General features: G+C 70.1%; 47 protein-coding genes, 1 tRNA gene and 1 rRNA gene. 18 read left to right on the plus strand and 31 right to left on the minus strand.

Going from position 1 to position 57,671, the window contains the following annotated elements:
* Positions 1–132: ribosomal RNA gene (locus H036_RS0119195) — 16S ribosomal RNA — on the minus strand; the annotation flags it as partial.
* 586 nt (positions 133–718) lie between these two features.
* Positions 719–2,005: a tyrosine--tRNA ligase gene (gene tyrS, locus H036_RS0119200; RefSeq protein WP_017936435.1), complete on the minus strand. Its 1,287-nt coding sequence runs from the start codon at positions 2,003–2,005 to the stop codon at positions 719–721.
* Positions 2,006–2,146: 141 nt separating this feature from the next.
* On the opposite strand from tyrS, the gene H036_RS23795 reads away from it, so the two are divergent.
* The 3 genes from H036_RS23795 to H036_RS0119215 all read left to right on the plus strand — a co-directional run bounded on the left by H036_RS23795 (position 2,147) and on the right by H036_RS0119215 (position 4,798).
* A complete protein-coding gene (locus H036_RS23795; RefSeq protein WP_157417656.1) occupies positions 2,147–3,670 on the plus strand; it encodes a serine/threonine-protein kinase in 1,524 nt (507 codons plus the stop codon).
* A gap of 29 nt (positions 3,671–3,699) precedes the next feature.
* Positions 3,700–4,665, plus strand: a complete 966-nt coding sequence (locus H036_RS0119210; RefSeq protein ID WP_017936437.1) for an aldo/keto reductase — start codon at positions 3,700–3,702, stop codon at positions 4,663–4,665.
* A 59-nt stretch (positions 4,666–4,724) separates the two neighbouring features.
* Positions 4,725–4,798: transfer RNA gene (locus H036_RS0119215), tRNA-Ile, on the plus strand.
* 119 nt (positions 4,799–4,917) lie between these two features.
* Here the strand turns inward: H036_RS0119215 and H036_RS0119220 are convergent.
* Positions 4,918–5,586, minus strand: coding sequence for a response regulator transcription factor (locus H036_RS0119220; protein ID WP_017936438.1), 669 nt, complete (start codon positions 5,584–5,586; stop codon positions 4,918–4,920).
* Positions 5,587–5,773: 187 nt separating this feature from the next.
* Between H036_RS0119220 and H036_RS0119225 the strand changes: the two genes are divergently transcribed.
* From H036_RS0119225 to H036_RS0119250, 6 genes are all read left to right on the plus strand, one after another.
* Complete coding sequence (locus H036_RS0119225; protein WP_232421915.1) at positions 5,774–6,556, plus strand: sigma-70 family RNA polymerase sigma factor; 783 nt, start codon at positions 5,774–5,776, stop codon at positions 6,554–6,556.
* Between the two features lie 237 nt (positions 6,557–6,793).
* The gene (locus H036_RS25565) at positions 6,794–6,940 is read left to right on the plus strand and encodes a hypothetical protein (RefSeq protein WP_017936440.1); all 147 of its coding nucleotides are present in this window, start codon (positions 6,794–6,796) and stop codon (positions 6,938–6,940) included.
* 105 nt (positions 6,941–7,045) lie between these two features.
* Positions 7,046–8,011, plus strand: a complete 966-nt coding sequence (locus H036_RS0119235; RefSeq protein ID WP_017936441.1) for an ABC transporter ATP-binding protein — start codon at positions 7,046–7,048, stop codon at positions 8,009–8,011.
* Entirely contained in the window at positions 8,008–8,694 is a 687-nt protein-coding gene (locus H036_RS0119240; RefSeq protein ID WP_017936442.1) for an ABC transporter ATP-binding protein, read from the plus strand. Before H036_RS0119235 ends, H036_RS0119240 begins: the two co-directional genes overlap by 4 nt.
* 12 nt (positions 8,695–8,706) lie before the next feature.
* Positions 8,707–11,871 carry an FtsX-like permease family protein gene (locus H036_RS23800; protein WP_017936443.1) on the plus strand — a complete coding sequence of 1,055 codons (3,165 nt, stop codon included), beginning with the start codon at positions 8,707–8,709 and terminating at the stop codon, positions 11,869–11,871.
* The gene (locus H036_RS0119250) at positions 11,868–14,564 is read left to right on the plus strand and encodes an FtsX-like permease family protein (RefSeq protein ID WP_026146177.1); all 2,697 of its coding nucleotides are present in this window, start codon (positions 11,868–11,870) and stop codon (positions 14,562–14,564) included. The genes H036_RS23800 and H036_RS0119250 overlap by 4 nt, the downstream gene beginning before the upstream one ends.
* A gap of 67 nt (positions 14,565–14,631) precedes the next feature.
* Here the strand turns inward: H036_RS0119250 and H036_RS0119255 are convergent, their stop codons facing one another.
* The 4 genes from H036_RS0119255 to uxaC form a co-directional block, all read right to left on the minus strand.
* A complete protein-coding gene (locus H036_RS0119255; RefSeq protein WP_017936445.1) occupies positions 14,632–15,759 on the minus strand; it encodes a mannonate dehydratase in 1,128 nt (375 codons plus the stop codon).
* A gap of 67 nt (positions 15,760–15,826) precedes the next feature.
* On the minus strand, positions 15,827–17,263 hold the full coding sequence (locus tag H036_RS23805) for a mannitol dehydrogenase family protein (RefSeq protein ID WP_232421916.1): 1,437 nt from the start codon (positions 17,261–17,263) through the stop codon (positions 15,827–15,829).
* Positions 17,260–18,225 (minus strand): sugar kinase, encoded by a 966-nt coding sequence (locus H036_RS0119265; protein WP_026146178.1) that lies wholly within the window; start codon positions 18,223–18,225, stop codon positions 17,260–17,262. Before H036_RS0119265 ends, H036_RS23805 begins: the two co-directional genes overlap by 4 nt.
* A 60-nt stretch (positions 18,226–18,285) precedes the next feature.
* Complete coding sequence (gene uxaC, locus H036_RS0119270; protein WP_017936448.1) at positions 18,286–19,737, minus strand: glucuronate isomerase; 1,452 nt, start codon at positions 19,735–19,737, stop codon at positions 18,286–18,288.
* 50 nt (positions 19,738–19,787) lie between these two features.
* Here uxaC and H036_RS0119275 point away from each other — a divergent pair, with 50 nt between their 5' ends.
* Together H036_RS0119275 and H036_RS23810 are read left to right on the plus strand one after the other, a co-directional pair.
* Positions 19,788–20,852, plus strand: a complete 1,065-nt coding sequence (locus H036_RS0119275) for a LacI family DNA-binding transcriptional regulator (protein WP_198290028.1) — start codon at positions 19,788–19,790, stop codon at positions 20,850–20,852.
* Between the two features lie 32 nt (positions 20,853–20,884).
* Entirely contained in the window at positions 20,885–21,859 is a 975-nt protein-coding gene (locus tag H036_RS23810) for a LysR family transcriptional regulator (RefSeq protein WP_017936450.1), read from the plus strand.
* Here H036_RS23810 and H036_RS0119285 read toward each other — a convergent pair.
* From H036_RS0119285 to H036_RS0119350, 14 genes are all read right to left on the minus strand, one after another.
* Positions 21,799–22,671 carry a LysR family transcriptional regulator gene (locus tag H036_RS0119285; protein ID WP_017936451.1) on the minus strand — a complete coding sequence of 291 codons (873 nt, stop codon included), beginning with the start codon at positions 22,669–22,671 and terminating at the stop codon, positions 21,799–21,801. The two genes, H036_RS23810 and H036_RS0119285, sit on opposite strands and share 61 nt — an antisense overlap.
* Positions 22,672–22,749: 78 nt before the next feature.
* Positions 22,750–23,949, minus strand: a complete 1,200-nt coding sequence (locus H036_RS0119290; protein ID WP_017936452.1) for an acyl-CoA dehydrogenase family protein — start codon at positions 23,947–23,949, stop codon at positions 22,750–22,752.
* Positions 23,946–24,449: a MaoC family dehydratase gene (locus H036_RS0119295; RefSeq protein ID WP_017936453.1), complete on the minus strand. Its 504-nt coding sequence runs from the start codon at positions 24,447–24,449 to the stop codon at positions 23,946–23,948. Before H036_RS0119295 ends, H036_RS0119290 begins: the two co-directional genes overlap by 4 nt.
* Positions 24,449–25,666 carry an acetyl-CoA C-acetyltransferase gene (locus tag H036_RS0119300; protein WP_017936454.1) on the minus strand — a complete coding sequence of 406 codons (1,218 nt, stop codon included), beginning with the start codon at positions 25,664–25,666 and terminating at the stop codon, positions 24,449–24,451. The genes H036_RS0119295 and H036_RS0119300 overlap by 1 nt, the downstream gene beginning before the upstream one ends.
* The gene (locus H036_RS0119305) at positions 25,663–26,541 is read right to left on the minus strand and encodes an FAS1-like dehydratase domain-containing protein (RefSeq protein WP_157417659.1); all 879 of its coding nucleotides are present in this window, start codon (positions 26,539–26,541) and stop codon (positions 25,663–25,665) included. The genes H036_RS0119300 and H036_RS0119305 overlap by 4 nt, the downstream gene beginning before the upstream one ends.
* Before the next feature lies 1 nt (position 26,542).
* Positions 26,543–27,295, minus strand: coding sequence for a 3-oxoacyl-ACP reductase FabG (gene fabG / locus H036_RS0119310; RefSeq protein ID WP_017936456.1), 753 nt, complete (start codon positions 27,293–27,295; stop codon positions 26,543–26,545).
* A gap of 3 nt (positions 27,296–27,298) precedes the next feature.
* Positions 27,299–28,492 carry an acyl-CoA dehydrogenase family protein gene (locus tag H036_RS0119315; protein ID WP_017936457.1) on the minus strand — a complete coding sequence of 398 codons (1,194 nt, stop codon included), beginning with the start codon at positions 28,490–28,492 and terminating at the stop codon, positions 27,299–27,301.
* Entirely contained in the window at positions 28,489–29,337 is an 849-nt protein-coding gene (locus H036_RS0119320; RefSeq protein WP_017936458.1) for an HpcH/HpaI aldolase/citrate lyase family protein, read from the minus strand. Before H036_RS0119320 ends, H036_RS0119315 begins: the two co-directional genes overlap by 4 nt.
* The gene (locus tag H036_RS0119325; protein ID WP_017936459.1) at positions 29,334–30,551 is read right to left on the minus strand and encodes a CoA transferase; all 1,218 of its coding nucleotides are present in this window, start codon (positions 30,549–30,551) and stop codon (positions 29,334–29,336) included. Before H036_RS0119325 ends, H036_RS0119320 begins: the two co-directional genes overlap by 4 nt.
* A 174-nt stretch (positions 30,552–30,725) precedes the next feature.
* Positions 30,726–31,742, minus strand: coding sequence for a branched-chain amino acid ABC transporter permease (locus H036_RS23815; protein WP_017936460.1), 1,017 nt, complete (start codon positions 31,740–31,742; stop codon positions 30,726–30,728).
* Complete coding sequence (locus H036_RS0119335) at positions 31,742–32,626, minus strand: branched-chain amino acid ABC transporter permease (protein WP_017936461.1); 885 nt, start codon at positions 32,624–32,626, stop codon at positions 31,742–31,744. Before H036_RS0119335 ends, H036_RS23815 begins: the two co-directional genes overlap by 1 nt.
* Positions 32,627–32,650: 24 nt before the next feature.
* Positions 32,651–33,367, minus strand: a complete 717-nt coding sequence (locus H036_RS0119340) for an ABC transporter ATP-binding protein (protein WP_036489356.1) — start codon at positions 33,365–33,367, stop codon at positions 32,651–32,653.
* Positions 33,364–34,125 carry an ABC transporter ATP-binding protein gene (locus H036_RS0119345; protein ID WP_017936463.1) on the minus strand — a complete coding sequence of 254 codons (762 nt, stop codon included), beginning with the start codon at positions 34,123–34,125 and terminating at the stop codon, positions 33,364–33,366. Before H036_RS0119345 ends, H036_RS0119340 begins: the two co-directional genes overlap by 4 nt.
* Positions 34,126–34,202: 77 nt before the next feature.
* Entirely contained in the window at positions 34,203–35,480 is a 1,278-nt protein-coding gene (locus H036_RS0119350; protein WP_017936464.1) for an ABC transporter substrate-binding protein, read from the minus strand.
* A gap of 192 nt (positions 35,481–35,672) precedes the next feature.
* Here H036_RS0119350 and H036_RS0119355 point away from each other — a divergent pair, with 192 nt between their 5' ends.
* Positions 35,673–37,007 carry a FadR/GntR family transcriptional regulator gene (locus H036_RS0119355; protein WP_017936465.1) on the plus strand — a complete coding sequence of 445 codons (1,335 nt, stop codon included), beginning with the start codon at positions 35,673–35,675 and terminating at the stop codon, positions 37,005–37,007.
* Positions 37,008–37,071: 64 nt separating this feature from the next.
* On the opposite strand, the gene H036_RS0119360 is transcribed toward H036_RS0119355, so the two are convergent.
* From H036_RS0119360 to H036_RS0119370, 3 genes are all read right to left on the minus strand, one after another.
* Positions 37,072–38,649 carry a class I adenylate-forming enzyme family protein gene (locus H036_RS0119360; protein ID WP_017936466.1) on the minus strand — a complete coding sequence of 526 codons (1,578 nt, stop codon included), beginning with the start codon at positions 38,647–38,649 and terminating at the stop codon, positions 37,072–37,074.
* The gene (locus tag H036_RS0119365) at positions 38,646–40,115 is read right to left on the minus strand and encodes a class I adenylate-forming enzyme family protein (protein WP_017936467.1); all 1,470 of its coding nucleotides are present in this window, start codon (positions 40,113–40,115) and stop codon (positions 38,646–38,648) included. Before H036_RS0119365 ends, H036_RS0119360 begins: the two co-directional genes overlap by 4 nt.
* Positions 40,116–40,341: 226 nt before the next feature.
* Positions 40,342–41,136, minus strand: coding sequence for an SDR family NAD(P)-dependent oxidoreductase (locus tag H036_RS0119370; RefSeq protein WP_017936468.1), 795 nt, complete (start codon positions 41,134–41,136; stop codon positions 40,342–40,344).
* Positions 41,137–41,300: 164 nt separating this feature from the next.
* Between H036_RS0119370 and H036_RS0119375 the strand changes: the two genes are divergently transcribed.
* From H036_RS0119375 to H036_RS0119400, 6 genes are all read left to right on the plus strand, one after another.
* On the plus strand, positions 41,301–42,059 hold the full coding sequence (locus H036_RS0119375; protein WP_017936469.1) for a Crp/Fnr family transcriptional regulator: 759 nt from the start codon (positions 41,301–41,303) through the stop codon (positions 42,057–42,059).
* Positions 42,060–42,279: 220 nt separating this feature from the next.
* Complete coding sequence (locus H036_RS0119380) at positions 42,280–43,497, plus strand: ABC transporter substrate-binding protein (protein ID WP_157417661.1); 1,218 nt, start codon at positions 42,280–42,282, stop codon at positions 43,495–43,497.
* 44 nt (positions 43,498–43,541) lie between these two features.
* Complete coding sequence (locus H036_RS23820) at positions 43,542–44,291, plus strand: ABC transporter ATP-binding protein (RefSeq protein ID WP_017936471.1); 750 nt, start codon at positions 43,542–43,544, stop codon at positions 44,289–44,291.
* Complete coding sequence (locus H036_RS23825; RefSeq protein ID WP_017936472.1) at positions 44,288–47,029, plus strand: branched-chain amino acid ABC transporter permease/ATP-binding protein; 2,742 nt, start codon at positions 44,288–44,290, stop codon at positions 47,027–47,029. The genes H036_RS23820 and H036_RS23825 overlap by 4 nt, the downstream gene beginning before the upstream one ends.
* Positions 47,026–48,660 (plus strand): AMP-binding protein, encoded by a 1,635-nt coding sequence (locus H036_RS0119395; RefSeq protein WP_017936473.1) that lies wholly within the window; start codon positions 47,026–47,028, stop codon positions 48,658–48,660. Before H036_RS23825 ends, H036_RS0119395 begins: the two co-directional genes overlap by 4 nt.
* Positions 48,661–48,725: 65 nt before the next feature.
* Positions 48,726–49,493, plus strand: a complete 768-nt coding sequence (locus H036_RS0119400; RefSeq protein WP_017936474.1) for an SDR family NAD(P)-dependent oxidoreductase — start codon at positions 48,726–48,728, stop codon at positions 49,491–49,493.
* A 107-nt stretch (positions 49,494–49,600) separates the two neighbouring features.
* Here the strand turns inward: H036_RS0119400 and H036_RS0119405 are convergent, their stop codons facing one another.
* The 7 genes from H036_RS0119405 to H036_RS0119435 all read right to left on the minus strand — a co-directional run bounded on the left by H036_RS0119405 (position 49,601) and on the right by H036_RS0119435 (position 57,614).
* A complete protein-coding gene (locus H036_RS0119405) occupies positions 49,601–50,803 on the minus strand; it encodes a CaiB/BaiF CoA transferase family protein (RefSeq protein WP_017936475.1) in 1,203 nt (400 codons plus the stop codon).
* Positions 50,800–51,711 carry a TIGR03619 family F420-dependent LLM class oxidoreductase gene (locus H036_RS0119410; RefSeq protein WP_017936476.1) on the minus strand — a complete coding sequence of 304 codons (912 nt, stop codon included), beginning with the start codon at positions 51,709–51,711 and terminating at the stop codon, positions 50,800–50,802. The genes H036_RS0119405 and H036_RS0119410 overlap by 4 nt, the downstream gene beginning before the upstream one ends.
* Entirely contained in the window at positions 51,708–52,382 is a 675-nt protein-coding gene (locus H036_RS23830; protein ID WP_017936477.1) for a cysteine hydrolase family protein, read from the minus strand. Before H036_RS23830 ends, H036_RS0119410 begins: the two co-directional genes overlap by 4 nt.
* Before the next feature lies 1 nt (position 52,383).
* Positions 52,384–53,559 (minus strand): thiolase family protein, encoded by a 1,176-nt coding sequence (locus tag H036_RS0119420; protein WP_017936478.1) that lies wholly within the window; start codon positions 53,557–53,559, stop codon positions 52,384–52,386.
* A 126-nt stretch (positions 53,560–53,685) separates the two neighbouring features.
* Positions 53,686–54,150, minus strand: coding sequence for an acyl-CoA thioesterase (locus H036_RS0119425; RefSeq protein WP_017936479.1), 465 nt, complete (start codon positions 54,148–54,150; stop codon positions 53,686–53,688).
* The gene (locus H036_RS0119430) at positions 54,147–55,073 is read right to left on the minus strand and encodes an acyl-CoA thioesterase (protein WP_157417665.1); all 927 of its coding nucleotides are present in this window, start codon (positions 55,071–55,073) and stop codon (positions 54,147–54,149) included. Before H036_RS0119430 ends, H036_RS0119425 begins: the two co-directional genes overlap by 4 nt.
* Before the next feature lie 99 nt (positions 55,074–55,172).
* Positions 55,173–57,614: a CaiB/BaiF CoA transferase family protein gene (locus H036_RS0119435; protein WP_017936481.1), complete on the minus strand. Its 2,442-nt coding sequence runs from the start codon at positions 57,612–57,614 to the stop codon at positions 55,173–55,175.
* Between the last annotated feature and the right edge of the window lie 57 nt (positions 57,615–57,671).

A 57,671-nucleotide genomic window follows, 5' to 3' on the forward strand; every position in this document is an offset into this window, starting at 1 on the left:
TGCAGGGCAGATTACTCACGTGTTACTCACCCGTTCGCCGCTCGAGTACCCCGAAAGGCCTTTCCGCTCGACTTGCATGTGTTAAGCACGCCGCCAGCGTTCGTCCTGAGCCAGGATCAAACTCTCCGTAGAAAAACAAAACCCAACCAACCCAAAGGCCAGCCGGGACAAAGAGATGCCTGAACAAGAGAACCTGACATATTGCCAGAATTCATTGTCAAAACCATCACCCGAAGGTAACGGGGCATAACAAACTAATTCGTCGACTATGACACACTGTTGAGTTCTCAAGAATCACACGCGCACCGTGGATCAACACCCTTGCGAGCATCTCCCCTGCGGGGCTTGCAATATCCTACCCGGCGTTTTGCGCCTGGCGGTACCTTACCGGAGACCTTCGCTTTCCGCAATTTCGCGTTTCGCGCTTTTCGTTTCCGCCGCAGTGATAACCACTTTAGCCGAACCGAACCGCATCCCGCAATTTCGCGATAACCGCTTCACTCTCCACACCCCTATCCCACACCCCAGCACCGGGAATCCGGCCCCGCATCCACTGGACACAAGACACCCACCCGGCGAAGGAGGATCGAAGAAGGTGGCCAACCTGGGGCCGGGAGCCCGAACCCTCTCGGGCCTTGCTCCCCGCCGCTCCCTGGCGACTCGGAGAACAGTACGCACTCCCTGCCGCCACCACAAATCGACGGACGCAGGTGCTCGTTCAGTGCACCTCGACGCCGGCGAACCGCTTCTTGCCACGGCGCAGCACCAGCCAGGTGCCGTCGACCAGATCGTCATCGGGGACGACAGCCTCGGGGTCGTCGACCCGGACGTTGTTCACGTACGCGCCACCCTCGCCGATCGTGCGTCGGGCCTCTCCCCTGCTCGTGGCCAGCCCGGCTGCGATGAGGAGGTCCACCACAGCAAGTCCGTCGGTGCGGTCGACACTCACGGTGCCAGCCTCACGCAGGGCCGCGGCGAGCGTCGTACCGGAGAGGGCGGACAGGTCGCCCCCGCCGAAGAGCGCTGCGGCGGCGGCCCTGGCCTGCTCGGTCTCCTGGGAACCGTGCACCAGCGTCGTCATGTGATCGGCGAGCGCCTTCTGCCCGGCGCGCAGGAACGGCTTCTCGGCCGTCTGCTGCTCGAGCTCCTCGATCTCCTGGTGGGAGAGGAAGGTGAAGATGCGCAGCAGCTCGCCGACCTTCTCGTCCTCGACGTTGAGCCAGAACTGGTGGAAGGCGTACGGCGACATCATCTCCGGGTCGAGCCACAGCGCGCCACCTTCGGTCTTGCCGTACTTGGTGCCGTCGCTCTTGGTGACCAGCGGCGTGGTGAACGCGTGCACCGTCGCACCCTCGGCTCGGCGGATCAGCTCGACGCCGCCGGTGATGTTGCCCCACTGGTCCGAGCCGCCGTACTGCAGCGTCACGCCGTGGTCGCGGAACAGGTTGAGGTAGTCCATCGACTGCAGCAGCACGTAGGAGAACTCGGTATAGGAGATCCCGCTCTCCAGGCGCTTGCGCACCGTGTCGCGCGCCAGCATCCGGTTGACCGGGAAGTGCTTGCCCACGTCGCGCAGGAAGTCGATGACCGACAGCGAGGCCGTCCAGTCGTAGTTGTTCACCATGGTCGCGCCGTTGGTGCCCTCGAAACCGGTGTCTCCCTCGAAGGCGAGGAACGGCTCGATCTGGCGTCGTACGCGATCGACCCACTCCCTGACGGTGTCGAGCGAGTTCAGCGTGCGCTCGCCGGAGTCCCTCGGATCGCCGATCATGCCGGTCGCGCCGCCGACCAAGGCGTACGGCGTGTGCCCCGCCCGCTGCAGCCGCATCGCGGTGATGATCTGCAGGAGATTTCCCATGTGGAGGCTGGGCGCCGTCGGGTCGAAGCCGATGTAGAACTTCACGCTCCCTGCGGTCAGCGCTTCGCGCAGCGCTTCGCGGTCCGTCGAGTCGGCGACAAGGCCGCGCCACTCGAGGTCGTCGAGGAGGGTGGGATCGATGGACACGACAGGCCTTTCTCACGGGTGGACCAGGCTCGCCGGCCGGGTCATCACCCCAAGCGTGCCGCATCGGAGCCGCGCGCGGCCATTCGGTTCCGGGGCTCGGGCATAGCGGTCGATCGGGGCCCGCGTCTTAGAGTCGGCAGCGTGATCGCAGGCAGATACGCGCTCGGGCGCGAGCTGGGGCGAGGCGGGATGGGTGCCGTCTGGCTCGGCACCGACGAGGTGCTGGGCCGTCCCGTCGCGCTCAAGCGGCTCGCACCGGCGAACAGTCCCTCCCGTGCCAGGGCCGAGCGTGAGGCCCGGCTCGCGGCCCGGCTCAGTCACCCCCACGTGGTCGCCGTCTACGACCTGGTCAGCGAGGCCGACGACCAGTGGCTGGTGATGGAGTACGTCGAGGGCAGCACGCTGGCAGCCCGCGTCACGGCCGAGGGTCCGCTCTCACCTGACCAGACCGCCCCACTGCTGCGCCAGGTCGCCGACGCGTTGGGCGCCGCGCACGCCGCCGGCATCGTGCACCGTGACGTGAAGCCGTCGAACATCCTGCTGGACCCGATCGGCGAGGCCAAGCTGGCCGACTTCGGCATCGCTCGCAGCGACGACCTCGACGCGACCATGACCCAGACCGGCTTCCTCACCGGCTCCCCCGCCTACCTCGCACCCGAGGTGGCCGCCGGCAGCCCGGCCGGTCCGGCGAGCGACGTCTGGTCGCTGGGCGCGACAGCGTTCCATGCGGTGGCCGGCAGGCCGCCGTACGAGATCGGCGACAACGTGATGGGCACGCTCTACCGGATCGTGCACGAGGAGCCGCCGCGCACGGACCGCGCCGGTTGGCTGGCGCCCCTGGTCGCCGGCACGATGACTCAGGACCCGGCCCGGCGGTGGTCCCTGGCGCAGGTGCAGGCATTCCTCGCCGCGCGGCACGTATCGGCGGAGGCGACGCGCACGCTGCCCGCACTAGCGGCCGTCGCCCCGCCCGTCACGCCACCCGTCACGCCACCGAGCTCGGCACCGTCCGCCGATCCCTCAGCGGCCCCCGCGGGAACCGGACCGACCGCGGCCGCATCGACGACGGTGGTCCCGGCTGCGCGTGCTGCCACGACGGCGACCGCCGGCCGGGCAGCTACTGCGCCCGCTCGGCCGACCAACCCGGCGCGACGCGGCGCACGACCTCAGCACGGCCGTCAGCGGCGTACGAGCTGGCTGTGGCCGGCCGTGACGGGGGGTCTGGTGGTGGCGGCGCTGCTCGTGGCGCTGCTGGCGATCCATCCGTGGAGCCGCGGCAGCGGCACGGCCGCGCATCGCGGCGCCCCCACGCCCTCCGGCGACCCGTCGAGCGCCGCTCCGGTCTCGACCGCAGGGGCTCCCACCGCTGACGGAGTCCGCGCGTTCGTCGCGACGTACCTGGCCGCGGCGAGCAGCGACCCGGTGAAGGGGTTCTCGATGCTGACCCCGGACTACCAGCGCGCCAGTGGTGGGCTGAAGGGCTACAGGGGGTTCTGGGGCAAGGTGCGCAAGATCCAGAAGGTCGCCGACGTGCTGCCGTCGCTGGACCCGCTCGGCGTCTCCTACCGCTACACGTACGCACTGCGCGGCTCCGGCAAGCACACCGAGGACGTCCAGCTCAGGCTGGTCTACGACGATGGTCACTATCTGATCTCCGCCAGCTGATCGGCCACGTATCCGGTTGAGTTGCTGACATGCGCTACGTGAAGCTCGGCAACACCGGCCTCCAGGTCTCCGCCGTCATCCTCGGCTCGATGAGCTGGGGCGACCCCGCTCGCGGTGGCTTCGAGTGGGTCCTCGACGAGAAGGCCGCCCAGCAGTTCGTCGGGGCGGCCCTGGAGGCGGGCATCACCACCGTCGACACCGCCAACGTCTACTCCGGCGGCAGCAGCGAGGAGTTCACCGGCCGCGCGCTGTGGTCGGTCGCCAAGCGGGAGGACGTCGTCCTCGCCACCAAGGTCTACAACCGGATGCGCCCCGGCCCGTACGGCGCCGGCCTCTCGCGCAAGGCGATCCTGCACGAGATCGACGCCTCGCTGACCCGGTTGGGCACCGACTACGTCGACCTCTACCAGATCCACCGCTGGGACCCCGACGTACCGATCGAGGAGACCATGGAGGCGCTGCACGACGTAGTCCGGGCCGGCAAGGCGCGCTACCTCGGTGCGTCGACGATGCACGCATGGCAGTTCGCCAAGGCCCAGCACGTCGCCGAGCTGCACGGCTGGACGAAGTTCGTCTCGATGCAGCCGCAGTACAACCTGCTCTACCGCGAGGAGGAGCGCGAGATGCTGCCGCTGTGCGCGGACCAGGGCGTCGGCGTGATCCCGTGGAGCCCGCTCGCCCGCGGTCGCCTCACCCGCGACTGGGAGCAGAGCAGCGCCCGCCAGGAGACCGATCCCCGCAGCGTCTCGCTCTACCGGGACAGCGACCCGGGCATCGTGGAGACGGTCGCCCGGATCGCCGCCGTACGCGGTGTCTCACGGGCCCAGGTGGCGCTGGCTTGGGTGATGGCGAACCCGGTCGTCACCGCGCCGATCGTCGGCGTCACCAAGCCCGCACACCTCGAGGACGCCATCGCGGCTGTCGATCTCGAGCTGACGCCCGAGGAGTACGACGCCCTCGCAGCGGGCTATCAGACCCGGCCGATTGCGTTCTGACCGCGGCCTCCGCCCGCGTCGCCGCTGCGCCGGGGGCGATCGCCCGATAGGGTCCCGGCGGGCCGTTAGCTCAGTCGGTTAGAGCAGAGGACTCATAATCCTTGGGTCGCGGGTTCGAGCCCCGCACGGCCTACGCACCTGATCTGGGGAGATGGACTCGTCCATCTCCCCAGATCTGCGTCGGGGAGCAACACGCGAGTAACCGGCCTGCTCGTGCTCTTCCGCACGGTCGGGGCCGGCACCATCGTGACCTCAGCGCCGCTGGCGCTCCCGGTTCGGGTCGACGGTGCGGACGTGGTCAGGCGCGAACCCGTGGCTCAGACCCCAGGCCACCGCCTGCGACCGGCGCTGGACGCCCATCTTGCGGTACGCGGTGCGGATGTAGGTCTTGACCGAGTTGATGGAAAGGTAGACCTTGTCGGCGATCTCCTGGTTCGTGAACCCTTGGGTGATCAGCGCGACGACCTCGGCCTCGCGGGCGGCGAGACCGAACTCTCTCCCGGGCCACGCGCCGACGGCGGGGTCGGATCGTGCGGCCTCGGGCGGGGTGACGGACTCGCCCGCGTGCACCTTCTCGAGCGCCTCGACCATGTCGGCGGTAGCCATCCCCTTCCAGAGGTAGCCTGCCGCACCGGTCGCGATCGCAGCATCGATGAGCTCTGGTTGGAGGTTCCAGCTGAAGACGACGACCTTCGGCTTCCCGGTGACCGCCAGACTCCGGACATCCATGCGCTGGCCCTGGTCCTGGCCGAACGTGTCGTAGAGGACGATGTCGACGTTGCTGGCCGTCGCCTTGTTCGAGTCGAGCTCGACAACCTCGACCCGGTCGGCGTACGGCGCCAGGAGCGCCGCGACGCCGGCGACGACGATCTCATAGTCGTCGTTGATGGCGACACGGACCGGAGCAGGCGAGTCGGGCATGGCCGCGAGCCTACGCACCTCGAGCCGTCGACGTCCTCCGCGCACACGGGTGAGACGGCATCGTCGTCCAACCCGATCGCGGCAGTGTCTGAGCGTGCAGCGCAAACCCGCAGCTCACCCAGAGGGGTGAAAGTGGTCCGGTAGCCGTTTAGGCGGCGTCGCGCTGCGCACTGTCGCAGGTATGACGATGAACTCGATGCTCATGAACGAGCTGCCCCGAGAGGTGCGGCGCCAGCAAACCACGCGGCTGCTCACTCGGGCTGCTGCGTCGAGCGGGGCGGAGCGCTCCGCGTTGATCAATGACGTGATCGTCATCAATGCGTCGATGGCCCGCAGCATCGCTTCGAGGTACGCCAACCGTGGTATCCCGCTCGAGGACTTGGAGAGCGTCGCCTACCTCGCGCTGGTACGAGCAGCGCAGAAGTTCGACGGCAGGCTGGCCGAAGACTTCCTGGTCTACGCGGTCCCCAGCATCCGCGGTGAGATCAAGCGCCACTTCCGAGACCGCGGATGGACCGTGCGTCCGCCGCGCCGACTGCAGGAGATCCAGGCCGGCATCACCCGCATGGCCGAGGAGACCGCCGATCCGGCGGAGCTGGCACGCGCGCTTGGCGCGACCGAGGCCGAAGTACGCGAAGCCCAGTCGCTGAAGGGCTGCTTCACGCCGCTCTCCCTCGACTCTCCCGTCAACGAGGAGGCCGACGCTGCGAGCCTGGGTGAGCTGTTGGCAGGCGATGACCTCGACCGCTCCGCGAGCGAAGCGCGGCTGACGTTGGCACCGGCCCTGCGGACGCTGACCGAGCGGGAGCAGCTGATCGTGCGGCTTCGCTTCATCGAGGACCTGACCCAGAAGGAGATCGGTGAGCGGATCGGAGTCACGCAGATGCAGGTCTCGCGGCTGCTCAAGCGAGTGCTGACGAAGCTGCGCGAGCACATCGACATCACTCCGGAGCTCGCAACCTCCGCCTGAGAGCTAGGGAGGCCCACACGACTTGACGGCGACATCGCGTGTGTTGTCAGCAACCGGCCCGACCGGTCAGAGCGGGTGCCGGGGCACGGAAGAGTCGGTCCGCAGCCCCGTCCGAGGCGACCCACGGGCTTGGCAGGCAGCGCCCCTGCGAGAGCAGCCACCCGCACACCGATGATGCTTCGAGTCAACGCTCGGCCGAGATCTCGCGGACGATCGTGGTTCGGGCGAATCGCTCCAGTGACCCCCGTCGTGGGCCTCACCGTGCTGAGTCACGACCCGCCTGAGACAGTCGATGCACTCGCTGTCGCACTCCGGCTCGTCGCCCATCGGGACCGCATCGACAGCGCCGAGGCGTCCAAGGATCTCTTCGCCAGCCTCGCCTGAAGGCCGTCGGTCGCTGCGTGAGAGGAAGATACTGGCGGGTGCTCGGCGGTACGACGACCCGACGATGTGGCTAGGATCACGCGCGGCAGCCGACGGGAGGAACACATGGCAGGTGAGCTGACGCTTCCGGCCGCCGCACACCGCGAGGCTGACTTCGGGCATGACGCGCTGGTCGTCTGCGACAACCTGGTGCGGATCTATCAGACCGAGGGTGTCGAGGTGCAGGCCCTCCAGGGGCTCGATCTCCTGGTGCACGAGCGCGAGATGGTCGCGCTCGTGGGCGCTTCGGGATCCGGGAAGTCGACACTGCTGCAGGTCCTCGCAGGCGTCGATGCGCCGACAGCCGGACGGGCGCGCGTGGCGGGGCACGACCTCGTGGACATGCGGCGATCCGACCGGGTGCGCTATCGCCGCCACGTGGTGGGGTTCGTGCGGCAACAGTCGGCGCGCAACCTGGTGCCGTACCTGACAGCGCGGCAGGTGGTCGACCTGCCGATGACGATCGCCGGGGTGGCTCGCAAAGAGCGTCGTACGCGCGTCGGCACGGTGCTGGAGACCCTCGGAGTCGCGGACTGCGCCGACCGTCGACCGCACGAGATGTCCGGCGGCCAGCAGCAGCGGGTCGCGATCGCGGTCGCCCTGGCCAATCAGCCGCGCGTCCTGTTGGCTGACGAACCGACAGGCGAGCTGGACAGCGAGACCGCCGCGGAGGTGTTCGCCGCACTCCGCACAGCGAACCGCGCGCTCGGCGCCACGGTCATCGTCGTCACCCACGACGTGTCCGTGAGCGGCCAGGTGCCGCGCACCGTCGCGATCCGCGACGGCCGGACCAGTAGCGAGACCCTGCGTCGCGCAGCCTCGGGTGATACGCCCGGTGTCGCCGAGGAGTACGCCGTCATGGACCGCGCAGGGCGGGTGCAGGTGCCGCGAGAGTTCCGCGAAGCGCTGGCACTGACCCGTCGGGTGCGCCTGGCGCTGGAAGCGGACCACGTCGAGATCCGCTCTGACAACGACTCCGGCGACGGCTCTGACAACGGCCCGGACAAGGGTGACGACGGCGAGGACGCGTGAACCACACCGACGAGCCGATCGTCGCCGCGCGCGGGCTCCGACGCACCTACGGGTCCGGTCCCACGACGATGCACGCACTGCGCGAGGTCTCCTTCGACGTCCGTCCCGGGGAGATGGTGGCCGTTGCCGGCCGGTCCGGGTCGGGCAAGACCACCCTGCTCAACCTGCTCGGCGGCCTCGACAAGCCGGACGGCGGCACGCTGCGGGTCGTCGGCACCGACATCACCGCCCTGGACGACCAGGGGCTCAGCCGGCTCCGCCGCGAGACGATCTCCTACGTGTTCCAGACGTTCGGTCTCATACCCGCCCTCACAGCGAGCGAGAACGTCGGCATACCTCTGCGCATGCGACGTACCCCTGTGGCGCAGCGCGAGCAGCGCGTCGCCCTGCTGCTCGAGCTCGTGGGATTGCGCGACCATGCGCGGCAACGGCCGGCGGAGCTGTCCGGCGGCCAGCAGCAGCGGGTCGCGATCGCTCGCGCCCTGGCCGGGTCGCCGCGCCTGCTCCTCGCCGACGAGCCGACCGGTCAGCTCGACGCGGAGACGGGTCTGTCCGTGATGGCGCTGTTGCGTGCGATCGTCGACTCCGAGGGCGTCGCCGCCGTCGTGGCGACCCATGACCCGGTGATGATGTCGCTCGCCGACCGGGTCCTCACGATCGCCGACGGACGGCTCGACGGCTGAGATGACGCCGAGATGCTGACCCTGGCGCTGCGCCGTGCCCGCGTGCAGAGCGGCATGCTCGCCGCCGTCGTCGGGCTGATCGCCGTAGCCGCCTGCCTGGTGGGCGTCTGCACGCTGTTGCTGACCGCCACCCAGCAGCGCGGCTTCCACGCCGAGGTCGAGCGGGCGCAGCCCGCCGACGTGGACGTCACGGCCTATCTCGTGGAGCTCCCCGGCAGCGAGCTCGAAGACGCGCGGACGCGTGCTCAGCGCGTCGTTGCCGACGTCCTCGCACCGATGCGTCCGACCGTCACCAGCAGCGCATTCGGCCCGATGCGCCGGCTGAACGGCAACCGGCTCGCCTACCTGGCCACCGACGACGAGTTCACGAAGCGTGCTGTGCTGACGTCGGGTCGCTGGCCCACCCCGACATCGGGAGCACGGCCTGAAGCTGTGGTTCCAGCCGTGGCCGCGCAACTCCTCGGTCTCCACCTCGGTGACACGGTGACGCTGGGCCAGGAGCTCGACGTCACCGGCGTGGGCAGGCCCGTGCTCGTCGTGATCGTCGGGACCTTCCAGCCACGTCCCGGCCCCAGCTGGGATACCGACCCACTGTCGGGGCAGGGCTACACGCCCGCGTGGAGTCACGGAACGACGTCGCCGCCGGCGTACGGACCGTTCGTGGTCAGCGACGCGGCCTTCCGCGCGAGCGGGTCCTTCGTCGGTGGGTTGCGCGTCACCGCACATCCGACACTCGCGCTGGCCCAGCCCGCCACGCTGATGGACGCAGCCCAGGGTCTCGGCCGAGCCTCCGCCCTCCTCACCTCCGGCGTCGGCGACCGGGTGCAGATCACCCGGGTCGCCTCGCAGCTTCCGCAGACCCTTGAGCGCATCCACGCGCAACAGGCCACCACCCGTTCGACGGTTCTCGTGGTCGTGCTGCTCGGCGCGGCGCTCTCGGTGGCGGCCGCGCTGCTGGCCGGCTGGCTCGTCGCCTCGCGTCGCGACGACGAGCGCGCCCTGCTCGTCGCGCTCGGCCTCAGCCGGCACCAGCAGCTGGCCCTGGCGCTGATGGAGGCGGTCCTGCTCGCGGCGGCAGCCGCGGTGCTGGCGGTCCCGGCCGCGGCGATCACCCATGCTTCGCTCACCCACCTTCCCGGCCCGCGCGCCGCAGGACTTGCCCAGCCACCGACCATGACACCGGCCCTGATCGAGAGTGTCGTGGCCAGCAGCCTGCTGCTCGCTCTCGCTCTGGCGTTGACCGCCCTGGACACCGGCACCGCAACCGATCGGGGCGCCCGCCACCGTGCGGGGGTCCGCGGCAGCATCGACCTCCTCCTGCTGATCGTGACGGTGGTCTGCTGGTGGCAGCTGCGCTCGCAGCCCGCTGCCGGAGGCGAAGGCGACGTCATCCTGACGGCAGCGCCGGTGCTGTTCCTGGCCGCGGTGACGATGTTGGCGGTCCGGCTGGTGCCAGCCGCGCTGGGCGCCGCTGCCCGCGTGGGCACGCGCTCTCGGAGCCTGATCCTCCCGCTGGCTGCGCAGCAGGCCGCTCGCCGCCCGCACACGGGCACCGCCATGGTGGCGATCGCCGCCGCCGTCGCGGCGGGGTCCTTCGCGCTCGGGCTGCACACGACGTGGGAGCGGTCGCAGGACGACCAGGCGGCGCTGCTTGCCGGTACCGACCTGACGCTCGTGCCCGCCGCGACGGCAGGCCAGCAAGCGACGGCGGCCGTCGAAACCGCGGCTGCGCGGGGCTCGCTGGGCAGCACGGTCTCCCCCGCCATCACGCGGCCGCTGACGCTGGGGAGCCTTGTCGGCCCGGCCGGCGTGGCACCCGTCATCGTCGCGGTGGACACCGCCCACGCGGCCACCCTGCTCCGTGGGCGGCTGGACGACGGGGCGACGTGGGCCACGGTTGGAGCCCGTCTCACGCCGTCCAGCGTGGTGCACGGCGTCGCGTTGCCCGTCGATGGCGCCGGCATCGACATCGAGGCGACGGCACCCGCACGGGCGGGGCTGCAGGTGAGCACGACCGCCGTCCTCCAGGACGCGGCGGGCATCCGAAGCTCGGTCAGTGCCGACTCCATCCCCATGGATGGGCGGACGCACCGTGCCACCTGGCTCGGCACGATCGGCGCGGGCCAGCGGTTGGTCGGCGTACGGCTGGGACTCACCGGGCCCGGCGCTCCGACCTCTGCGAAGGTCGCCGTCTCGTTGCGGATCCCCGGGACTGCCACGAGCGCGGCACGGCACCCGTGGCGCGTCGCGCCGGCGCCCGTCGACGACGGCGGCCTCCTGTCGGGCACCGACGTCGCCGTCACCTCCGTCGGCACCGACACGGTGGTGCGTACGACGGCCACCGCGAACCTCACCTACTTCGGCTACTCGAGCAACACCCTCCTCGTCACTGCCATCCCGTCGGCTCCCGACGTGCCCGTCGCCGTCTCGCAGGATCTGGTCCACGCCGTCGGCGCCCGGCTCGGGTCGCGGCTGGCCGGGATCATGAACGGCACGGCCATCACGCTGCGGGTGGCGGCGATCGTGCCCGACATCCCGTCAGCTCCGGGCCAGGCGGCCCTGCTCGCCGACAGCGACCTGCTCACCCGGGCGCTGGTGAACGCCGGTGATCTCGACCCGGGCTACGACGCGTGGTGGATCGCCGATCCGTCGCCGGCGAGCGTTCTTGCCGCGAACCAGCTCGGGGTCGGCGAGGTCACGACCAGGAGCGACGTGGCCGCCCGGCTCGCCACGGGTCCGCTGCGAGTCGCCCTGCCGATCGCGCTGGTCGCCCTCGTGGTCGTCGCTGTGCTCATGCTCCTGCTCGGTGTGGGCCTGTTGCTGGCGAGCGACCGTCAGCGGCGCTCGGTGGAGGTGTTCCGGCTGCGGGCCCTGGGAATGGGCTCCCGCGATGCGCGGCGGCTGCTCCTTGCCGAGAACACCGCCTTCCTCCTTCCCCTGCTGGTCATCGGCGCGGTCGTGGGTGGGGTGACGTCAGCGGCACTAGGTCCCCGGCTGATCCGCTCCGAGGTCGGCGGCACCCCGGTGCCGGCTGCGGTCGCGGCCTGGCCGTGGGGAGCCGAGCTGTTGCTCATCGGTGGGTCCATCGTCGGCGCGCTGGCGGTCGCGACCGCCCTCACGGCGACGTACGTCCGTCGGTCCGGGCCCGCTCAGCAGCGGACCGGGGAGGCCGGATGATGCTGCCACGGTGGCACGGGCCGACCATCGTCGGTCGGCTGCGCAGCGATGCCGCACTTCTGGTTCTGATGGGGCTGGTGGTCGCGCTGACAGCCGTGCTGACCGCCGCGGTCCTGCCGGTCAGCGATCGGGCAGCAGATCGCGCTACCGTCGCAGCGGTTCGCGATGCCGGGCTCGATGCCGCCGTCGTCGCCACCTTGCCACGCGACGCGGACGGACTCCTTGCCACGACCCGCGACCCGCGCTCGGCCGACGAGCTGCGCGGAGTCGCCGCCAGCGCCCGAGCCCAGATCCCGCCGCGGCTCGCCACGATCCTCCAACCGGGAGTCACGACGGTCACCACCCCGGCACTACACCTGCTGGTAGGCGATCCGGGCCGCTACCTCCAGCTGACCTATGCCGACACACCGACGGGATCCCCCGCGGTGACCTACCTCGCCGGCGGGCCGCCCGGATCCAGCGCGGGCCCACACCATCCCGAGGTCTCGATCAAGCCCGATGCCGCCCCCTGGCCCGTCCAGGTCGCCGTCTCCCGAGCGGTCGCCCGAGCGCTCGGCGTCAAGCCGGGCGACCACCTGACGGCCGAGGACGATCGCCACCGGCCGATCCGGGTCCGGATCAGCGGCGTCTTCTCCCCCGTCCGGCCGCGGGAGGCGACCTGGCAGCTCCGGACCGAGCTGCTGGGCCCGGTTCGAAGCGTCTCGCAAGGCGTCGAGCAGATCACGGGAGGCGCGCTGGTCTCGGCCGAGTCGCTGCCGGACCTGCGCCTCGCCGTACCCTCCGACGATCTCGCCCAGCACATCACCTACGCGACCCGAGCCTCGCACGTGCGCTGGCACGAGTCCGACACGCTCGCGCGGGAGTTCGCGCATCTGCAGGTATCACCGGACAAGTCGGGGGACGGACTCTCCTGGGACAGCTCGCTCGGTCAGGTGCTGGCCGACGCGCGCGCCCGCATCACCGCGGCCCAGGGCCAGGCCCAGGTCATCCTCGTCGGACTGATCGCCACTGCGCTGCTCGTCCTCGCGCTCGCCGCGCGGCTGCTGGTGAGCCGGCGCAGTGATTCGGTGACCATCGCCCGCGAGCGCGGCGCCTCCCTGCTCGACATCGCCGGCGAGCTCTTCATCGAAGCCGTTCTCGTCGCAGCCATCGGTACGGCGCTCGGACTCGCAACGGCGCGTCTGCTCGCCGGCGGTGCCGGGTGGACATGGTGCCTGCCGGTCCTGGCCGTCGCCGCCCTAGCAGCTCCGGTGCAGGGTGCAGTCCTCGCCGCGCGGGCGACGAGCCTGCGGCGGGTCCCGGCGAATCGGTCCGCACGGCGCACCCTCGACCGCGCTCGACGGATGCGGAGGCTGACGGTGGAGATCGCCGTACTTGCCGCGGCCGTGCTGTGCCTCGCCGCACTGCGACAGCGCGGTCTCGTGCAGCACAGCGGCTGGTCGAACCTCACGGCGGCGGGCGCGGCCACGGCATGTGCCGTTGCCGGGACCCTGATCGGTGCACGGCTCGTGGCACCTGCACTGCGGCTGAGCCTGCGCGCTGCTCGACGCTCGACCGACGGCGTGGGGCTCCTCGTCGCGGCACGACTCAGTCGCACGGCGGCTCGGGTGCTGCCGCTGCTCGCGGTCTCGGTGGCGGTCGCACAACTCACCTTCGGCATCGCCCTGGCAGCGACCGAGCAGCATGGCCAGGAGGTCGGGGCGCTGCTGGCCGTGGGCGGCGACGCTCGGCTCACGACCGCTCCGGACACCGATCTGGTGACGACGGCCCGCCAGCTGAACGCCGAGTCAGGCGTGCAAGCGGCCGCTACCGGGCGGGTGGCGGACGACGTCCAGCTCGTCTCCCAGCAGAGCGCGACGGCGGTCCGGCTCGTCGTTGTCGACGCCACGGCGTACCGACGGCTGCTCGCGCGCAGCGCGCTGCCCGATGCTCCCCAGCTCGCGCGCCTCCACGCCGGCGACGCAGGCCAGGTGCCGGCGCTCCTGCTCGGAGGCGGTGCGGCACTTCGCGACAGCCCGGTCCTGCGCTGGCGCAACATCGAAGTTCCCCTCGACGTCGTCGGCACCGCACCACGAGTCGACGCCTCGATCGAGCCGGTCGTGCTGGTGGACACCCAGGTCTTCGCCGCCGCCGGAGCGGTCGCGGCGCCAAACACCGTGTGGGCGGTCGGCCCCGGGGCGGCGAAGGCGCTGACGGCGAGCAGCGGCACCGCCGGATCCACCCGGTCCGTCGCCACCTACGCCGACGAGTTGGACGCCCGCCGCCACGCACCGCTCGCCTCCGCGCTGGTGCGGCTTGCGGCAGCCTCATCCATGCCTCTGCTGATCTTCGCGATCCTCGCGGTGGTTCTCGCCGCGGCGGCCGAGGCCCCCGCCCGAGGACAGGCACTCGGGCGGTTGCGCGCGCTGGGTCTGGCCGATGCCGACCTCCGCAAGGTGCTGGCCGGCGAGCTGGTGACGACGGTCGTGCTCGCCGCGGTGGCCGGCCTCGCGCTGGGCCTCGGATGCGTTGTCGCGACCTTCGGATCGCTCTCGCTGGAGCAGATCACCGGCCAGACCCAAACGCCTCGGATCGTCGTTCCCTGGTGGATCCCGCTCATGGTCGGTGTGGTGGTGCTGAGCGCACTGGTCGTCGCGCTCGGCGAGTGGCGTCGCCTCCGCCGGCGCAACCTGGCGCTGCTCCTCCGCAGCTGACCGCCCACGTGGCGGCGGGCATAGAACGCCAGGAGTTCACCGCCCCCGGGGTGCGTGGGCGCGGCCCTCAAGGGGTCCTCTGGCAGGCGTCCCACACGCCGAGGAGGTACTGGATCCCGAGCGCTCGGTCGTAGAGGCCGTAGCCGGGACGCACCCCGGCCCGCTTCGTGGTGTTCTCGTCCCACAGGTGCCGGCCGTGGTCCGGCCGGATGTAGCCCGCGAAGTCCGCCTCCGCGTAGGCCTTCATCACGCCCACGGTGTCCACCGAGCCCTCGCAGGCCCGGTGCGCGACCTCGGAGAAGTCGCCGTTCGGGAAGTGCTTGATGTTGCGCACGTGCGAGAAGTGGATGCGATCCATGAACGACCTGACCGCATCCACCGCGTCGGACTCCGGGTTGGAGGAGAACGACCCCACGCAGAGCGTGAGCCCGTGGTGACGCGAGTCGTTCAGCGACAGCACGCGGGCCAGATCCTGCTTGCGCGAGACGACCCGTGGCCACCCGAAGAGGTCGAAGGCCGGATCGTCGGGATGTACGCCGAGGGCGACGTCGTACTCCTCGCAGGTCGGGATGACCGCGTCCAGGAAGTAGCGATAGTTGCGGTACATGTCCTCGTGCGAGACACCCGCGTAGGCCACGCTCAGCTCCCGGAACGAGGCGAGCCGCTGCGGCTCCCAGCCGGGCAGCGTGAGGCCGTTGGTGTTCGCCTGGACGTCGGCGATCAACCGCTCCGGGTCCAGGGCGTCCACCACTGCCTTCTCGAAGTAGAGGGCGGTGGATCCGTCCGGCAACGGGTGGAACATGTCGGTGCGCAGCCAGTCGAGGACCGGCATGAAGTTGTAGCAGACCACCTTCACGCCGGCGCGGCCCAGCCGCTCGATGGCGGTGATGTAGTGGTGGATGGCCTCGTCGCGGGACAGGCCCAGGACGTCGCGCCCGAGCTTGATGGACTCGTGCACGTTGACGGACTCGACCACCTCGGCGTCCAGCGTCTTGGTCACGCCGCGGGCGGCGTCCTCGGGGGCGATGGTGGTGATCTGGGCGACCTGCGCATCGATCTCGGCCTGCGTCCACTCCTCCCCCGCGGCCTTGTGGTGCAGCGACCAGACGACGGTCTCGACGCCCGGGATCTGGCGGATGTCGTTCAGCGACACCTGGTCGTTGCCGTCGCCGTACCAGCGGAAGCTCATCTTCATGACGGGATCGTCTCCATCGGTTCGAACGGGTCACCGGCACCGTCGCGTCGCGCACCGGTCGGACAGGTCACAGCAACCCCTCGAGGTGGCCGGCCAGGCTCTCGCGGAGGCGGCGTACGTCGCGCAGGTCGGGGCCGAAGATCTCCTCGACCTGCACGAGGCCGTCGACGACGCCGACAGCGTCCGTCCGATCGCCGACGGCCGCTCGTAGACGCTCGGCGAGCGGATCGTCGAGCACGAACGAACCCTCGCGGCGGTCACGACACCTGACGACGTAGGCCATCCACCCCGCCACGGCGAGGTCCGCCCACTCGGGGGTAGCGCCGGCCTCGAGCCGAGCGCGAACGGTGGGCAGCAACCGCAGCGGCAGCTTCTGCGAGCCGTCCATCGCCACCTGGGTGGTGCGATGCTGGAGAGCCGGATTGGCGAACCGCTCCAGCACTTGCTCGCCGTAGGCGATCACGTCGAGCCCATCGGCGCTCAGGGTGGGCGCGACGTCGTCGCTGATGAACCGCCAGGCCCAGCCCCGCAGCTCGTCGTCCGCGACCGCCTCGGCGATCGTCTGATGGCCGCGGAGAGCACCGAGGTAGGCCAGCATGGAGTGCGTGCCGTTGAGCGTGCGCAGCTTGAGCCGCTCGTAGGGCTCGACGTCGTCGACCAGCTCGGCACCGGCCTGCTCCCAAGCCGGGCGCGGCGCCACGAACCGGTTCTCGATCACCCACTGCCGGAACGGCTCGGCGACGACGACGGCACGATCCTCCACGCCGAGGGCGCGCGCGACGACCGCTCGGTCGGCTTCGGAGGTGGCGGGCACGATCCGGTCGACCATCGAGCTGGGAAAGGCGACGTGCTCCTCGATCCAGCTGCCGATCGCCTCGCCCTCCGGGGCGGGAAGCGCGTCGCAGAAGTCGAGCACGAGGTGCTCCACGACCCTGCCGTTGCCAGCGAGGTTGTCGCACGAGAGGACGCTCAGCGGACCGCCGCCCGCGCGTGCCCGCGCCTGCAGCCCGCGGACGAGCTGACCGACCACCGTTGCGCTTCCGCCCGCCAGATCCGCCACGACGACAGGGTCGGCGCGATCGAGTCCGCCCTCGGCGGAGCGGCGATAGCCCTTCTCGGTGACGGTCAGGGTGACCAGGCTGATGCCCGGGTCCGCGAACAGCGAGGTCGTCGCGGCGGCGTCCTGGGCCGCGTACAGCACCTCGGTGACCTGACCGACGACGCGGATCTGCTCCTCGGCCCGACCACGCTCGAGGACCGAGTAGAGGCAGTCCTGGGGGCGGAGCTGGTCCAGGACCGCTGCGGAGCGCTGCGTGATCCCGCAGATCCCCCAGTGGTCCTCACCGGTAGCGACGGCGGCGTCCTCGGTGAAGACCGCCTGATGGGCGCGGTGGAACGCTCCGATGCCGAGGTGCAGCATGCCGACCCGGCGTGGCCTGGCGACAGGTGCTCGGACTCCCCCAGCGGCGAGTCCGGGCACGGACTCTGCGGAGAGGCGCTTCACGAGGCCGCTCCGGGAGGGGTCGCCGCGAGTGCGGCGCGGGTGTCGGCAAGGGTCGGGATGTGCCCGGTGCCGCCCTGGCCCTGGACCGACAGCGCAGCTGCGGCGGCCGCCATCCGGACGGCCACGGGAAGCGCATCACCGAGCGCGATCCGGGCGGCCAGGGTGCCGGCGAAGCAGTCGCCGGCACCGGTCTGGTCGACCACCGAGGGCGCCCTCGTGGGCGGAACGTGCAGATGTCCCGCACCCGACTCCCAGACGTGCGCCCCCGCGGGACCGCACGTCATGACCACGCTCCGCGCCCCCAGCGCGGCCAAAGCCGCGAGGGCTGCCTCGACCGTGACCGGCTCGGCGCCGAGCCCCAGGAGCTGCCGCGTCTCCGCGGGCCACGACGGCGTGATCACCTCGGCGAGCGGCGCCAGCTCACGCAGCATCGCCGCGGCGGAGGCAGCGTCCGTCAGACGCGGCCGGAAGTTGGGGTCGTAGAGGAAGCGGCGAGCCGTCCGAGCCGCGTGTCGTACGGCGTCGGCAGCGCTCGGCGACACCGCACAGGCGATGCCGCTGGCCACGACCATCCCGGCCGAGCGCAGCACGGCATCGTCGAGATCGGCCGGGCGCAGTTGCGAACCGAGACTCCCCTTGCGGACGTAGGTGAACTCGCGGCCACCCTCGGGGTCGGCGTGGGACAGGTACACGCCGTGCTGACCCTGGCCCCGCACGATCCGCCTGGTGTCGATGCCGAGCTCGGCCACACGGGCCACCAGGGCGTCGCCGAGGTCGTCGGCCGGGACCTTCGCCGTCAGCACGGTACCGGCGCCTGCTGCCGCCGCTGCGGCTGCGACGTTGAGGGCATCCCCGGAGAAGGCGAGCCGGGTGCTCGCTCCGTCGCGGAGCGGCTCGGTCGAGGAGATCTCGACGAGCACCTCACCGATCACCACCACGTCGATATCTCGGACGTCAGGCACGGGCTCCTCCTCGAGCGGTGGCCGGGTTCTCTCCCCGGTGTCCGGCCGGCTGTCGGACGCTCATGTCGGCGCGCCGGGGCGGGGCAGCTGGGGGTACACGGCCCGGGGAAGGTCGTGGGCCAGCGCCACCGCCGTCTCGATGGCCTCGTCCAGGTCGAGACGGTGCTCAGCGACGAGGCGGGCCAGGTGCCCGGCATCCATCCGCCGGGCGAGGTCGTGACGTGCGGGGATCGACAGGAAGGCGCGGGTGTCGTCGACGAAGCCGGCGGTGTTGTAGAACCCCGCGGTGTCCACGGCCGCCTCGCGGAAGCGACGCATCCCGTCCGGGCTGTCCAGGAACCACCAGGGCGCGCCGAGCCTGACGGCCGGATAGACGCCGGCCAACGGCGCGAGCTCGCGGCTGAACGTCGTCTCGTCGACGGTGAACAGCACCAGCGTGAAGCCGGGGTGATGGCCGAAGGCGTTGAGCAGGGGCCGCAGGCTCCGGGTGAACTCGGTGACGACCGGGATGTCGTAGCCGACGTCGGCGCCCCAGGTGGCCTCGACCCGCGGATCGTGGTCGCGCAGCACTCCGGGGTGCAGTTGCATGACCAGACCGTCCTGGGTCGACATCCGGGCCATCTCGAACAGCATGTGGGAGGCGAACGCGTCAGCTTGGCGCGAGGTGACCTCCCCGCGCAGTGCCGCGGAGAAGATCCGCTCGGCCTCCGTGGCGTCCAACGGCGTGGTGTCGGCGCTCGTGTGGCCGTGGTCGGTGGCGCGGGCGCCTGCCTCGACGAACGCGCGGCGGCGCGCCTCCAGGGCGGCGACGAAGCCGTCGTAGCTGCCGATCTCCCGCGCCGAACGCTGCGCGAGCGAGGCCAGGCTCTCGCGCCAGTCCGACCGGTCGAGGCGCAGCACCGCGTCCGGGCGGAACGTGGGCACGATCCGGTCGCCGTAGCCGCGGCGGGCGAGCCGGTGGTGGGCGGCCAGATCCGCATCGGCGGCGTCAGTGGTCGCCAGTACGTCGATGCGCCACCTGTCCAGCAGTGCCAACGGCGAGAAGTCCGCCTCCGCCAGTCGGGCGCTGATGTCGTCGAAGACCTGGTCGGCGTTGTCTGCCGAGAGCCGCCACTCGACGTCGAGGGTCTCCGCCAGCACATGCTCCATCCAGAACCTGGTCGGCGTACCGCGGAACAGGTGCCATCGGGCGGCGAACGTGCGCCAGACCTCGCGCGGATCGGCGACGGCCGCCGTCCCGTCGCGGCGGGGCAGCCCGACGGCCTCCGGCGCCACGCCCTGCGAGACCAGCATCCGGACCAGGTAGTGATCAGGGACGACGAGCAGGGAGGCCGGGTCCCCGAACGGCTCGTCGGCCTCCAGCAGCTCGATCGGGACGTGCCCGTGCATGGAGAGGATCGGCAGGTCGACGGTGTGGCCCAGGATCTCGCGGGCGATCGCGCGCTCCGCCGTACCGCTGGGGAGAGCACGATCGGGGTGAAGTCCGTCGCGGCTCGGCGGCAGGCCTGCCATCAAGTCGCCTCCTTCGGCGGTCGTTGTTCCAGCGAATGAATGCGGTTTCATTGCTGTTCCAGGCATACTACGACGACGCGGTGCGGGTGGGAAGCGTGCTGCCGAGCGGACGGAGGCGAGCGATGGTCACGTTGCGCGACGTCGCACGCGCCGCCGGGGTGTCGCCGGCGACAGCCTCGCGGGCGCTGGGCAATCCCGATGTCGTCGCCGTAAGCACCCGCGAACGCGTGCTCCGCACCGCGCGTGAGCTCGGCTACCGGGCGAACCAGGCGGCGCGCGCGCTCGCGACCGGCAACAGCGGCATGATCGGGTTGGTGCTCCCCGACATCGAGAGCCCGTTCTTCGCCTCGATCGCCAAGGGGGTCGATGCGCGCGCACGCGAGCTCGGGTCCGCGGTGCTCATCGCGGACACCGAGGAGGACGCAGCGCTCGAGTTCGAGATCGCCGCCCGCGTCCAGGAGCGGGTCGAGGGCGTGATCCTCTGCTCGCCCCGCATGAGCAGGGCGCATCTGGAGGAGCTCGCCGCCCTCGGCCCCGTCGTACTGGTCAACCGCGAGGCCGGTGGCCTGCCCTCGGTCAGCTTCGACACGCCCGCCGGCGTGCGTGAGGCGCTGGTGCTCCTGCACGGCCTGGGCCACCGATCGGTCGGCTACGTCGGCGGCCCCCGGTCCGCCTGGTCCGACGCGGAACGCAGGTCCACGCTCGATGCCGTCGCCGGTCTCGAGGTCGACGGCCTCGACATCGTCGACCTCGGGCACCACCGTCCGGTCTTCAGCAGCGGCGTCGCCGCGGCCGACGCTGCCGCCGCTTCCGGGGCCACCGCCGTGCTCTGCTACAACGACCTGGTCGCGCTCGGCGTCATCCGACGGCTGCAGAGTCGAGGCATCCGGGTGCCTGAGGACATCTCCGTGGTCGGCTTCGACGACATCCCGTTCGCGACCCTGGCGGCGCCGCCGCTCACCACCGTCGCGGTGCCCTGGGCGCCCGCGGGTCGCGCCGCCGTCGACCTCCTCCTCGGCACCGGTCGACCTCAGGCCCCCCAGCACTTCCGGTTGGCGGTCGACCTCGTGGTGCGCGACTCGACCGGCGCTGGTCCGGCCGGGAACGCGGAGTAGCGCGTGCCGCTCGCCGCCGTAGGCTGAGCGCCGTGGACCCGCAGCACATCCGGTACTTCCTGGCGGTCGCCGATCACGGCAGCATCAACGCCGCAGCCAGCGCCCTCGGCATCGCGCAGCCGACCATCTCCCAGGCGCTGCGGTTGCTGGAGCGCGACCTCAAGACACCGCTGTTCTACCGGATCGGCCGCGGCATGGTCCCCACCTCGGCGGGTCATGCCCTGGTCGGGCCGGCCCGCACGATCCTGCGCGACATGGCCACAGCCGCCGGGTCGATCCCTGACGCGGACGGCCAGCTGCGTGGGCGCGTCGACCTGCGCTCGCACCCCGCACTCAGCAGTGGGATCCTGCCGCGCCTGGTCGCCGCGTTCAGGCTCCGCCACCCCCACGTGCGCGTCACGCTCGACGTGATGTACGACGACGCCGAGGCCACCTCGCTGCTGCGCGACGCAGTGTGCGAGATCGTCGTCGGCCACCTCCCGGTTGCCGGAGCCGGGCACGAGACAGCAGAGGCCGCGGCCCCGACAGCGTTGACGACACTCGAGCTCGGCACCCAGATCTACGATCTCGCACTACCCCCTGGCGAGGGTCCCAACGAGGACGACATGAGCTGGGACGACCTCGATGCCGCCATGGTCGTGGTCCCTCACGGCAACCTGCACGCGCAGCGCATGTTCGAGGCGATGAGCCCACATCAGCAGGCTCGCCGCCCAGCCGTGGTCGTGCAGAATCGCGAGGCGCGGCTCGCGTTCGCACTCGCCGGAGTCGGACCCACCTGGATCGAGCGCACCGAGCGCGAACGTGCCCTGAGCCATGGTGCCCGGGTGCGCACGATGGTCCCGGCCCTGCCGGCACCGTACGGGCTCGTCTATGACGCCGAGTCGTTGTCTCCGGCCGCGCGTGCGTTCGTCGCCATGGCCGTCGAACTGGTGGGAGACGAGGCGAGTCAGTCGGCTCCCGCAGCGGCGATCGTCGCCAAGAACGCCTCGGAGGCCGGCGAGAGCTGATCGGCGCGGTAGACCACCGCCACCTCGCGCAGGATCTCCGGCGTCAGCCGCCGCAGCTCGACGCCCGTCAGCTGACTGAGGGCGATGCCCTCCGGCATCAGCGCGATGCCCGCACCCAGCATCGCCAGCTCCCAGGTCATCTGACGGAAGCCGCTGCGCAGTGCGGCCTCGGAGGCCGGCGGCAGCAGGTCGGGCTGGGCCACCACGTCGGCCAGCCGATCCTCGGTCGACCGGATCAGCGCAAGCTCCGCGAGCATGGTCTGCGGCACCGGGTCGGGCAGGTCGGCGGCGAGGTCGGGAGTCATCGCCAGGACCATCCGCTGAGGGGCTATCGGCAGCACCGTGAGCGCGTCGGCCTTGACCGGCAGTGTTGTCAGGCCCAGGTCAGCGTCGCCCCGGCGTACGGCGGCGACCACGCCGGCGGCGTGTCCTGGATCCGCGACCCGGACCTCGACCTCGGGATGACTGCTGCGGAAGGACTGCACCAAGCCAGGAAGGGGATGGAGCGTCACATCGGCGACGGCACTGATCTGCAGTCGACCGGCGCGCAGCTCGCGCACCGCCGCGACGCTGCGGCGTGCGAGCGCAACGTCGCTCATCACCCTCCGTGCCGCGATCTCGAACGCGCGGCCTGCCTCGGTGAGCTCGAGCCTGCGGCCGCTACGGTCGAAGAGGTCGGCGCCGAGCTCGCGCTCGAGGCTCTTGATCGCCTGCGAGAGCGACGGCTGGGCGATGAACAGCGCGTTGGCCGCCTTGGTCACGCCGCCGTGATCGACGACGGCCACGAAGTACTCAACCAGCCGCAGGTCCACCGGCCGAGCATAGGCGAGGTGTTGCGCAGGCGACGGGTCGGATGGCACGGAGACTCGTCACGCCCCAAGGCGTCGCGCTCAGCCCTGGAGTCGCCGCTTCTCAGCGCGCACGAGGCCGCCGCCGATGATGAGCCGTTGGATCTCACTGGTGCCCTCGTAGAGCCGCAGCAGGCGCACCTCGCGATAGATCCGCTCCACGGGGACCTCACGCATGTACCCGGTGCCGCCGTGGATCTGGACGGCTTTGTCAGCGACCTGACCGGCCATCTCGGTGCAGTAGAGCTTCGCCACCGACGGCGCGATCCGACGGTCCTCGCCGGAGTGATACTTGCGGGCACACTCGCGCACCAGCGCCTCGCCGGCTAGGACGCCGGTCTGCATGTCGGCCAGATGGGCCTGGACCAGCTGGAAGTCGCCGATGGGGGTGCCGCCCTGGGTGGCGCTGGCTGCATAGGCGACCGACTCGTCCAAGGCACGCCGCGCCGAGCCGACGGCGAGCGCGGCGATGTGCACCCGCCCGCGGGCGAGCGAGCCCATCGCCGCCTGGTAGCCGACCTCTTCCGAGCCGCCGACAAGGGCCGTGGCCGGGACCCGTACGTCGGTGAACGTCACGTCGGCGGTCCAGGCACCCTCCTGACCCATCTTCTTGTCCTTCGGTCCGACCTCGACCCCCGGCGTACCGGCTGGGACCAGGAAGACCGCGATGCCGTTGTCCTTCTCGGTTGCCTCACGGGTGCGGGCGAAGGCGATGAACAGGTCGGCGACCGGGGCGTTGGTGATGAACCGCTTCGCCCCGTTGATCACCCACTCGCCGGTGTCGGGATCCTGGACCGCGCGGGTGCGCAACCCGGCCGGGTTCGAACCCGCTCCGGGCTCGGTCAGGGCGAAGGACGCCACCACCTCGCCCGAGGCGATCCCCTCCAGCCACGTGGCCTTCTGCTCGTCGGTGCCGTAGTTGACCAGCACCTGGCCGGCGATGCCGTTGTTGGTGCCGAACATCGAGCGCAGGGCCAGCGACGTGTAGCCGAACTCCATCGCCAGCTCGACATCCTGACGCAGGTTGAGCCCCAACCCACCCCACTCCTGCGGGATGGCGTAGCCGAACAGGCCGAGCTCGGCGGTCGCGGCCCGCAGATCATCGGGGATCGCGTCGGCCGCCATGATCTCGTTCTCCCGCGGCACGACCTTCGTGCGGATGAACTCCCGCGTGGCCGCCAGGATCTCGGCGAAGTCCTCGTCCGCGACCTGGGTCGGGGCGGGCTGCGTGGTGGTGCTCATGGCTTCTCCTCCGGAGTCGGGGCAGCGGCGTCTGCGGCGTCCTCGCCGAGGACGAGTACGACGGTCTCGGCGACGCAGGCGGGTTTGGCCTCGCCGTCGACGCTGATGGTGACGCGGGTGGTCAGGTAGGTCCCCTGGGCCTCGCGGCGTACGTCCGTGAGCTCCGCGCTCGCGCGCACCGTCGAGCCGACCCTCACCGGGGTCGGGAAGCGGACCTTGTTGCAGCCGTAGTTGAGGCGCGAGGTGCCGAAGCCGATCGCATAGATCCGCGAGGACAGGATCGGAACCAGGGACAGGGTGAGGTAACCGTGCGCGATGGTCCCTCCGAACGGACCGGCCGCCGCCTTCTCGGCGTCGACATGGATCCACTGGTGGTCGCCCGTCGCGTCGGCGAACAGATCGACCCTGTCCTGGTCGATGAGCAGTCCGTCGCTGGTGCCGAGTGGCTGTCCCACCAGTGCCTCGGCCTCGGCCGAGGAGGCGATGACGCGAGCGGCCATCACGACACCCGCTCGAAGACACCGGCCAGACCCTGGCCCCCGCCGATGCACATGGTCAGCAGGCCGTAGCGGCCCTCCCGACGGTGCAGCTCACGAGCCAACGTGGCGAGCATCCGGCCGCCGGTCGCTCCGACGGGGTGACCGAGCGAGATGCCCGAGCCTCGGACGTTGAGCCGCTCGTCGGTGCCGTCCACCTTCCACTCCCGCAGACATGCCAGCGCCTGCGCGGCGAAGGCCTCGTTGAGCTCGATCAGGTCGAGGTCGGCGATGCTGAGGCCGGCGCGCTCGAGCGCTCCGGCCGTGGCCGGGACCGGGCCGATGCCCATCCGGTTGGGCTCTACGCCGGCCATCCCCCAGCTGACCAGACGTACGAGCGGGGTCAGACCGAGTCGCTCGGCCTTCTCGACGGTGGTGACGATGGCCATCGAGGCGGCGTCGTTCTGGCCCGATGCGTTGCCGGCGGTCACGGTCGCCTCCGGGTCGCTCGCCAGCAACACCGGCTTGAGCTTGGCCAGGGTCTCGACCGAGGCATCGGAGCGCGGATGCTCGTCGGTGGTGATGACGTCCTCGCCCTTCCGGGACCGCACGGTGACCGGCACGATCTCCTCGGCGAGCAGCCCGGACTGCTGCGCGGCGATCGCCTTGCGATGCGAGTGGACGGCGAACTCGTCCTGCTCCGCACGGCTGATGCCGTAGTCGCGACGCAGGTTCTCCGCGGTCTCGAGCATGCCGCCTGGCACTGGGTAGCCCTCGCCGCCGGCGGTCTGACGCCCGCGCACCAGGCCATCGTGGATCTTCACGCCGGTGCGGGCACCGCCCCAGCGCATGTCGAGAGAGTAGAACGCGACGTTGCTCATCGACTCGACACCGCCGGCGATGACCAGGTCGCTGCCACCGGATGCGACCTGCATGACCGCGTTGACGACGGACTGGAGCCCTGACCCGCAGCGCCGGTCGACCTGCTGACCGCCGACGGTGACCGGCAGCCCGGAGTCCAGCGCGATGACGCGGCCGATGGCCGGGCCCTCGGGGGTCGGGTAGCAGTGGCCGAGGATGACGTCGTCGACCTGGTCGTGCGGCAGCCCGGTGCGCTCGAGGAGGCCGGTGAGAGCCGCGACGCCGAGCTGCGTGGGGGTCAGGGACTGGAACATGCCGCCGTACCCGCCGATGGCGGTGCGAACCGGCTCGCAGATGACGACCTGGCGCGGATCGGTCATGACATGGCCTTTCGGGTGAGGGTGAGGCTGGTGTGCACGCGTCCCGCCGTGGGCGGCGCGTCGGAGACCAACTCGGCAAGTTGGGTGTCGGACCGGCTCGGGTCCGCGGCGAGCCGCAGCCGGGCGGGTTCGCCGCAGAAGAGCGGCGCGAGGTTGCGGTGGGTCACGGTCCCTACGTCGTCCATGCCCGCCAGCCGGGCCGTCTCGGCGAGGGCCAGCGTCATCAGCGGTCCGTGGACCACCAGCCCGGGATATCCCTCCACGCCGGTGGCATAGGGCCAGTCGTAGTGGATCCGGTGGGCGTTGGCGGTGGCTGCGCTGAACCGCATCAGGAGGCTCGGATCGGTGTGGAGCTCCCACTCCCCCGGAGCCGCAGCCCGCAACGGCGCACCGGGTTCGGCCGACCTCGGCAGGGCGGCAGGCGGCGCGTCGGGGTCGCGCTCCGCGGCGCCACGGAAGATCAGGTCCTGACGCTCTTCGAGACACAAGGTGGTGCCGTCGAAGAGCCGGGTCCTGGTGGTGACGACCACGAGCTCGCCGGATCGGCCGCGCTTGTGCTCGACCGCCGTCACCTCGGCCTCGCGGCGCAGGGTCGAGCCGATCGTGATCGGCGCTTGCAGCCGCACCTCGCCGCCCGCGAACATTCGCCGAGGCAGATCGATCGGCGGCAGGAACGACCCGCGTCGGGGATGCCCGTCGACGCCGAGTGTCGTCGACGGCGACCACGTCGGCACCGCCAGCCAGTGCCACAAGGGCGGCAGCCGGTCACCGCGCCCCACCTCCGGCAGGCCGTCGTCCAGAAGCGCCTGGAACGCAGCGACCGGACCGGCCTCGATCACCACCGTGTCGGTGACCGGACGCGGCTCCCAGTCCATGTCAGAGATGCCGCCCACCCGTGACCTCGGCGACCGTGCCGGTCATGTAGGAGGACAGGTCCGAGGCGTAGAAGAGACAGACCTTGGCGATCTCGTCCGGCTCCCCGGCACGACCCATCGGGATCTCGGCCATCTTCTGCTCCCAGGCGTGCTGCGGCATCGCCTCGGTCATCGGCGTGCGGATCAGGCCCGGCTGGACCGCGTTGACACGCACCCCCAGGTGGGCGAGCTCCTTCGCCGCGGCCTTCGTCAGACCGACGATGCCCGCCTTGGCCGCGGAGTAGTTCGTCTGGCCGACGTTGCCGACCTTGCCGGAGATCGACGACATGTTGATGATGACGCCGCTGCCCTGCTCACGCATGATGAGCGAGGCGAGCTTGGTGCCGTTCCAGGCTCCCTTGAGGTGCACCGAGACGACCTGGTCGAACTGGTCCTCGGTCATCTTGCGCATCGTCGCGTCGCGGGTGATGCCGGCGTTGTTGACCAGGATGTCCAGCGAGCCGAACGCGTCGACCGCAGCATCGAGCATCGCCTCCACGTCCTCGTAGCTGCTGACGTCGCACCGCACCGCGCGGGCGACCTCCTCGCCACCGAGCTCCTTGGACGCCGCCTCGGCCGCGGCCAGGTCGAGGTCGCCCAGCAGCACGCGCGCCCCCTCCTCGACGTACCGCTTCGCGATCGCGAACCCGATGCCCTGCGCGCCGCCGGTGACGACGGCGACCTTGCCCTCGAGCAAGCCCGTCCCTGAACCCATGTGTCAGTACCTCTCCCTCTTCACGTCGCGGGCGATGACCTGCGCCGCGATCACGTTCCTCTGGATCTCGTTGGTGCCTTCGCCGACGATCATCAGCGGGGCGTCGCGGAAGTAGCGCTCCACGTCGTACTCGCGCGAGTAGCCGTAGCCGCCGTGCACACGAACTGCGTCGAGCGCGACCTGCATCGCGGTCTCCGAAGCGAACAGCTTCGCCATCCCGGCCTCCAGATCGGCGCGCTTGCCCGCATCCAGACGGTCGGCGGCGTCCCGGGTCAGCAGGCGCGCGGCCCGCATCTTGGTCGCCATGTCGGCGATCAGGTTGCCGACGCTCTGGTGCTTCCAGATCGGCTTGCCGAAGGTCTCCCGCTGCTGCGCGTAGGCGACCGCCGCCTCGAGCGAAGCCTGGCCGACGCCGAGGGCGCGTGAGGCGACCTGGATGCGGCCGACCTCGAGGCCGCGCATCATGTGGCCCCAGCCCTTGTGGGGCTCGCCGCCGAGGACAGCCGCGGCAGGGACCCGAACCCCGTCGAAGGAGAGCGTGCACGCCTCGACGCCCTTGTAGCCGAGCTTCGGGATCTTCGGGGAGACCTCGTAACCGGCAGGGTCGGCGCCATGCTCGCCGTCCCAGCCGCCGGTCTCGACCAGAATCACGCTCATGCCGGCGTGCGCGGGCCGGGCATCGCGGTCGGTCTTGCAGAGCAGCCCGATCAGGCCGGAGTGGGCCGCGTTCGAGATCCAGGTCTTGGCGCCGTTGATCACCCAGTCATCGCCGTCGCGCGTGGCATAGGTGGACATCGCCTGCAGGTCCGAGCCGCCGCTCGGCTCGGTGAGTGCCATCGTCGCGCGCAGCTCACCGGTGGCCATCCGCGGCAGGTACTTCGCTTGCTGCTCAGACGTACCGAAGGTCCTGATCAGGTAGGTGATCACCGAGTGGCCGCCGATCGCCCCGGCCAGGCTCATCCAGCCGCGGGCGAGCTCCTCGGTGACCCCCGAGAAGGCCGCCATGCTGACGTCGACCCCGCCGTACTCCGCCGGGACGAGCAGCCCGAAGAAGCCGAGCTTCTTCATCTCCTCGATGAACGCCTCGGGATAGGTGTCGCTCTCCTCGAATCGCCGTACGTCGGGCTTGACCCGCTCGTCCACGAAGTCGCGGACGAGCGCGATCATCTCCTCCTCGTCGGAGCTGAGCTGGCTCATGCGTTGTTCTCCTTGGTGGGTGCGGGATCGGATACGGCCGCGCAGATGCGTCGAGCACGCTCGATGACGGGCTTGTCGACCATACGGCCGTCGACCGTGACGACGCCGCCTGCCAGGTCGGCCGGGACGGCAGCGAGGACACGCTCGGCCCACGCCACGTCTTCGCCGCTCGGTCGCAGGACGGCGTCCACGACGTCGACCTGTCGAGGATGGATGCAGAGCTTGCCGGCGAAGCCGAGCCTGTGTGCCGCGGCCGTCTCGGCCGCCAGCGCCTCGGCATCGTCGATCGCGGCATGGACGCCGTCGACCGGCCCGGCCAGGCCCGCTGCCGCGCTGGCCAGAACGAGCGCACTACGAGCCGCGCGCAGGGCGTCGGCGTCGACAGGGTCGACGCCGAGCTCGGCAGCGAGGTCGAAGCTGCCGAAGGCAAGGCGAGTCACCCCGGCCGTGCGGGCGATCGGCCGCGCGTCCAGCACGCCGGTCGCGGTCTCGATCAAGGCCACCACGACCGCTGCTCGACCGGCGGCCTCCAGGGCGCCACCCGCCTCGGCCTTGGCGAGCATGACGGCGCCGGCCCGGTCGGCGACCGCGCTCAGATCTGCCTCGTGCCACGGCGTCCCAGCGGCGTTGACCCTGACCGCGACACGTGCCGCGTCCTCGGGAGCGAGCGCCTCGAGCCACTCCACGACCGCCTCGCGGGCGCCCTGCTTCTCAGCGGGAGCGACGGCGTCCTCCAGGTCGAGGATCACCATGTCCGCGGCCGTCGCGAGTGCCTTGGCGAACCGCTCGGGTCGATTGCCCGGCACGAAGAGCAGCGACCTGGCGGCGGAGACCACGTCGCTCATGCGATCACGCCCTCGGCGTACAGCGTCTGCAGGCGGTCGGCGTCGATGCCCGGCAAGGCGCCCACGATCTCGTCGGTGTGCTCCCCGACCGAGGGCGCCGGCACCGCGGGCCCCTGGCGACCGGCCATCACCAACGGCGACCCCGCCGCCAGGTGCGGCCCGATTCCGGGCTGGTCGACCTCGCTGAACAGAGGGTTGGCCCGGACCATGTCACTGGCCACCACCTGGTCGAAGGTCCGGTACGGCGAGGCAAGCGCCCGGCTGCGCGCCAGCAGCGGCACGACGTCTGCCCACGGCAGGGTGGCGAAGCGTCCCTGCAGCAGTGCGGTGATCACCGCGCGGTTGCGGTAGCGCTCCGCCTCGTCGCTCAGGTCGACCTCCAGGGCCTTCTCCACCGCCGCCATCGCATCGACCAGACCAGTCTGGTCCAGGAGCCCCCGCCAGTGCGATGCGGTCAGCACGACCAGCATGAACCGCACGCCGTCCAGGCTGACGAAGTCGTGCCCGTAGGTGCCGTAGACGTAGTTGCCCGACGGCCCGCGCGAGATCCCACCGAGCTGCGCCTCGGTCAAGAAGCCCATCGCACCGATCGCGGACAGCGCCACATCCTCCAAGGCGAGCCGGACCTGCTGCCCCAGACCGGTCGCTGCACGTTCCCGCTCGGCCGCCAGCAGCCCGGTCGCGAGGTACAGACCGGCGGCGATGTCCCACGCCGGGACCTGCGAGTTCACCGGGTTGGCAGCCTCAAGCGGCCCGGAGACGAACGGGAAGCCCGTCTCCGCCTGCACCGTGTAGTCCACGGCCGAGCCGCCGTCACGCCGGCCGGTGAGCAACACGTGGATCACGTCCGAGCGGCGCTCGCGCAGCCCGGCAAAGGTTAGATCGCGATAGCGCTCCGAGTTGCTCACCACGATGCCGCCCGCCGTGCCCGTGCCTTCACCCACGATCAGGTCGGCGACCAGGTCCCGGCCTGCTTGCGAGGCGAGGTCCACGGCCAGCGCGCGCTTGCCCTTGTTCAGCCCGCTCCAATACATGCTGGTGCCGCCGGCCGCACGCGGGAGCCGGCTTCGGTCCGGAGCTCCCCCGATCTGCTCCACGCGGATGACCTCGGCGCCCAGCTGAGCGAGGGCGAGGCCGCACAACGGCGTGGCGATGTAGCTCGACAGCTCGACGATCCTCAAGCCGTCGAGCGGACCGGCTGGGGTGATGCCCATCAGAGAACCTCTTCACAGGTGGCAGAGCGTGCAACGGGAGGCACGGCGGCCACCCGACCATTCAAGATCCACAGGCCCGGGTGCGCAAAGACCCCTGCACGATGCCGGCATGAGGCGTCTCCTATGTCTCCGGCCGGGCGTCCGGGCACGCGCCGCGCTACGCGGGTCCGCCGCCTATCTTCGCGTCGTCGCCTCGATCGCCGATCGGACCAATCCCGCGGCACCACCACGAGCGAATCGGATGATGACGATCAGCAGCCCACCGTAGATCGCCGGCGTGTAGATCGGGGCGATCCCCAGGTGCTGGGTCAGCTGCGGCGCGTACTGAAGGAAGAAGCCTCCCACCACCGCGCCGGGCACCGAAACCGAGCCGCCGATCGCCATGCCGACGAAGAAGTTGATGGAGGTGTCGAGGCTGAGGTCCCCCGGGCTGACGAACTGCCGCTGGATGGCGAACAGTCCACCTGCGAGGCCCGCGATGGCAGCGCTCGCCGCGAAGGTTGCGACCTTGATCCTGGCGAGCGGCACGCCGAAGCCCTCGGCGACGACATCGGCGTCACGGACCGCCTGGATCTGCCGACCGGCGCTGCTTGCCTTGAGCAGGTGGACGAAGAGCAGGCAGACGAGCAGTACGACGAGGGTCACGAGGTAGGCCCACTCACCGGTCGTCAGACCGAATGCCTCGGGAGCGGCATAGAGCGGGAAGATCGTCTTGCCCGCCGTACCGCCGGTCGTGTCCGCGAACTTCTGGATGAGTGAGGGGAACACGAGTCCGATGCCGAAGGTCGTCAGCGCGACGTAGAGGCCTCGCAGGCGGAGCGCGGGAAGCGCCACGATGACGCCCGCTCCGGCGGACAGCACCACTCCTGCGGCCATCGCCGCGGGATAGGACCAGCCATGATCGGTGACCAGGATCGCCACGGCGTAGGCGCCGATCCCGACGAAGGCCGATTGCCCCAGGGAGATCTGACCGTTCAGGCCGGTCAGGAGGTTCATGCTCAGCACGCCCAGCGACAGGTACAACGCTCCCGACACCTGGGAGAGCTGGTAGCCGGAGATCAGCCACGGCAAGCCGGCACCGAGCACGATCGCTGCGCACGTCACAGTCCAACCGATCCGGCGCCATCGTTCCCGAGCCAGCCCGGCAACGTCGGGTGACGTCATGTCATCACGGTCCAAGACGGTGGTCATCAAAGCCTCCTTGAGTCGGGTCGACCGAACAGACCGGTGGGCTTGAGCATCAGGACGACGATGATGACGACGAGCGCGGTCATGAGGCTGAGGTCATTCCCGACGAACCCGACATATCCGCTCACCATCGTCTGCAGCACGCCGACGAGCAGTCCACCGACGACCGCTCCGGCCGGGCTGTCGAAGCCGCCGAGCGTGGCGGCGGTGAAGGCGTAGAGGAGCACGCCCTGGAGCATCCCTGTGTAGACATAGGTCTGAGGGGCGACGAGCGCTGCGGCGAGCGCTCCGAGTGCCGCAGCAGCACCCCACCCGATCATCAGCATCCGCGAGCGCCTGATGCCCAGCAGTCGGGCCGACTCCGGGTTGTCCACCGATGCCCGCATGGCAAGCCCGAGGCGTGTCCTGTGGAAGGTGAACCACATGAGTCCGCTGAGCGCCGATATGACGACGAACAGGCCGATCGAGGAGTAGGGCACAAGCACCTGGCCGATGTGCCAGGAACCGCTGGGGAAGGGCGAGCCGAGGGTCTCGGTGTCGACGGTGAACAGGCCGCCGGCCAGCGAGTCGAGTGCCAGGAGCAGCCCCAACGTCACGATGATCACCGGCAGATGGTCGCGGGAGTCCTCGACCGGCCTGATGATGACGCGCTCGATCGCCGCCCCGCCGACGAACCCTGCGACGACGCCGGCCAGGATCGCCGGTATCAGCGGCCAGCCCAGGTCGGTCAGCTTCCAGATGAGGAAGCAGCAGAACATCGCCATCTCGCCCTGGGCGAGGTTGAGCGTGCCGGTCGCGCGGAACACGAGCACGATGGCGAGCGCCAGCGCGGCATAGATGCAACCCGAAGACAGTCCGTCGACCAGGCGCTGAGAGAAGAGTTCCATTCGGTGATCCCTTTGCTGTGAGCCTCAGAGGCCCAGGTAGGCCTGACGGACGCGCTGGTCGTCGCGGAGCTCGTCCGCAGCACCCGCGAGTGCGACGCGGCCCGCCTCCAGGACGACGCCGCGGTGGGCCACCCGCAGGGCCGCGGTGGCGTTCTGCTCGACAACGAGCATCGCGGTGCCGAGGTCGCGGTTGAGCTCGGCGAGCTTGTCGAAGAGCTCGTGGACCACGGCTGGCGCCAGGCCCAGAGACGGCTCGTCCAGGAGAAGGACACGCGGTCGGCCCATCAGCGCACGGGCCACGGCGAGCATCTGCTGTTCGCCCCCCGAGAGCTGTCCCGCGTTCTGCTGCATGCGCTCGGCGAGACGTGGGAAGACAGTGGTCCAACGTTCGATGTCCGCCTTCAGGTCCAGCCGCCCGCGACGAGCCGCAGCGCCCGCGACCAGGTTCTCGTGCACCGTCAGGTTCGGAAACGTGCCGCGCCCCTGCGGTACGTGCCCGACGCCGAGACGTGCCATCCGCTCGGGCGACTTCGGCGTCACCGAAGCGCTACCGAGGTCGACCGTGCCGCGCATCCGCACCAGACCGGAGATCGCGCGCAGCAACGTCGTCTTCCCGGCACCGTTCGCACCGAGCAACGCGACCACTTCGCCCTCGCTCACGTGGATCTCGACGTCGCGCAGGACCATCAGCCTGCCGTAGCCGGCTGCCTCGATCCTCGCTCGCAAGGCGGGGGCGCTCATCCGACGGCCTTTCCGAGGTAGGCCTCGACGACGACCGGGTCCTGCGCGATCTCTGCGGGTGTGCCATCGGCGAGAAGACGGCCCGAGCTCAGCACGATGGTGCGATCACACAGCCGCCGGATCAGTCCCATGTTGTGCTCGACGACGACGAGGGTCGGGCCGCCGGCGTCTCGCAGCGACATCAGCTCGTCGACCAGGTGCGCCACTTCCGCCTGCGCCATACCGGCGGCAGGCTCGTCGAGGAGGAGCAACGTGGGCCGGCCGATGAGGGCACGCGCCATCTCCACCCGCTTCTGCACCCCGTACGGGAGCTGATCGACGGGCCAATGCGCCACGTGCTCGAGTTGGAAGCGGCGAAGCATCTCCCATGCTTCCTCATGCGTGGCCCGCTCATGTCGGCGCGAAGGCCGTATCCGCAGCGCGGAGACGACAAGGCCACTGCCCTCCCGAACCGTCGCTCCGACCAGCACGTTCTCCAAGACGGTGAGACCGCGGAAGAGGGCGATGTTCTGATAGGTCCGGCCCACCCCCCGGCCGAAAAGGCGGTGGCGTGGGAGACCGACCAGCTCGACACCGTCGAAGCGAACCGAGCCCGAGGTGGGCCGATACACGCCCGTGATGGCGTTCAGGAGGGTCGACTTCCCCGCACCATTGGGTCCCACCAGGCCGACGATCTGGCCTGTCGGGACGGAGAACGAAATGTCGGTGAGCGCGGCGATGCTGCCGAAGCGCACGCTCACCGAGCTGAGCTCGAGCATTCAAGTACCTCTCGAATCGTCGTGCGAGCGAAAGGGCGGGCCTGCGCCTCGCCCTCTCGCCCTCACCTGCCCGTTGGTCAGTTGGAGACCTGGTAGGGCGTCTCGCCCGTCGGGACGAACTGCGCGTTGGCGCCGTCCCACTTGTCGAGCGTGAACGCACGCAGCGTCGGCTTGCCGGGGGTGCTGCTCACCGCGATGCCGTCCTCAGCGAAGGGGACCGACGTGTCGGCCGGGAGCGACCGGGCTGCTTCCGCGATGCCGACCGAGCTCAGCGTGGTTGCCTTCTCGATGGCGGCGAGTCCGAGCTGGAAGCTGAGCCACGCCGTCTCGGCGTCTCCCGGTGCGATGCCGGCGGCGGTGAGGGTGTCGTGGAAGGTCTTGAATGCCGCATCGTTGGCGAACTTCACCGGGCTCGACTTAGTCTGATTGGTCCGGAACATCTGCGACGTCGCGTCGGGAGCGTCTGCGGCCGACACCACGCCGGCGCTGCACATCGATCCGGTGATGACCGCCGGGCGCCAGGACGAGGCCTGAAGCGCCGCCAGCGACTGCGTGCACTTCACCGAGAGCGACAGATCCACGAAGACGTCGGCCTTCGTGCTCTGCAGGGTCGTCATCTGCGACTTCACATCCGCATCGGTGACCTCGTAGGACTCCTTGGCAACGATGTGCGCCTTCGAGCCGGCCGCCCCGGCCGCGAAGCCGCTCAGCGCGTCCTTCCCGGTGTCGTCGTTCTGATACAGCACAGCGACCTTGGCGTCCGGGTAGTGCTTGGCGACGAACTGACCCATCGCGTTGCCCTGGTCGAGGTAGGTGGAGGCGATCGTCGTGAACGGCGTCCGTCCGCTCAGCAGGGAGGCGGCACCGGCGAGCGGGAACAGCTCAGGCACGCACTGCTGGTTCAGGTACGGCGCGACAGCAGCCGCATTCGCGGTGCCGACCAGCTCGAGCACCCCGGCAACGTGGTCCTTCTCGACCATCTGCCGGACGTTGGACTGCACCTTGCTCGGGGTGTACTGGTCGTCCATCGCGATGATCTTGAGCTTCTTCTTGCCGTCGACCGTGTCGACGCCGCCCTGCGAGTCGACCAGGCTCGCGTAGGCCTGGATCGCCTTGGTGAGCGCACCGACTGAGGCGTAGGGGCCCGACAGCGGCCCCGACGTACCCAGCGTGATCGTGTCGCCCGAGATGGCCGCGGTCGCGGCCGCCGGGCACGCCGAGGTGTCGAAGGAGCCGGAGCCCTGGGAGGCGGCCGCCGTGTTGGACTGACCGGACGAACCGCAAGCGCTGAGAACAGCGGCGCCGAGAGCCAGAGCGCCCAAGGTCGCGATCGGTCCACGCAGGTTGATGGTCATACCGTTGTTCCTCTTCTCGGGCCGTGACGACCGCTTAGCGGTCACTAGTTACACCGTTCTAACCGAAGGAATCGTTGCACTCATCACATCGAACGCTGCCTTCATGTGATGGACGTCACACCGATGCTCGGATAATAGGCCACTATTAGGGTCAGTCCACTTGTTGCTGAACCGTTAGGAGAGACTTCGTCCATGGAGCGTCCCCCCAAGCTCGCCGAGCAGGTCGCCGTTGCGATCAAGAACGACGTGGTCGCGCGGGGATGGCCGGTCGGGGAGAACCTCGGCAACGAGGCCGGGCTCATCGCCCGGTACGGCGTCTCGCGCGCCACCTTGCGCGAGGCGATCGGCATTCTCGAGCACACCCAGCTCGCCGCCATGCACCGAGGTCGGTCCGGTGGTCTGATCGTCCAGCAGCCGGCCGCGCATGTCGTCGCCAGCACCGTTGCTGCGCACATCTACCTGGCCGGCATCTCCTTGGACGACCTTTACGACGTACGGATCCACCTGCAGCTCCTCGCCGCGCGGCTCGCCTCCGAGCGTCTCTCCGAACACGATGTCGCTGCCCTGCGAGCGCTCGTCGACGCGCCCACGCCCCTCGACGAGAGCATCGAGGTGACGTTGGGACAGATCTCGGGGAATCCGGTGCTCGCCATCGTCATCCCGACGTTGACGCGCGTCACCGGCATGTGGGCCGGAGCGCCGCAGGGTGCAACGCTGGCGGGCAAGTCCGCCGGCGGGCGTCGTCGGGCCTGGCAGCTGATCGTGGATGCGATGATCGCCGGCGACGGCGCAGCGGTGGAACGCCGCATGCGACGCAGCCTCGACGCCGACCGTCGCTGGGTGGAGGAGCACCGCTCGACACGCACCCCGCGGCTTCAGGCCTCCACGAGTGGCAAGGTCGCCGAGCGCGTCGCCGAGCAGCTCGCCGCAGAGGTCGTTCAGCGCCAGCCCGGTGACGTACTCGGCCACGAGGCCGAGCTGCTCGAGCGCCTCGGCGTGACTCGAGCGCCCCTGCGTCAGGCCGTCAGGATCCTCGAGCATCACGGGGTCGTTCGCATGCGCGAGGGGCCGAACGGCGGCCTGGTGGTGTGTGCACCCGATCCCACCGAGGTCGTCGAAGCACTCGCGCTCTACCTGCACTACATCGGCGTCGATGCCCGCTCCATCCTCGAGGTCCGTAGCATCCTCGAGATCGATGCTGCAGGTGCGGCCGCGTCCCGCGGCGATGCGCAGGCACGCGTCAAGATGCGTCTGGAGCAGTCCGGCCCTGCGGGTGTCGATCCCGACGTGCACGCCTGGATCGCGCAGCTCGCCGGCAACCCGCTGACGACCCTTCTGGTGCGCGCGCTCATCGGTACGACGAGGCTCGGGGTGACCGACGCGGCCCATCAGCCCGCCGATCCGCCGGCGACGCCCGACCGGTCGCAGACACATCTGCTGATCCTGGAGGCGATCGGGCAGGGCGATGTCAGCCTCGCGCGCCATCGGATGGGCCGTCACCTCTCCTCCGCGAACACGCTCGTCTAGGTGTGATGTCCAGGGACGTTGGGCAGCGCAGGCACGGGGCGCTCCTTCCCACCACCGTGCGCGGTCAGACTGAGGAGCGCCGCGCGGACGGCGGAGTCCAAGCGGCACTCAGATCGACCTCGTCGAGCAGCGTCTGCTTGAGGACCTTGCCCGTGGGCGTGCGCCGCAGTGCTCCGACGACCATGAGATAGCGCGGCAATGCGTGCTTGGGCACCGCCGTACGGAGCCAGGCGTAGAACTCCTCCTCCTCGACCCGTGCCTCGGGCTCGGGCTCGACCACGAGGAGGACCTCGCGTCCTGCGACCTGGTCCGGGACTCCGACGACGGCGGCCAGGGCGATGTCCGGGTGCTTCTCCACGGCCGTCTCCACGGCAGTGCTCGAGATGTTCTCACCGAGTCGACGGATCGTGTCGCGCGCGCGATCGAGGAACTCATAGTTGCCGTCACCGTGCCGGATGACGATGTCGCCGGTCTTGTACCAGTCACCATCGAAGGCTGCGGCGGTCGCGTCCGGCTGGTTGAGATAGCGGCCCATCAGCATGAGCCTGCTTCCGGCGCGGATCCACAGCTCACCCGACTCGCCGTCGGCAGCGGTGCGCCCGTCCGCATCGACGACCTTCCCCTCCCATCCACGGCGGATCTTGCCCATCCAGAGACGCTCGACGTCCACCGGCGGCTCGAGGCGCACGATCGGGAAGCCAATCTCGGTCGAGCCATAGCAGTCGTAGCCGCGGACCCCGAAGCGCTCGCCCCACTGCTCGCACAGCAGCGGACTGTGCCCGGTGAAGACGTAGCGGAACGCGTTGTCCTCGTCGGTGGGGCTGGGAGGGAGGGTCAGGACAAGGGAGGCGATGATCGTTCCCACCGAGATGCGGTAGCGACGGGCGTCCTCGAGCACCTCGGAGCGCGAGAAGCGCTCACGCAGGACGACCAGGCCGCCGACGTCCGCCATCACGACGAGGGGCGTCCGCCCGGTGACGTGGAACATGGGGCTGCTCGCCTGGCTGACGTCGCTCTCCTCCATCGGCATCCGGCCGACGACCGCCGCGAACTGCGCCCACCGGATCACCACACCCTTCGCGGGCCCCGTCGTACCCGAGGTGTAGATGATGCAGGCCACGCCTTCCGGACCAGGCAAGGTCTCGATGTCCGCGGGCTGTACGCCGTCGAGGAAGCGCCCATCGCGCTCGACCTCGACGATCCTCAGGTCCGGGCAACACGCCCGCAGGTTGCCCACCAGGTCCGGACGGCCCAGGCACAGGGTCGGCGAGGCGTCTTTGATGACGTGGGCAGCGAAGTCTCCCACGAGCTCGGGATTGACCGGGACCTCGATCGCGCCTATTGCGCCCAGCGCGAGCCAGACGGCGGCCGCGTCGATGGAGGAAGGAAGGACCGTGGCGACGAAGTCGCCTGCGGTGACGCCCTCCTCACGAAGCCACCTCACCCACGTCCGGGCCTGCTCCCAGAGCTGGCCGTAGGAGGCCGTCCGCTCTGTCGCCGCCTCGATGAGGAACGGGCGCTCCGGTTCGGCCTCCGCCCAGCGCCGGATCCGCGTAGGCAGCATGTTCTCGGGATCGGTCGCGTAGCTGACCACGTCGAAGGTGCTCCACCTGTCGGTGGCGGCCTGTGCCTGCAGGGTCATACGCGCTCCTCTACGAGTTCATGTTTGCGGATCTTGCCGGTATCGGTGCGTGGAAAGGTCTCCACCCGATGGAACGCGACGGGGATCTTGTAGGCAGCGAGCCGTTTCCTCACGAAGGCATCGAGGTCGGCGTCGGGTACCTCCTCCGCCAGTCGCACCCAGGCCACCGGGACTTCGCCCAGACGCGGGTCCGGCCGACCGGTCACGGCGGCCTCGAGGACGCGACGGTGATCGGTGAGCACGTTCTCGACCTCGGCGGGAATGATGTTGAGACCGCCCCGGATGATGAGGTCTCTGCTCCGGCCCGTCAGGAAGACGTAGTCGTCTTCATCGAGGTAGCCGATATCGCCCGTGTCGAGCCACCCGTCGACGACCGCAGCACCCGTGTCCGAGCGGATCCGGCCGACCGAGTCTCCACTGATCCACAGCTGGCCCGTCTCACCCGGCCCGAGCACGCGGCCGTCCTGGGTGCGGACCTGCATCGCCACCGAGGCCACCAGCCGGCCGGCGGTGCCGTCGCGACGATTCCCCTCGAGCACGTCGGCGACCGGCTCCACAGCGATCGTGCCGACCTCGGTCTGACCGTAGGTCGCCTGGACAGGCACACCGAACCGAGTCTCGAAGTCGTCGCGCCAGCTCGGCGGGAGCGCGGCCGTGCCGCTGGTGACCAGCGTGGCCGGCGCGAGTGAGGTCACCTCGGAGTCGAGCAGCATGCGGATCATCGACGGCACGAGCGAGAGCGTCGCCACCCGATGCTCGTCGACGAGCTCGGCGTACCTGACCGGCTCGAAGCCCTGCATCACCACGGTGCTCCTGCCCCGCCAAAGGTTGAACATCATGGCGAAGATCGCCGCGATGTGCACCATGGGCGCGGCTTGGATGCGATCGGGCGGGAGATCGCGCAGAGGCGGCATCGCGGCGGGGTCGACCACGGCTCGCGAGACCGAGTCGATCTGACCCCACACCGCCCGTATCGAGTGCACGATCGTCTTCGGTGTGCCGGTCGTACCCGAGGTGCAGAGCACGATGCCGGGATCATCGACGTCGACGAGACCGGGCGCGAGTGTCTCATCGACCCGCGCAGTGTGAGACGGGAAGCCGACGTGAACCTCAGCAGTCACGTCCACCGAGGCAGCCGCTACATGCTGCACGGCCCCGATGCTCTCGAGGAGCCGGGACCGCTCGGCCGCCGGAAGACGCGGCGAGAGCGGGACCGGCACGCCGCCGGCAAGCCAGACGCCCACGATCGCGGCGACGATGGCGCCGCCGTTGGGGAGCGTGACAGTGACGCGCCCGCCCTGGAGCGCGCCCAGCTGGCGCGCGACGTCGCTCGCGGCCACCGCCAGGTCGTGCCACGTCCAGGTGCGACCACGGTCCTCGACGAAGATCGGGCGCGCACTGTGCCGGCGGCCCCAGACGATCGACGCGGGATGGGCTACGACGCGTCCGACCACTGTCAGAGCCATCGGCTCATCACTCCTCCGCCGTCCAAAAAGGACACTAGTTTGTCACGAAACCCCGATATCGCTGAATCAGTTATACCATTTTGAGCGCATAGCCTCGCCAGGGTCCGCGCCCCGCTCACAGAAGAGGGCACTGATGACGTCCGTCGCCTAGGCCGGACGGGTGCGGCGTCGAACACGCCGGAGGCGCGGCACGCGGTCGAGCCGCCACGCCCATGCGTCCCGTGGATCAGGGCGCGAGCGGCGGAACCAGCCGTCCCAGTGCGTAGCGATCGTCATCCACCGCCGGCGCCTGCCGGTCGAAGGCGTCGGCGATCAGCCGGTACCGCTCGTCCGCGAAGGCGCGAGCGTGCCCATGGGTCACGACCAGGAACTCACCAGCAGCGACGCCGGCCAGGAGGCGCTCAGCGACCTCGTCCGCAGGCATGCCCTGCGCCATCAGAGCACCCGCATCCGAGGCGACCTCCCGCGGACCGCCGTGCAGGGGGCCGCGGCGCTCCTGCGACCTCCACAGGTCGGTCGCCACCAGCCCCGGACACAACACCGTCACCTGGACGTGCTCCGGGAGCTCGCGACGGAGGACGTCCGCGTAGCCGAGCACGGCATGCTTGGAGGCCGTGTAGGCCGCGGAGAACAGGTGAGGCACGCCGATGCTGTGTTCGGAGCCCACCAGTGCGAGGCACGACTCGCCCGACTGGGCCGCCATCCGCCCCGCGAAGGAGTGGGCGACGTACATCGTCCCGAGGACGTTGACGTCGATGACGAACCGGACGTCGTCCGCGGTGGCCTTCAGCGCGCGCCCACTGATCGAGACCCCGGCAGCATGGACCACCAGGTCCACCGTGCCCAGCATGTCGACGGCGGCCACAGCGGCGGCCTCGACCTGAGCGGGATCGCTGACGTCGCAGCGCAGCTCCGCTCCATCGAGATCGATACCGATCACCCGGTCACCGCGCGCGATGCAGGCCTCTGCCACGGCCAGGCCGATGCCGCTCGCGGCGCCGGTGACGACGACGTTGCTCATGTCGCCCCCTCTCCGTTGCGTGGCCTGACCGTAACGACCACCCATAATTCCGTCAAATAAACTAGATGATTTACGACCGTCGCCCAGGACCCTGCGCCCGATGAGGTACGCCGTTGCGGTCAGGCGTTCAGTATAATGAGTTATCTCTTTGATAGTCTCAAGACGTGCGCGTGACACCAGGTCTCCTCGAGGCCCCGAGGCGAGTCCTCTTCAGGGGCGACACCCTGGCGACCGACAGCACGGCCCGATTCCTCGGCATCGTGGAGACGGGCATCCTTGCGATCTTCCGCCAGGACGGCACCGGACGGGAGGTCGCCGTCGACCTCGTCAGTGCGGGTCGCACGATCGGCGAGGGCGCCCTCGTCGATCCCAGCATGCCGTCGAACCAGGCGCTGAGCATCGAGGCCGTCGCACTGACACGCATCACGTGGCTGGACATGCTCGCGACCCGGCCGATCGACCAGGATGAGCTCGCGCGAGCCGTGCTCGCCTCGACGATCGCGCGAGTGCGCCACCGTGAGGCCGTCGCGCTGGTCCGGCGGCACCAGACGCTGCACCAACGCATCGCCAGCCAGCTCCTCGAGCTCTGGGCGATGAGGATAGCCGGGTCTGACGCTCCGGCCTTGACGCACATGACCCGACGTGATGTTGCCCGCCTCGCCGGCACGAACCGGACGACCGTCAGCCAGGCCGTGAGCGAACTGGCCGCACGCGGCCTGATCTCCCTCGACGGCGCGTCCATCACCGGCCTCGATGCCGACGCCATGCGCCGGCTCGCGTTCGGGCGAACGAACGAGACCCTCATCGATGAGCTTCACCAACGGGTGCTCGAGCGCGACGGCAAGGTCGGGCGCCTGGCGGCCACGGCCGCATCCAAGACCACAACCCAGCTGCCGCTCGACGGCCTCTGGCAGGCGTCATGACGCCCCCGCGCCCGCCACAGGGCCCCGTCTCGCGCGCTTGATACCGCTCCCTCGGGCCACTCCCCCGCTCAGCGCGCTCTCGAACGCGGATTGATCGCCCGAGGGCATTGACCTGCGCGTCAGTGGCCCATACCGTTCGAACATCATAATGAGTGCACTCTTTTAGTGTCCCTGTGGAGTCTCCAGGCGACAACCCCGAAGCGGAATGAGGCAGATGTACATGCGTGTCAGGAAACCCCTCCTCGTCGCGGTCGCGGCTGTGGCCGCCACCGGCCTCCTCGCCGGCTGCGGCTCGAGCTCCGACTCGTCGGCCTCGGGGCGCGACTCGGCCACGAGCCCGATCAAGATCCTGTCGATGGCGCCGTTCCAGTCGTCGGTTCTCTCCCTGGGGGACGCTGAGGCATCGACCAAGGCCGCCGTTGCGGCGCTGAACGCCGCTGGCGGCCTCAATGGCCACCCCCTCGAGGTCGTCTACTGCAACGACAAGATGGATCCCAACACCGCCGCAGGCTGTGCGCGCCAGGCTGTGTCCGAGAAGGTCGTGGCGGTCACGTCCGCCTACGAGCCCAACTCGCCGAGCGTTCTGCCTGTTCTCCAGGCAGCACACATCCCCTTCGTCTACTCCAGCGTCGCCGCCGATATCGATGGCACCAGCAACGTGTCCTTCCCGCGCGACGCCGGCGTTCCCGCGCAGTACGCGAGCCTGGGCGTCGAGCTCGTCAAGAAGGGCTGCACCAAGGTCGGCGCGATCGTGCTGACGCTGCCCGCGACCGAGACCGGCGCGAAGTGGCTCAAGACCGCCGTCATGGCCTCAGGCGCGCAGTGGGCCGGCGAGGTCGAGGCCCCGCAGGACCAGGCCGACTACTCCGCCCCGGTCCAGACCCTTCTCTCCAAGGGCATGGACTGCCTGGTTCCGGTCGAGGCACCTGATTCCGGCGCGAAGGTGATCATCGCCGCCCGTCAGGCGAGCAGCACCCTACAGATCGGCGCGGACAGCTCGCTGCTGTCCGACGCCGCCATCAAGACGCTCGGCTCGGCGTCCGACGGCATCATCTTGACCGGTCAGGAGTACCGCACCGGCGACACGGGCGTGCCGGCGGTCGCGACGGTGCTGGCAGGCGTCAAGAAGTACCAGCCCAGTGCTCCCGCCCTCAGCAAGTTCGCCCTGACCGCCTGGGCGGACGTGACGGCGCTCCAGCAGGTCCTCAAGGGCGTCGACGGCTCCTACACGGCCGCCAGCGTCGCCACCAGCGCGGCTGCCACCCAGGTCGAGACCGGGTTGCTGGCGCCGATCTCGTGGGGATCGTCGACGGAGACGCCGTACGCCGGCTATCCGCGGGTCCACAACTGGTCGTATCTGGCGTGGGAGGTCAAGGGCGGCAAGCCGGCCCTCCTGTACCCCGACTTCCAGCAGATGCCCGCGGCCGTCCTCAAGTAAGGGCGCAGGTGTTCACGTCGAAGATGACGCGCCGTACTCCGGCCGTGTCGGCAGCTTCCGCCGACACGGCCGGTGCGGTTGCCATCCGTGCTGAGTCGATCTCTGCGGGCTACGGACAGGTCCCGGTCCTTCACGAGGTCGACATCGAGGTCCGGCCGGGCGAGGTCGTTGCGCTCCTCGGCGCGAACGGATCCGGCAAGACGACCACCCTGATGGTGCTCGCCGGTGAGCTCATGCCCACCTCTGGATCCGTCCGGTTCCTCGGCTCCACGACGCGCGACCCGCTCCACGTGCGCGCCAAGAACGGTCTGCGCCTGATCTCGGAGGATCGCAGCGTCCTGATGTCGCTGACGGTGCTCGACAACCTGCGGCTCGCCCTGGACGATGTCGAGCCGGCACTGACGCTCTTCCCCGAACTGCGGCCCCTGCTGAAGCGCCGCGTCGGCCTCCTGTCGGGCGGCGAGCAGCAGATGCTCACCCTGGCCCGCGCCTTGGTCTCCGAGGCACGCGTCCTACTGGTCGACGAGCTCTCGCTCGGTCTGGCGCCCCTGATCGTCAAGCGCCTGCTCGCTGCGGTACGGGCCGCAGCAGACAACGGTCTGGCAGTGCTCCTGGTCGAGCAGCAGATCCAGAACGCGCTCGCCGTATCCGACAGGGCCTACGTCCTCAAGCATGGCCGCGTGGTGATGCAGGGTCGCGCCAGCGACCTTCGGGGACGGATGTCCGAGATCGAGGCCTCGTACCTGGCCGACATGCCCACCGACACCAATGTTCGCAAGGAGGTGACCTCATGACGGTGTTCTTGCAGTTCGCGATCATCGGTATGGCCGCCGGAGCGCTGTACGTCGTCCTCGCGCTGGGCCTGGTGGTGATCCATCGCGGCTCCGGGATCGTGAACTTCGGTCACGGCGCGATCGGTATGTGCGGCACGTTCGTCTTCTGGAAGCTCGAGAAGGACGGCACCCTTCCCTATGCGCTCGCCGCCGCTGCCGGGGTCGCCACCGCCGCCCTGATCGGACTGGTGGTCTATTACGGCTTGATGCGTCCCCTGCAGCGCAGCTCGATGCTCTCGCGCGTGATCGCGAGCCTTGCCGTGCTGATCATCGCGCAGGAGGCCGTTGCTCTGCTCTATCCGGGGCCCTCCATCGTCGTTCGATCAGGGCTGCCGACGCGAGGAGTGCACTTCTGGGGGGTGACGGTCGGCCTGGACCGGCTGTGGATCCTCGGCGGCGCCCTCGCCATCACCGCGATCCTCGGTTTCGTCTACCGCTTCACCCGCTTCGGCATGGCTACGACGGCCGCCACCGAGAACGGCCGAGCACTCGCCTCGCTCGGCTGGTCACCGTCCCGCATCGCCGCCTGCAACTGGGCGATGGGCTCAGCGCTCGCCGGGATCGCGGGCGTCTTCCTCGCTCCGATCACCAATCTGTCGGTGACCGGGTTCACCCTTCTCGTCGTACCGGCACTCGCCGCAGCGGTGACCGGCCGACTAACGTCGTTCCCGCTCACGCTTGTGGGAGGCCTCCTCATCGGCGTCATCCAGGCCGAGGTGGAGCGCTACGTGCATGCCCCCGGCTGGTCCGATGCGGTGCCGTTCCTCGCCATGCTCGGCGTCCTCGTGGCTCGCGGCTCCTCGGGCGGCTCACGGACGCAGATCGCGCAGCGACTCCCCCGGCTCGGCACAGGCCGGATCCGGCTGCCGCTCATCGCGCTGTGGGCGGCGGTCGCGCTGGTCATCATCTGGACGACCTCGCCGCAGTGGAGCGACTCCACCACGACGACGCTCGGAACCGGACTCATCTTGTTGTCAGTGGTCGTCGTGACCGGCTACAGCGGGCAGCTCTCACTCGCCCAGTTCGCCATCGCCGGCTGGAGTGCCTGGATCTCCGCGGGGCTCGCGGCCCACGCGCATCTCCCCTTCCTGCCCGCCATCATCCTGGGAAGTCTGGCCGCCCTTCCGCTGGGCGTCATCGTCGGCGTCGTCTGCCTGCGCGCCCAGGGCGTGAACCTCGCGGTAGCCACCCTCGGGATGGCTGTCGCGCTCTACAGCCTGGTCTTCAACAACTCGCAGCGGACCGAGAGCGGCCAGTTCAGCATCCCCGAGCCCACCATCGGTGGGGTCGACGTCGGCGCGATCCTCTATTCCGAGCGGTACGCCACCGTCGTCCTGGTCGCGTTCGTGCTCTTCGCCGTCATGGTCGCCAACCTCCGTCGCGGCACCAGCGGACGGCGACTCATCGCAGTCCGCTCGAACGAGCGCGCAGCCGCGTCCCTGGGCGTCGCGGTCGCGCAGACCCGGGTGGTCGCCTTCGCACTCGGCAGCGTCATAGCCGGGGCGGGCGGATCGCTGCTCGCGTTCCGCAACCCGATCATCGTGTTCACCGCCTACGACCCGATCGAGTCGATCCAGGTAGTCGGCTGGTCGGTCATCGGGGGCGTCGGATTCGTGGCCGGAACGATCTACGGCGGGCTCCTCGAACTGGGCTCGCTCGGCAGCAAGGTGCTCGACGGGTTCGGCCCGACCGTCGGCCAGTACCTGCCGCTCGCTGGTGGTGTCCTTCTGGCCCTGATGCTCCTCAGCGCGCAGGACGGGCTCGCCTTCCAGAGCCTGCGCGACCTTGGGAGGCTGCGCCGGCTCCTCGAGCGACGGCGACCGGCCGTACCGGCATCCGGCGCTGCGGAACGCCTGGCGATCCTCGCCACCAGCACGACACCCCACCAGGTGACGGGCGAGCCTTTGCGGCTGGAGGGAGTCTCCGTCTCCTTCGGCGGCGTCAAGGCTCTGGACGAGGTCAGCCTCCTTGTCCGACCCGGCGAGGTGGTCGGGGTCATCGGACCCAACGGCGCCGGCAAGAGCACGCTGATCGATGCGGCCACCGGCTTCGTCAGCCCCGCGCGCGGTCGGGTCCTTCTGGGCGCCGACGATCTCACCGGTCGACGCCCTGCGCAACGGGTCCGGCGCGGCCTGACCCGTTCGTTCCAGTCCCTGGAGCTCTTCGACGATCTGAGCGTCCTCGACAATCTCCTGGTCGCCTCGGACAGCGGAAGGTTCCGCCTCTTCCTGACCGACATGATCCGACCGACGGCGCCACGCGTCACCGCGGCGACGATGGCCGCGATCCACGAGTTCGGCCTGGAGCCCTACCTCGACTCGCGTCCAGCTGATCTGCCCTACGGCGTTCGCCGACTGGTCGGCATCGCCCGCGCGGTCGCCACCGGGGCCAAGGTCATCGCCCTCGACGAGCCCGCGGCCGGCCTCGGCTCGGTGGAGGCACGCGAGCTCGGGCACCTCCTGCGCCGTCTCGCCGACGAGTGGGACCTCGGGATCCTCTTCGTGGAGCACAACGTCGAACTCGTCCTCGCCCTGTGTGACCGGATCTGCGTCCTCAACTTCGGTCAGGTGATCGCCGAGGGGACGCCGGAGGAGATCCGCACGAGCGAGGCCGTCGTGCACGCCTATCTTGGGCAGGCCGACGATGACGACACCCAGATGGCAGCACACTCCGCACCCTTGGCAAAGGAACCGACATGAGCATCACCCCCGAGACCGTCCGATCCGATCGCGAGGCCCTGCGCGCTCGGTGGTACGCCGAGGGCTACTTCGGCCAGGAGACCATGGGCCAGCAGTTCCTGCGTGCGGCGGCCGAGCTCCCCGACACCGGCTACGTCTTCGCGGGCGACGACGCGGAGATCCGGCTGACGCTGCCTCAACTCGCCGAACAGGCCACCCGCGCCTGCCTCGGGCTGCAGAGACTCGGGATCCGTGCCGGCGACGTCGTCGCGGTGCAGGTGCCGAACCGCCCCGAGCTGGTCATCGCCTACTACGCGGCCTGGCTCGCCGGGGCCCTCGTCGTACCGATCACGCACATCTACGACGCGACGGAGATGTCGTTCATCCTGCGCCAGTCCCGCGCCCGTGCGCTCATCATTCCGGACCGCTGGCGCGCGATCGACTTCACCGATCGGGTCAACCGGTTGGAGCCGCTTCCGGACCTGGACCAGGTCATCTTCATCGCCGACGAGCCGACCGGCTCGGGGACCCTGTGGTCCGAGCTCCTGACCCTGGCCCCGGACGCCGAGTACGCGGATCCGGGAGTCGGCGCCGACGACGTCTGCTGCATGATCTACACCTCAGGCACGACGAGCGCCCCCAAGGGCGTCCAGCACACCCACAACACCCTGCTGGCGGAGTTCATCGGCAACATCTCGGTCGACCAGCTCGAGCCGGACGAGTCGGCCCTCGTCGCCTGGCCGGCGGGTCACGTCGCGGGTCTGATCGGCATCTGCACCCCGGCAACTCGCGGGGTCGACGTCGTCCTGATGGACCGGTGGGACCCTGCCCGCGCGCTGGACCTGATCAAGCGACACCGGTGCGGGACCACGAGCGGCACCCCGCTCCACTTCAACGCCCTGCTCGACGAGGCGGCGCGCCGCGGTGTCGACGTCTCGCCGCTGCACTTCGGTGTGGCCGGTGCCGCCAACGTCCCCGCGAGCCTGGTCGAACGTGCCGACCGGGAGGGCCTGGCCCTCGCCCGGGTCTACGGCAGCACCGAGCACCCCACGGTCTCGTCCTCGCTCGGAGACGACACCCTCCAGCACCGCGCCTTCACCGATGGCTGCGCCCGGCGGGGCAACGAGTTCCGGATCGTCGACGAGCTCGGCGGGGACCTGCCCACCGGCCAGGAGGGCGAGCTGGCCACCCGTGGTCCCGAGCTCTTCGTCGGCTACCGCGACGCCAGCCTCGACCTGGAATCGTTTCTCCCGGGAGGCTGGTACCTGACCGGCGACATCGCCCGCGCCGATGCCGACGGGTTCATCACGATCACCGATCGACGCAAGGACATCATCATCCGCGGCGGGGAGAACATCGCGTCGAAGGAGGTCGAGGACGTCCTGGTGACCCACCCCGCGGTCGCGGAGGCCGCCGTCGTCTCCAAGCCGGACGAGAAGTACGGCGAGAGCGTCGCGGCCTACGTGCGGCTGCGCGAGGGCACGTCTCTGACCCTGGACGAGGTGCGGGCCCACTTCACCGGTGCCGGCCTGGCGCGGCAGAAGACCCCCGAGACGCTGATCGTGCTGGACGACCTCCCGCGGACACCGTCGGGGAAGGTCCAGAAGTTCGCGCTGCGTCAGCAGCTGCGGGAGCAGGTGCGCGTGTCGTGACCTCTTGCCGATTCCCCCAACAAGCAGTTGAATGATTAGAACGATTTAATCCCAAAGGAGTCTGCATGAAGCTCGAAGGCCTGACCACCGCGATCACCGGAGGTGCCTCCGGTCTCGGCCTCGCCACCGCCCGCCGCCTGATCAAGGAGGGCGGCTACGTCACGATCATCGACCTGCCTTCCTCCCCGGGCGCGGAGATCGCCGCCGAGCTGGGCGAGCGAGCGCAGTTCGTCACCGGCGACGTCACCGACGAAGCCTCCTTCGCCGCCGCACTCGATGCCGCCGACGCCCAGGCCGACGGCCTGCGCGGACTTGTCCACTGCGCCGGTGCCGGACGCAAGCTACGCATCCTGAACAAGGACGGCTCGCCTGGCTCGCTGGAGGACTTCGAGTTCGTCATCCGGCTCAACCTGACCGGCAGCTTCAACGCGCTGCGCCTCGGCGCGGCGCGCATCGCCCGGCACGAGGCCGTCGACGGCGAGAAGGGCGCGATCGTGATGACCGCCTCCGTCGCCGCCTTCGAGGGTCAGATCGGCCAGATCAACTACTCGGCCTCCAAGGGTGGCGTCGTCGGCATGACCATCGTCGCGGCGCGCGACCTGGCCTCGCAGAACATCCGGGTCAACACCATCGCCCCCGGCATCATGGACACCCCGCTCCTGGCGAAGCTCCCGGACAACGTTCGCGAGTCGCTCGGCGCCTCGGTGCCCCACCCGCACCGCCTCGGCAACACCGACGAGTACGCCATGCTCGCCACCCAGATGCTGGAGAACGGCTACCTCAACGGCGAGACCGTCCGGCTCGACGGTGCCATCCGGATGGCACCGCGCTGACCCTGAGCACCATCAGGAGCCACGAGCACCAGGCAACAGCAGAGGCCCGGTCCGATCGAGTCGATCGGACCGGGCCTCTTGCCGCCTCACCAGGTCGGCGAAACCGATCAGGGCACGACGCCCTGTTCCTTCAGCGCCTGGTAGCCGGACTCGTCGACGCCGCACCGGGCCGCGAGCACCTCGGCGGTGTGCTGGCCCAGCGCCGGAACCGCACCCGTCGGCAGCTCGACGTCGGCGAACGTCATCGGCGGGAGCAGTGCCCGCACCGGCCCCGTCTCGGTGTCGGCCGTGCGCCATCTGTCCCGCTCGGAGAGCTGCGGATGATCGATCAGGCCCGAAACGTCGTTGATCTGTGCCGCCGGCACGCCCGCAGCGGCAAGCCGTGTCTCGAGCTCGGCCGTCCGCCACTGCCGCGTCCTGCGTGCGACCTCCCCGTCGCATTCGTGTCGGTGCTGCACGCGCAGCATGTTGGTCCGGAACCGGGCGTCCTCGGCGAGCGCGGCGTCCGCGAGCGCCTCCCGGCACAACCGTTCCCAGCCGCGATCGTTCTGGACCCCGATCAGGATCGATCCGTCGGAGGTCGGATAGGCGTCGTACGGCGCGATGGCGGCGTGGCTGACCCCCATCCGCGGGACCTGCCGCCCTGAGTACATCTGCAGGTACATCGGGTGACCGAGCCATTCGGCGGTGGCGTCGAACATCGACACCTCGATGGCAGCGCCCTCACCGCTCCGCTCCCGCCGAAACAGCGCACCGAGGACGGACGTGACGACGTACATACCCGCGGCGATGTCGGAGACGGGAATGCCGGTCTTCGCCTGCTCGTCGGGTGTGCCGGTGATCGAGATCAGGCCGGTCTCGGCCTGGATGAGCATGTCGTAGGCCTTGTGCGCCGCCTTCGGACCGGCGCTGCCGTAGCCGCTCAGGTCGACCACCACCAGGCGGGGATGGTCGCGTCGCAGCGTGTCGGCGTCGAGGCCGAGGCGCGCCGCGGCCCCGGGCGCAAGGTTCTGGATGAAGACGTCGGCCTCGGCGACGAGCTCCGTCACGATGGCCCGGCCCCGGGGCGTCTTCACGTCCAGGGCGACCGACTTCTTGCCTCGATTGAGCCAGACGAAGTGCGAGGCGAGCCCCCGCACCGCGTCGTCATAGCCGCGCGCGAAGTCGCCCTCCCCTACCCGCTCGATCTTGATGACCTCAGCACCCAGGTCGGCGAGATGGCGGGTCGCCAAGGGCGCCGCCACCGCCTGCTCCAGCGCGACCACCCTGACGCCCGCCAGCGGCAGGCGATCGCCCGATGCCGCGCTCACGCGCGATGCTCCTCCGCGTAGCACTCCAAGCCACGGATGGCGTCCTCGACAGAGCCGCAGGGCAGCTGCAGCACCATCGAGTCGACGCCGATCTCGGCCAGGTGGGCGACATGCTCGCGGTGCTCAGCATCAGAGATGCCGCCCCGCATCACCCCCGCGTGCGGTCCCTGGACCTGGATCGTGGGCCTCGCACCAGGGCCCTGGATCCGGGCGGTCTCCGCGCGGACCTCGACGATCTGCTGGGGCAGCAGGTCCAGCGTCAGCGCAGCGGTGCGGGACGTCTTCGCGATCGCCTCCGGGACGACCAGCGGGCTCCAGCCCTGGTGTCGCGCCGCACGACGCCGGGCAAGCGCGGAGTTGCCGCCGATCAGGATGGGCGGTCCGCCGGCCTGCACGGGACCGGGCACCTGGGCCACGCCGACTCCGCGGAAGTGCTGCCCCTCGAAGGTGACGCCCTCAGGGCCCCCCGACCACAGCTGCCGCGCAAGGTCCAGCGCCTCGTCGAAGCGCGCGTTGCGCTCCTCCATGTCGACGCCGAGCGCGAGGAACTCCGAGCGGAGGTAGCCGGCACCCGCGACGACCGTGAGCCGGCCGTCGGAGAGCAGGTCGATCGTGGTCAGCGCCTTCGCCATCGCAAACGCGTTGTGGTAGGGCACGACGAGCAGGTAGCTCATCAGCCGGATCCGCTCGGTGACGCCCGCACAGAAGGAGAGCGCGGCGGTCAGATCCAGCGTGTCGTGGCCGCCGTGGGTCAACCACTTGGCCGAGGGAGCCGGGTGCTCGGTGAAGGCGATCGCGTCGTACCCCAGGCGGTCCGCGGCCTGCGCCACGGCGATCACACCCTTGGTCGTGAGCAGTGCCGGATCGTGGTCCGGGCCGCCCACGGGATATTCGACCGTGACCTTCATCGACTCGTTCCCTCTGATACGGGCCGGCAGTTCGGATCCGACCCGAGGCTCGTCAGCGCGACCTCCACGGACGCGGCGTCGCTGATGGTGGCGAGCAGGCGCAGTTGGTACTGGAGCAGGAAGTCGTGGATGTGGGCAGCGCTGGCGGCGGTGCAGTCGCGCGGCACCACCACCGAGAACCCGCGGTTGACCGCCTCGAGAGCCCCGCCGGAGACACCGACGTCGATCGAGACGCCGCCCAGGATCACCGTGTCGATCCTCTGCTCCCGCAGGTAGGACTCGAGCTCGGTGCCATGGAACGGCGTGAGCCCGTGGACCCGGCGGATCCAGATGTCACCGGGCTCGGTGTGGATGTCCGGGTGCAGCTGCGCCGCCTCCTCGCCAGCCGCGAGCGCTCCCTTGCGCAGACCCGAGAGCAGCACGCAGTTGCCCGCGGTCCCGACGCGGTCCGCCCGGGGCTCGATCGTCGACCAGAACACCGGCAGGCCCGCCGCCCGAGCCGCGGCGGTGACGCGGTTGATCTTCGCCGTCGCGTCGCGCTCCGCAGCGTCTGCGGCAAGCCCGGGGGTGCCGCTGAGGGCGGGGTCGACGGTGAAGCGCTGCCACTCGTGGATGACCACCGCCGCCCGCTTGCCCGGCTCGAGCCCGCGGACGGCAGCCCCATCCGTCACGTCAGATCCGCTCGATGATGGTGGCGTTCGCCATCCCGCCGCCCTCGCACATCGTCTGCAGGCCGTAGCGGCCGCCCGTGGTCTCGAGGCGATTGAGCAGGGTGCTCATCAGACGGGTGCCGGAGGCGCCCAGCGGGTGACCGAGCGCGATCGCGCCGCCGAACGGGTTGAGCCGCTCGAGGTCGGCGTTGAACTCCCGGGCCCAGGCGAGCGGCACCGACGCGAAGGCCTCGTTGACCTCGTAGGCGTCGATGTCGTCGATCGTCAGACCCGACTTCGCCAGGACCTTGTGGGTCGCCGGAATCGGACCCGTCAGCATGATCTCCGGGTCGTCGCCGACCACGGCGAAGCTGTGGAAGCGCGCCCGGGGCGTCAGCCCGAGGGCGGCCGCGCGCTCCTCGCTCATGATGAGAGCCGCCGAGGCGCCATCGGTCAGCGGCGAGGCGTTGCCGGCGGTGATCGACCAGGAGATCTCGGGATACTGCGCCGACATCGCCTCGGTCTGGAAGGAGGGCTTCAGCCCGGCGAGCCCCTCGGCGGTGGTCGAGGCGCGGACGGTCTCGTCGACCGTGTGGATCGCCCCGTCGGGCAGCGTGATCGGCACGATGTCCTTGTCGAAGCCGCCAGCCTGACCGTACGCCGCAGCGCGCTGGTGCGACTGCGCGGCATAGGCGTCGAGGGTCTCGCGGTCGAGCTTCCAACGGGCGGCGATCAACTCGGCGCCGATGCCCTGGTTGGGCAGGCTCGCGAAGCGCTGCGCCAGCGGGCCGAGCGGGTCGCCGGTGCCACGGGCGGAGCCCATCGGCACCCGGCTCATCGACTCCACGCCGCAGGCGATGGCGATGTCATAGGCCCCCGCGATGACGCCCTGAGCGGCGAAGTGCGCAGCCTGCTGGGAGGAGCCGCACTGACGGTCGACCGTCGTCGCGGGCACGCTCACCGGGAAGCCCGCCACCAGCAGCGCGGTCCGACCGATGTTCTGAGCCTGGTCGCCGTACTGGCCGACACAGCCGGTGATGACGTCATCGACGAGGCTCGGGTCGATCCCGGTGCGCTCGACGAGGGCGCGCAACGTGCTTGCCAGCAGCTCGGCGGGATGGACGCCGGAGAGCGCCCCACCCGGCTTGCCCTTGCCGGACGCGGTCCGAACGATGTCGACGATGACGGCAGAGGTCACAGGTCTGATCCAATCGGGATTATTAGTAAGATGATTATTTCGCAATCTACGCCTGCGCGATCCGTCGCGCAACCCGCCTGGCGACTCGCCTGATGGACCCACCGGGGACCCCGCGGAGTGGCGGCGTCAGGGTCTGGCGCGCAGCACCGGCCGAGGTCCGTCGTAGCGCTCCAACAGCTCGCGGACCTTCTCGTCGATGGCCCAGGCACGACCGTCATCGCGGCCCACGAAGACCGTCTCGGCCTCCGCTACGACGCTCGGCTCGGCCATCTCGGCATCGACGATCTCCGCGGCCATGGTCGCGCTCCGGGTGCCGACCCGCGGGAACCACAACCGCACGGTGAGCTCCTGAGCCCGCCAGAAGACCTCGCGCCGGTACTCCAGGACCTGCTGCGCGACGACATAGCGAGCGCGGTCCTCGAGCGCATCGAAGATCCCGCCGACATATCGGTCGCCTCCGGGCGGCGTGACGCCGAAGATGCGATGGCGCGCCTCGTCGATGAGGCGCAGGTAGGCGACATTGGAGACGTGCCCGGTCTGGCCCCCGAGATCCTCGGCCCGCAGCTGAAGCCGCACCTCGAGCGCGCTCATCGGCGCGCCTCCCCACGAAGCCGCAGCAGGCCTTCCTGCATCGTCGTCGCGAGCAGGACGCCGCGCTCGTCGTACATCTCGCCCCGACAGAGCCCTCGGCCCCCGCCCGCCCAGGGCGATCGCTGGTCGTAGCAGAACCACTCGCCGACGCGGATCGGGGCGTGGAACCAGACCGAGTGGTTGAGGGTGGCGAACTGGAGGCCCGGCGTGCCGTACGTGATGCCGTGAGGCCCCAGCGCGACCGACAGGAACAGGCAATCGGACACGTAGACGAGCGCAGCCTCGTTCAGCCGAAGGTCGTCGCCGCCCACAGCCGAAATACGATGCCAGGCCCGCTGCGAGGCGGGCACGGACTCGCCACGGGCGCCCGCAACGCGGACCGGAGGCCCTTCGAAGAGGTACTCGACGCCCCGCTCGGCGCTCACCCCGGCGCGCCAGCGCTCGAACTCGTCGTCGCCGACGTACAGCTCGTGGGCAGCGGGGAGCCCAACGCGTTCGGACGCGTCGCCGCCCCACCCGTGCCGGAGCGATCCGGACTCCTCGGCATGGAACGAGACCGACGCCGTCAGTAGCAGCTCATCGCCCTGCCACGCCTCGACGGCGCGACTGGTGTAGCTGCCGCCATCGCGTACGCGCGTGACCCGATAGTCGGTCCGCAGCGTCGCATCGCCGGCCCGCAGGAACTGGAAGTTGGCGACATGCGCACGGCGATCGTCGGGACAGGTCAGGGCCGCCGCCATGAACGCCTGCCCGGCGACCTCGCCGCCGAAGAACCAGGTCGAGCTGCGCGAGGGGTGCACCGACCTGAAGGCATCGGTCCCCGCGGGCTCGAGCGCGAGCATCTCGGGAACGCTACGCAGGGCCGTGACGCTCTCCTCACCGTCCACGTCGCGGCCATGCTCCACCCAACCAGTTCTCGCCACGCACGCTCCAACCCTCGGGCAAATACAGTTAACTCATTGCACTTTAGGACAGGTCGAGTCCCGTAGCAAACCCACTCTGCCGGGCGCCAGGGTGCGTTGTCAGGCGACCACGCCCTGCTCGCGCAACGCGGCGATCCGGTCGGCGAAGCCGAACTCGGTCAGGATGGCATCGGTGTGCTGGCCGACGGTGCAGCCGGCATCCGCCTTGGTCGTGGACCGGGAGAACGACACCATCGGAGCGAGCCGGCGATGCTCGTCGAAGATCGGGCTGACCGCCTCGACGACGAACCCTGCCGCGACATAGTCGTCGCCCTGCATGAGCTTCTCGGCCGACGCCTCGGCCGCCTCGACGCAGCCGACGTCCTGCCGGGTCAGCTCCTCCTCCCAGTCGCTGGCCGGCTTGCCGGCGAAGACACCACCGAGGACCTCGGCCAGGACGGCATCGTGCCGCTGCCGCGACTCCTCGGTCGAGAAGCGCGGATCGGAGCCGAGCTCGACGTAGGGCTTCATCGCCGTCACCAGCTCCTGCCACTCCCCCGGCTCCGCGGCCGCCAGGAAGACATAGCCACTCGCGGCCGGGTAGAGGCGGTAGAGGGCGCCCAGACCCCAGAACTCCTCGTCGGCGATCGGCGCCGGGCTCACTCCGGCGTACTCGTTGTTGATGTGGTTGAGGCAGTTCAGTGCGCTTCCGAACATCGAGGTCGTCAGACCGGTGAAGGTGGTTCCGTTGCGCCGCTTCGCGTAGATCGCAAGCATCAAGGCCGAGGCGACAGCGACGGCGGCGACCCCGTCCGCCTGCACAGCGGGAACGGCGTGCGCCGCGTGCAGCATCGGGGCCATCGCGCGCAGCTCGTCCCGGTCCCGAGGTGCGCCGGTGCGCCCTCGGGCCTCGAGGTGGGCGATGCCGCTGCAGGCCCCGATCGAGGGCGCGTACGCCGGGCGGAATGCGAAGGGGCCGTCGTGACCGTAGCCGAAGGAGTTGACGTAGATCAGCTCGGGATTGATCGCCTTGAGGGAGGCCTCGTCCAGGCCCATCCGCTCCGCGGCGCCGGACCGCATGCACTGGAAGACGACGTCCGCCTGGACCGCGATCGAACGAACGATCTCCCGCCCCTCCGGGGTGTGGGCGTCGATGGCCAGGCTCTCCTTGCCCTGGAGCACCTTCGCACCGCCGGCCTCGGGGAACTGCACGAGGGTGCGGATGTTGTCACCCTCGATGCTCTCGACCTTGATGACGCGGGCTCCGAGGTCGGCCAGCAGCGTCACGCCGTAGGGGCCGGCGAACATCGTGCCGAGCTCGAGGATCGTGATGCCCTCCAACGGGAGCGCGCGCCGGTCGGAACCGGACGACACGACGTCCGTCGTGGCTCGGGCCGCCTCGGCCCGAAGCGCCTCGCTGTCGGCCCCGATCGCCGGAGCCGGGGAGGGCCAGTGGATCGGCTCACCCTCGGCGAACACCAACGGCGCGGGCTGGCGCACCGGACCCAGGTCGGGCTGGTCGATCGTGATCGCCCGACCCTCGAACGCGATCTGCGGGTGATCGAAGGCGCCGGTGGGCGATCGGAAGATCTCGGCGCTGATGTCCGGGTTGGTCTCGAACGTCTCCTGCCACTGCGCCAGCGTGCGCTGCCCCACCTGGTCGATCATCATCAGCCAGAACTCCTCGCGGAGCTCGGCGGTCGGCAGCGCCGGGAAGCCCGCCCACTTCGGATTCGCCAGCTCGGCCAGCAGACCCAGCTCCTTGAGCCACGCCTGCATGAGCCGAGGCGCCGTCTGCGCGAACTGCAGCCAGACACCGTCGTCGGTCGGCGCGATCAGGAGCGCGTAGAGCAACGGCGCGTTCGGGCGCAGCTGCTCGTCGTAGGCGCCCTCCTGCGGCATGAACGCGCCCGGGTAGCGATCGAGCACCATCTCGAGGAACCAGTTGAACGTGTCCATCGAGCCCACGCCCTGCACCAGCGAGGTCTCCAGGAGCTGTCCACGGCCGGAGTCCTCACGCTCGAGGAGCGCTGCCAGGGTGCCGTGCGCGGCATTGTGCGCCGCTGCCCACGAGCCGTAGGGCACCGAGACGTAGGCCGGCCCCGGCCTGCGGGCCAGCTGGCGCTTGGCGTGCATGATGCCGGTCTTGGCGTTGACCAGTGCCTCGTGGCCCTTGTAGTGCGACCACTGGTTGTCGGCGCCGAACCCGGTGATGTGCGCCGCGACCAGGCGCGGGAAGTCCTGCGCGAGCGACTCGGCGCTGAGCCCTAGATCGGCCACCTGCCCTGGCCGCAGGTCATGGACCAGTACGTCGGCGGTGGCCAGCAGGCCACGCAGCGTCTCCCGATCCCCGGCGCCGCCGAGGTCGAGCACGATGCTGCGCCGGCCCCGAAGGAGGCCGGGCCAGCCGGGGAGCCGTCGGATCGGCGATCCCCCCGGTGCCTCGATCATGATCACCTCGGCCCCTGCGTCGGCCATGAACTGGCTGTAGTAGGCGCCGGCCAGCTGCGTGGTCAGGTCGACGACGCGGAGGCCCGCGAGCGGGCTCTGGTGCTCAGTCATTCTCGTGTCCTCACGGCGATGCGTGTGATGCGAGCCACAGGTCCCAAGACAAGGCAC

Source organism: Nocardioides sp. Iso805N (genome assembly GCF_000364605.1).
Lineage (GTDB): Bacteria > Actinomycetota > Actinomycetes > Propionibacteriales > Nocardioidaceae > Nocardioides.

What these genes read in the sequence shown, in the direction of transcription:
- H036_RS0119425 (WP_017936479.1), bottom strand. Translation starts at nt 54,150, where the DNA reads ATGAGCGCGCTCGAGGTGCGGCTTCAGCTGCGGGCCGAGGATCTCGGG.
- H036_RS0119300 (WP_017936454.1), bottom strand. Translation starts at nt 25,666, where the DNA reads ATGACCGATCCGCGCCAGGTCGTCATCTGCGAGCCGGTTCGCACCGCC.
- H036_RS0119355 (WP_017936465.1), top strand. Translation starts at nt 35,673, where the DNA reads ATGGAGCGTCCCCCCAAGCTCGCCGAGCAGGTCGCCGTTGCGATCAAG.
- H036_RS0119345 (WP_017936463.1), bottom strand. Translation starts at nt 34,125, where the DNA reads ATGCTCGAGCTCAGCTCGGTGAGCGTGCGCTTCGGCAGCATCGCCGCG.
- H036_RS0119370 (WP_017936468.1), bottom strand. Translation starts at nt 41,136, where the DNA reads ATGAGCAACGTCGTCGTCACCGGCGCCGCGAGCGGCATCGGCCTGGCC.
- H036_RS23825 (WP_017936472.1), top strand. Translation starts at nt 44,288, where the DNA reads ATGACGGTGTTCTTGCAGTTCGCGATCATCGGTATGGCCGCCGGAGCG.
- H036_RS0119325 (WP_017936459.1), bottom strand. Translation starts at nt 30,551, where the DNA reads ATGGGCATCACCCCAGCCGGTCCGCTCGACGGCTTGAGGATCGTCGAG.
- H036_RS23815 (WP_017936460.1), bottom strand. Translation starts at nt 31,742, where the DNA reads ATGACCACCGTCTTGGACCGTGATGACATGACGTCACCCGACGTTGCC.
- H036_RS0119360 (WP_017936466.1), bottom strand. Translation starts at nt 38,649, where the DNA reads ATGACCCTGCAGGCACAGGCCGCCACCGACAGGTGGAGCACCTTCGAC.
- H036_RS0119315 (WP_017936457.1), bottom strand. Translation starts at nt 28,492, where the DNA reads ATGAGCCAGCTCAGCTCCGACGAGGAGGAGATGATCGCGCTCGTCCGC.
- H036_RS0119220 (WP_017936438.1), bottom strand. Translation starts at nt 5,586, where the DNA reads ATGCCCGACTCGCCTGCTCCGGTCCGTGTCGCCATCAACGACGACTAT.
- H036_RS0119365 (WP_017936467.1), bottom strand. Translation starts at nt 40,115, where the DNA reads ATGGCTCTGACAGTGGTCGGACGCGTCGTAGCCCATCCCGCGTCGATC.
- H036_RS0119255 (WP_017936445.1), bottom strand. Translation starts at nt 15,759, where the DNA reads ATGAAGATGAGCTTCCGCTGGTACGGCGACGGCAACGACCAGGTGTCG.
- H036_RS0119290 (WP_017936452.1), bottom strand. Translation starts at nt 23,949, where the DNA reads ATGAGCACCACCACGCAGCCCGCCCCGACCCAGGTCGCGGACGAGGAC.
- H036_RS0119335 (WP_017936461.1), bottom strand. Translation starts at nt 32,626, where the DNA reads ATGGAACTCTTCTCTCAGCGCCTGGTCGACGGACTGTCTTCGGGTTGC.
- fabG (WP_017936456.1), bottom strand. Translation starts at nt 27,295, where the DNA reads ATGGGTTCAGGGACGGGCTTGCTCGAGGGCAAGGTCGCCGTCGTCACC.
- H036_RS0119350 (WP_017936464.1), bottom strand. Translation starts at nt 35,480, where the DNA reads ATGACCATCAACCTGCGTGGACCGATCGCGACCTTGGGCGCTCTGGCT.
- H036_RS23800 (WP_017936443.1), top strand. Translation starts at nt 8,707, where the DNA reads ATGCTGACCCTGGCGCTGCGCCGTGCCCGCGTGCAGAGCGGCATGCTC.
- H036_RS0119435 (WP_017936481.1), bottom strand. Translation starts at nt 57,614, where the DNA reads ATGACTGAGCACCAGAGCCCGCTCGCGGGCCTCCGCGTCGTCGACCTG.
- H036_RS0119400 (WP_017936474.1), top strand. Translation starts at nt 48,726, where the DNA reads ATGAAGCTCGAAGGCCTGACCACCGCGATCACCGGAGGTGCCTCCGGT.
- H036_RS0119225 (WP_232421915.1), top strand. Translation starts at nt 5,774, where the DNA reads ATGAACTCGATGCTCATGAACGAGCTGCCCCGAGAGGTGCGGCGCCAG.
- H036_RS0119320 (WP_017936458.1), bottom strand. Translation starts at nt 29,337, where the DNA reads ATGAGCGACGTGGTCTCCGCCGCCAGGTCGCTGCTCTTCGTGCCGGGC.
- uxaC (WP_017936448.1), bottom strand. Translation starts at nt 19,737, where the DNA reads ATGGCAGGCCTGCCGCCGAGCCGCGACGGACTTCACCCCGATCGTGCT.
- H036_RS0119235 (WP_017936441.1), top strand. Translation starts at nt 7,046, where the DNA reads ATGGCAGGTGAGCTGACGCTTCCGGCCGCCGCACACCGCGAGGCTGAC.
- H036_RS0119305 (WP_157417659.1), bottom strand. Translation starts at nt 26,541, where the DNA reads ATGGACTGGGAGCCGCGTCCGGTCACCGACACGGTGGTGATCGAGGCC.
- H036_RS0119410 (WP_017936476.1), bottom strand. Translation starts at nt 51,711, where the DNA reads ATGAAGGTCACGGTCGAATATCCCGTGGGCGGCCCGGACCACGATCCG.
- H036_RS0119210 (WP_017936437.1), top strand. Translation starts at nt 3,700, where the DNA reads ATGCGCTACGTGAAGCTCGGCAACACCGGCCTCCAGGTCTCCGCCGTC.
- H036_RS0119295 (WP_017936453.1), bottom strand. Translation starts at nt 24,449, where the DNA reads ATGGCCGCTCGCGTCATCGCCTCCTCGGCCGAGGCCGAGGCACTGGTG.
- H036_RS0119380 (WP_157417661.1), top strand. Translation starts at nt 42,280, where the DNA reads ATGCGTGTCAGGAAACCCCTCCTCGTCGCGGTCGCGGCTGTGGCCGCC.
- H036_RS0119395 (WP_017936473.1), top strand. Translation starts at nt 47,026, where the DNA reads ATGAGCATCACCCCCGAGACCGTCCGATCCGATCGCGAGGCCCTGCGC.
- H036_RS0119340 (WP_036489356.1), bottom strand. Translation starts at nt 33,367, where the DNA reads ATGAGCGCCCCCGCCTTGCGAGCGAGGATCGAGGCAGCCGGCTACGGC.
- H036_RS0119250 (WP_026146177.1), top strand. Translation starts at nt 11,868, where the DNA reads ATGATGCTGCCACGGTGGCACGGGCCGACCATCGTCGGTCGGCTGCGC.